Origin of the sequence: Pseudomonas sp. NPDC087817 (genome assembly GCF_044742875.1) — a bacterium.
Lineage (GTDB): Bacteria > Pseudomonadota > Gammaproteobacteria > Pseudomonadales > Pseudomonadaceae > Aquipseudomonas.
In genome coordinates this window covers 1-49,905 of record NZ_JBIUVJ010000027.1, presented here as the reverse complement: position 1 = coordinate 49,905, position 49,905 = coordinate 1, and the positions used below count along the sequence as shown (strand labels likewise).

The window sequence follows — 49,905 nt, the reverse complement described above, 5'->3', positions numbered from 1 at the left end:
TATACTCCAAAAACAGTCCGACAACCAATTCGTGACACACGCCTCATTTCAAGGCGAACCTTTCGCCTTGGCTCCTACGATAAAAACAAGTTTCGGAGACCAGCATGAACGCATCGCTTACGCCCAACGAAACCACGGTCCAGAAGGTCAAGCTGCTGATCAATGGCGAGTGGGTCGAGTCGCAAACCACTGAATGGCACGACATCGTCAACCCGGCCACCCAGCAAGTGCTGGCCAAAGTCCCGTTCGCCACCGCTGCTGAAGTCGATGCTGCCGTCAGCGCTGCGCAGCATGCGTTTCAAACCTGGAAGCTGACCCCGATCGGCGCCCGTATGCGCATCATGCTCAAGCTGCAAGCGCTGATCCGCGAACACTCCAAGCGCATCGCCGTGGTGCTCAGCGCCGAGCAGGGCAAAACCATTGCCGACGCCGAGGGCGACATTTTCCGTGGCCTGGAAGTGGTCGAGCACGCCTGCTCCATTGGCACTCTGCAAATGGGCGAGTTCGCCGAAAACGTTGCCGGTGGCGTCGATACCTACACCCTGCGCCAGCCAATCGGCGTTTGCGCCGGCATCACGCCGTTCAACTTCCCGGCGATGATTCCGCTGTGGATGTTCCCGATGGCCATCGCCTGCGGCAACACCTTCGTATTGAAGCCTTCCGAACAGGATCCGCTGTCGACCATGCTGCTGGTGGAACTGGCGATCGAGGCTGGCGTCCCGGCGGGTGTGCTTAACGTGGTTCACGGTGGCAAAGACGTGGTTGATGGCCTGTGCACGCACAAGGACATCAAAGCCGTTTCTTTCGTCGGTTCGACCGCTGTTGGTACTCACGTCTACGACCTGGCCGGCAAGCACGGCAAGCGTGTGCAATCGATGATGGGCGCGAAGAACCACGCCGTGGTACTGCCAGACGCCAATCGCGAGCAAGCGCTCAACGCCCTGGTCGGTGCTGGTTTCGGCGCGGCCGGGCAACGTTGCATGGCCACTTCGGTGGTGGTGTTGGTCGGGGCGGCGAAACAATGGCTGCCGGACCTGAAAGCGCTGGCACAGAAACTCAAGGTCAACGCCGGCAGCGAGCCGGGCACCGATGTCGGTCCGGTGATCTCGAAAAAGGCCAAGGCGCGGATTCTCGACCTGATCGAAAGCGGCATCAAGGAAGGCGCGAAGCTTGAACTGGACGGTCGCGACATCAGCGTGCCGGGTTACGAGCAAGGCAACTTCGTCGGCCCGACCCTATTTTCCGGGGTGACGACCGACATGCAGATCTACACCCAGGAAATCTTCGGCCCGGTGCTGGTGGTGCTGGAAGTCGACACCCTCGACCAGGCCATTGCGCTGGTCAACGCCAACCCGTTCGGCAACGGCACTGGCCTGTTCACCCAAAGCGGCGCAGCGGCGCGCAAATTCCAGACTGAAATCGACGTCGGTCAGGTCGGCATCAACATCCCGATTCCAGTACCCGTGCCGTTCTTCAGCTTCACCGGTTCCCGTGGCTCGAAACTCGGCGACCTCGGTCCGTATGGCAAGCAAGTGGTGCAGTTCTATACGCAGACCAAAACGGTCACGGCGCGCTGGTTCGATGACGACAGCGTCAACGACGGCGTAAACACCACCATCAACCTGCGCTGAGGAACTGCCATGAAAATCGCATTTATCGGTCTGGGCAACATGGGCGCGCCGATGGCGCGCAACCTGATCAAGGCCGGCCATTCGCTGAACCTGGTTGATCTGAACAAAACCGTGCTGGCGGAATTGGAACAACTGGGCGGCACCATTCGTTCGTCGGCTCGCGAAGCTGCCGAAGACGCTGAACTGGTGATCACCATGCTCCCGGCCGCCGTGCATGTGCGCAGTGTCTGGCTCGGTGAAGACGGCGTACTCGCCGGCATCGGCAAAGGTGTGCCGGCAGTCGATTGCAGCACCATCGATCCGCAGACCGCACGCGATGTGGCTGCTGCGGCGGCGAAACAAGGCGTGGCCATGGCCGATGCGCCGGTCTCCGGCGGCACGGGCGGTGCGACGGCTGGCACGCTGACCTTCATGGTCGGCGCCACGCCAGAATTGTTTGCCACCCTGCAACCGGTGCTGGCGCAAATGGGCCGCAATATTGTGCATTGCGGTGAAGTCGGCACCGGGCAGATCGCCAAGATCTGCAACAACCTGCTGCTGGCGATTTCGATGGTCGGTGTCAGTGAAGCGATGGCGCTGGGGGATGCGCTGGGGATCGACACCTCGGTGTTGGCCGGGATCATCAACAGCTCGACCGGGCGTTGCTGGAGTTCGGAAATGTACAACCCGTGGCCGGGCATCGTCGAAACGGCGCCGGCCTCGCGCGGTTATACCGGCGGCTTCGGTGCCGAGTTGATGCTCAAGGATCTGGGCTTGGCGACGGAAGCTGCACGTCAGGCGCACCAACCGGTGGTGCTCGGCGCGGTGGCGCAGCAGTTGTATCAGGCGATGAGTCAGCGTGGCGATGGCGGCAAGGATTTTTCGGCGATCATCAACAGCTATCGCAAGCCGCAGTAACTAGGGTCAGCAATACTTTTGTGGCAGCTGGGATTTTGTGGTGAGGGGATTTATCCCCGATCGGCTGCGCAGCAGTCGTAAACCCTGAGCCCGCGTTTTGACTGACACGATGAAGGCGGCCGCTTCGCGTCCCATCGGGGATAAATCCCCTCGCCACAGGTTCTCTATTTCCACAGATATCTGTGGGGTGTGCTGAACAAAATTGCAGTAGGTGTTGCCGGGAAATCATGTCGGGTGATTTCCCGGCTTTTTTGTATCAGGCAAACACGAAATACTTACGCACCGTCTCGACCACCTCCCACGTGCCTTTCATCCCCGGTTCAATCACGAAAATATCGCCGGCACGCAGGTGGATCGGCGCCATGCCATCCGGGGTGATCACGCAGTAGCCTTCCTGGAAATGGCAGTACTCCCACTTCACATATTCGACGCGCCACTTGCCCGGTGTGCAGATCCAGGTGCCCATGATCTTGCTGCCGTCTTCACTGGTGTAGGCGTTGAGGTTGACGGTGTGCGGGTCGCCCTCAAGTTTTTCCCATTTACAGGCATCGAGTACCGGTAGCGGGTGGGTGTCGCGCAGAACGGTGATAGGGGCGGTCGCGGTCATGGGGGCTCCGGGCAGTGGACTTGAGGAATGAAGTCGCACCCTATAGCGCCCGGGCTCGGGTCAGTTGTCTGTGCTCGACATCGAAGTGCCCAGAAGCGCGCAAACCGCTTACAGATTTTCCAGCGGGCAAGTGACCCGGGCGTGCTCCAGGCTTGCCTCGAAGCCTTCCAGTTGCGCGTATTGGCGGATGAGCTCGGCCATGTTGTTGTTGATTTCGCGCTTCTTCGCCTCGACGGCCTGTTGCGCCAGCGCCCACGGCATCGCCTCGCCGCGGTGATCAGCGAAGATCGCTTGCAACTCCTTGAGGCGAAAACCCATGTCTTTGGCGCATTTGATGAAAATCAGCAGTTCGACGCTTTGTTGATCGTAGAGGCGGTAGTTGCCTTGACGCCGGGGTTTGGGCAGCAAGCCGATCGACTCATAGTGACGGATGCTTTTGATGGTGGTGCCGGAGCGTTGCGCGGCTTGGCCGATGTACATAAAAGTCCTTTTTCAACGTGAAACAGCGCGGGGCATTATCGGCAGACTTACCGGCCGGCGATAGCCTGCGCCTGTTGCAACCAGGCTTGGCGTTGCTGATCGGTGGAGCCAAGCACCGGGCCGAACGTCAGCGTACGCACGGGTTTGATTCCGCAGAATGCGAGTGTTGTCTGGCGCACCTCATTCAGTCCGGGCATGCGGTAGATCCAGCGGTAATACCAGGGCGGCGTGTCCATGGTCACCAGCAAATCTGCGGTGCGGCCCTTCAGCAGTTTGTCCGGGAACGCTTTGCCTTTGCGGTATTTGAAAGCGAATCCCGGCAGCAGCACCCGATCAAAAAAACCTTTGAGCAGCGCCGGAATGCCGCCCCACCAGATCGGGTACACCAGCGTCAGATGTTCGGCCCAAAGGATGTCGGACTGTGCCGCACTCAAGTCGTTTTCCAGCGTCTGGATCTGTTGATAACCCTCGCGCAGCACCGGGTCGAAATCCATTTCGCCAAGCCGTAACTGACGCACTTCATGTCCGGCTTCTAGCGCTGATTGTGCATAGCGATCAGCGAGTGCGGCGCACAGGCTTGTCGCCGAAGGGTGGCCGAGAATCAGCAGAATGCGTTTGCCCATCGTCACTGTCCTTGCTGATGAAAAGCCAAGGATGAAGTCTGCCCCTTAGGGGAGAGTCAAGGCATGCAACAGTGCTTTGGCGTACCCCGGCAATGCGCTGAAATCTCTGGCACACAGCATCAACGTGCGACGGGCCCAAGGCTCATCAAGGGCTACGCTTTTGAAGGCGCGTGACGGCCCGCGTTCAACGGCGGCCAACGGCACAATGGCGAGCCCGGCGCTTCGGCCGACCATGCGCATCACGCTGTCGAAGCCATCCGCGCGGATGCGAATCTGCATGCGTGATCCGCTATTCAGCGCCTGCTCTTCGAGATAGATCGCCAGTGCGCTGTCGGCGCTCAGTCCTACAAACTCGTGGCGCAAGGCGTCGCTGAAACTGACTTCGGCGGCGTCGGACAATGGGTGGTCCAGCGGCAGAATCAGCACCAGTGGATCGTCGCGGAACGCTTGAGTCTGTAGGTCGCTGGTGTCGACCGCGTCAGACACAATCCCCAGATCCGCCGCACCCTGGCGCAAGGCGTGGGTGATACGTGCGCTGGGCAGCTCTTGCAGGTCGATGTCGAGATTGGGGTGGCTGCGCAAAAAGTCCGCGAGCACTTCCGGCAGGTATTCGGTGATCGCGGTGGTATTGCACAGCAGACGCACCTGACCTTTGACACCTTGGGCGTAGTCCGCCAGATCCTGCTGCATGCGTTCGGTCTGCTGCAGAAGGATGCGCGCGTGGTGCGCCAGGGCTTTGCCGGCCGGTGTCGGGATGACGCCACGGCGGCCACGCTGGAGAAAGTCGGTGCCCAGTGACGCTTCCATTGCGCGGATTCTTGCGCTGGCGGCGGCGAGGGAGAGATGGCTGCGGGCAGCGCCGGCAGTGATGTTGCCGGTGTCGAGAATGTGCAGATAGAGGCGCAGGTCGGTGAGGTCGAAGTGCATGGGCAGCCTCTGGTTTTGTGGTTTATGGATAGGCCCTATCGCTGGCAAGCCAGCTCCCACAGGGTTTTGTGTGGACTCAGGTTTTGCATCCAACCCATAAACCTGTGGGAGCTGGCTTGCCAGCGATGGGGCCAATTGCCTCAATGAAGTTCTCAGCCTCTTCCACAGGATTTTGTGTGGACTCAGGTTTTGCATCCAACCCATAAACCTGTGGGAGCTGGCTTGCCAGCGATGGGGCCAATTGCCTCAATGAATTTCTCAGCCTCTTCCACAGGGTTTTGTGTGGACTCAGGTTTTGCATCCAACCCATAAACCTGTGGGAGCTGGCTTGCCAGCGATGGGGCCAGTTGCCTCAATGAATTTCTTAGCCTCTTGCATTGGCAGAGGCTGCCTCAGTATATGGCAAATTTTCAACCCGACGCCTCAGGCGCACAGTAGCGCCATGAACGCACTCGCAGATTTCTACCAAAACCTCGGTCTGGCCCTGTCACTGCTGGTCATCGCCACCTTCGTCATGGCCGGTCTGGTCAAAGGCGTCATCGGCCTTGGACTGCCCACGGTCGCCATGGGGTTGCTGGGTCTGGCTATGGCACCGTCGCAGGCAGCGGCGCTGCTGATCATTCCGGCAACGCTGACCAATGTCTGGCAACTGGCCTTCGGCGGACATTTGAAAGAACTGATCCGGCGCCTGTGGCCCATGCTGCTGATGATCTTTCTCGGCACCGGTGTCGGCACTGTGTGGATCGGCATGGCGGGCGGGCACTGGGTGGTGCGCGGGCTGGGCACGGCGCTGTTGCTCTACGCGTTGAGCGGGTTATTCCTGCCGACGCTGCACGTTAAACCTCGCCATGAATCCTGGCTCGGTCCGGTCTGTGGCGTGATCACCGGCGTCATCACTTCCGCCACCGGCGTTTTCGTGATTCCCGCCGTGCCGTACCTGCAAGCGCTGGGCTTGAACCGTGATGAACTGGTGCAGGCGCTCGGCCTGTCCTTCACCGTTTCGACGCTCGCGTTGGCCGGCGGCTTACTCTGGCGCGGTGCGCTCGGTGGCGGCGAATTGAGCGCCTCGTTGCTGGCGCTGATTCCGGCAGTGTTCGGCATGTTGCTCGGCCAATGGCTGCGTCAGAGGATCAGCGCGGCGCTGTTCAAGCGTGTGTTCTTCATCGGCATGGGCGCGCTCGGCGCCCACTTGCTGATCAGCGGTTAGCCGACGACTCGCTGAGCATGTCAATGCGGCGGATATCAAAATCGCGCTCCAGATACTCCATGCGCTGTTCGAAGAATTGCTTCATGTGCGGCAGATTCGAGTGCACATCCAGATGCGCCTGGCTTTCCCAGATCTCGTAGAAGATGAACAGCGACGGATCTTGCTGGTCGCGCAGCATGTGGTATTCGATGCAACCTGGTTCGGCGCGACTAGGTTCAACGTAGGCGCGGAACAGCGCCTCGAAAGCCTCGGCTTTTTCCGGGCGGGTCTTGGCGTGCAGGATGAAACCGTGGCGTTCACTCATCGATAAAACTCCTCAAGTTCAGATGGCGACCAATGCTACGGCAACAATCCGGACTCGATTCGTGCGTTTTGATCAAATGTATTTTGCGCAACCGCCGCTTATTCCGCGTGAGACACAACGTTAATCTGCCGCCATTCAACGTTCCCATCTCTATCCAGCCCAGTGGCTGCGCCGAGGCTTTGCCATGAAAAAAGTTTTGTTGCTCAACGGCGGTAAAAAATTCGCCCACTCCGACGGTCGCTACAACACCACCCTGCACGAAGCCGCACTGAGCGTGCTGGATCGTGGCGGTATCGACGTGAAAACCACGTTCATCGACGAGGGCTACGACGTTGCTGAAGAAGTGGCGAAATTCCTCTGGGCCGACGTGATCATTTATCAAATGCCGGGCTGGTGGATGGGTGCGCCGTGGACGGTGAAAAAGTACCTCGACGAAGTCTTCACCGAAGGCCACGGCAGCCTCTACGCCAGCGATGGCCGCACCCGCTCCGACGCGTCGCAGAAGTACGGCAGCGGCGGGCTGATTCAGGGCAAGCAATACATGCTGTCGCTGACCTGGAACGCGCCGCAGCAGGCGTTTGATGACCCGACCGATTTCTTCGAAGCCAAAGGCGTGGACGCGGTGTACTTCCCGTTTCACAAGGCCAACGAATTTTTGGGCATGACTGCTTTGCCAACGTTCCTCTGTGTGGACGTGATGAAGCGTCCGAACATTAAGAACGATGTGGCGCGGTATGAGCAGCATCTGAACGAGGTGTTCGCTCTCAAGGCTTGAGGTGCTTTCCTCTGCCAAATGGATTTATCTGTGGTGAGGGGATTTATCCCCGATGGGTCGCGTAGCGGCCCCACTCTTGATCCTGAAAAAGAAGGGGCCTGCTGCGCAGTCCATCGGGGATAAATCCCCTCGCCACAAAGGTGTTCTCTCTCCACAATGGATTTGTGCCGATCAATTAAGGGACACCCGTGAAAGCCAGATCCGATGAGTTGCAGATTTTCGTCTGCGTGATCGAATGCGGTTCGATTTCCGCCGCTGCCGAACAGGTCGGGCAGACGCCGTCAGCGGTCAGCCGCACCCTGTCGCGGCTGGAAGCCAAGCTCGACACCACGCTGATCAACCGCACCACGCGGCGCATGGATCTGACCGAAGAGGGCAAGTATTTCTTCGAGCAGGCCAAGCTGATCCTCGATCAGATGGACCAACTCGAAGAGCGTCTGTCCTCCCGTCAACAAACCCCGTCCGGACGCTTGCGGATCAACGCCGCCTCGCCGTTCATGCTCCACGCCGTCGTCCCCTACATCGACGAGTTCCGCCGTCTCTACCCGGACATCCAGCTCGAACTCAACAGCAATGACCTGATCATTGACCTGCTGGAACAAAGCACCGACGTCGCCATCCGCATCGGCACCCTCGCCGATTCCACGCTGCATGCGCGTTCACTCGGTTGCAGTCCGCTGCTGATCGTCGCCAGCCCCGCGTATCTGGAAAAGCACGGCGCGCCGCTGCAAGTGGCGGATCTCAGCGAGCACACCTTGCTCGGCTTCACCCAGAACGAAGGCCTCAACCAGTGGCCGCTGCGTTACGTGCACGGTGATCGCTGGCCGATCACTCCGGCCATCAGCGCTTCCAGTGGCGAGACCGTGCGCCATCTGGCGTTGGAGGGGCAGGGCATCGCCTGCCTGTCGCATTTCATGACCATCGATGACATCCGCGCCGGACGTTTGAAGGTGCTACTGGGCGAGTTCAACAGCGGTTATCGCCAGCCGATCAACGCGGTGTACTACCGTAACTCGCAACTGGCGCTGCGCATTCAGTGCTTCCTCGACTTCATTCAGAGCAAACTCGCCGCTTACGCCAGCGCTGATTTCAAGGGCTGATTCGTGACCTCTGCGCAACAGTGATTTGGGTGAGGGCGGGTTTTTCCGCAAGGGTCACAGGCCGATACTCGCCCCATCACTTATTCACGCAGGGAGTTTCTCCATGAACGTATTCGTCACCGGCGCTGCCGGTTTTATCGGCGGTTCGATCGCCACCGGTCTGGTCCGGGCCGGGCATAAAGTCACCGGTCTGGTGCGCAGCGCAGAACAAGCCGATGAGCTGAAAGCACTGGGCATCACCCCGGTGATCGGCACCCTCGACGACAAAGCATTGCTCGCCGAACACGCCCGTGCCGCCGACGCCGTGATCAATGCAGCCAGCAGCGACCATAGCGGCGCGGTCGAGGCCTTGCTCGACGCCTTGCGCGGTTCCGACAAAGTATTCCTGCACACCAGCGGTTCGAGCATCGTCGGCGATGCGTCGGGCGGCAAATCCAGCGACGTCATCTACCACGAAGACAACCTGCCGGAACCGACCGTCGACAAAGCCGCCCGTGTGGCCATCGACAACCTGATCCTCGCCGCCGCAAAGGATGGCGTGAACTCCGCTGTCATCTGTAACACCCTGATTTACGGCCACAGCCTAGGCGTCAATCGCGACAGCGTGCAGTTGCCACGTCTGCTCAAACAGGCACGCAAAAGCGGCGTCGTGCGCCACGTCGGCACTGGCCAGAACATCTGGTCCAACGTGCACATCGAAGACGTCGTCGCTCTGTATCTGCTGGCGCTGAACAAAAACGTTCCGGGTACTTTCTACTTCGTTGAAAGCGGTGAAGCGTCGTTTATCGACATGACCACCGCCATGGCCGAAGCGCTGAACCTGGGCCAGCCACAAGACTGGCCACTGAAAGACGCCGAGGCCGAATGGGGCTTTGAGATGGCCAACTACGGCCTCGGCTCCAACAGCCGCGTACGCGGCAAACACGCCCGCGAACTGCTGGGCTGGGCGCCGAAGCGTACGTCGGTGGTTGAATGGATTCGTAACGAAATGGTGTGAGTCGTACACCACGCGTGTAAACGCCACCTAACCTGTGGGAGCTGGCTTGCCAGCGATAGCGTTTGACCAGTCAGCATCTATGTTGAATGTGCCGCCGCCATCGCTGGCAAGCCAGCTCCCACAGGTTTGCGCATTCTGTCTGAAAGAATACGATCAAAACTGTGGGAGCGAGCCTGCTCGCGAAAGCGGTGCTTCAGTCGATAGAGATGTTGAATGCGAGACCGTCTTCGCGAGCAGACTCGCTCCCACATAGGTTTCTCATCTGCCAGGAAACTTATGAAAATCCCGCCCCGCGATTTTCATTAATCGCGACACGACATATCCATCCGCGACACGCCTTACCTCTCCACGAAAATTACTTTCATGCGGTTTGAAATCTCGATCTCGAAATGATTTATGAGTTTCACAACCCATTCGAACGTGACCCTTTCGAGGAGTACCGCATGACGCCTTCCTTCGGCTATTGGCTGCTGGTGTATGCCGCCGTCGCCATCATCGCGCTGATCGTATTGATCGCCCGTTATCGGCTCAATCCGTTCATTGTCATCACGCTGATTTCCATTGGTCTGGCACTCGTGGCGGGGATGCCGCCGTCGGGCGTGGTGGGTGCCTATGAGGCTGGGGTGGGCAAGACGCTGGGGCATATTGCGCTGGTGGTGGCGCTGGGGACGATGCTTGGCAAGATGATGGCCGAGTCCGGCGGTGCCGAGCAGATGGCCCGTACCTTGATCGATAAATTCGGCGAGAAAAACGCGCACTGGGCGATGGTCTGCATCGCGTTTCTGGTCGGGCTTCCGCTGTTCTTCGAGGTCGGTTTCGTGTTGCTGGTGCCGATTGCTTTCACCGTGGCGCGGCGCGTCGGCGTGTCGATTCTGATGGTCGGTTTGCCGATGGTTGCCGGCCTGTCGGTGGTGCATGCGCTGGTGCCGCCACACCCGGCGGCGATGCTCGCGGTACAGGCGTATCAGGCGTCGGTCGGGCAGACCTTGTTGTATGCAATTGCCATCGGTATTCCGACGGCGATCATTGCCGGCCCGCTCTACGCCAAATTCATCGTGCCGCGCATTCAGTTGCCGGCGGATAACCCGCTGGAAAAGCAATTCCTCGACCGCGAACCCCGCGACAGACTGCCGGGTTTCGGCATCACCATGGCGACCATTCTGCTGCCGGTGGTGTTGATGCTGATCGGCGGTTGGGCCAACCTGATTTCCACGCCGGGCAGCGGTTTCAATCAGTTCCTGTTGTTCATCGGCAACTCGGTGATCGCGCTGTTGCTGGCGACGTTGTTGAGTTTCTGGACGCTGGGCATCGCGCAGGGTTTCAACCGCGAATCGATCCTCAAATTCACCAACGAATGCCTCGCGCCGACCGCCAGCATTACTCTGCTGGTGGGCGCAGGTGGCGGCTTGAACCGGATTCTGGTCGATGCTGGCGTGACCGATCAGATCGTCGGCCTCGCCCACGAATTTCACCTGTCGCCGCTGATCATGGGCTGGGTGTTCGCCGCGTTGATGCGCGTCGCCACCGGTTCCGCGACCGTGGCCATGACCACTGCGTCCGGCGTGGTCGCGCCGGTGGCCATCGGTCTGGGTTATCCACACCCCGAACTGTTGGTACTGGCGACCGGTGCCGGGTCGGTTATCTTTTCCCACGTCAACGACGGCGGCTTCTGGTTGATCAAGGAATACTTCAACATGACGGTCGCGCAGACGTTCAAGACTTGGACCGTGCTGGAGACGTTGATCTCGCTGGTCGCTTTCGGTCTGACCGTCGGCCTTTCCTATCTGCTTTAACCGGAGCCTGCCGCCCATGGACATCCTCTACCAGATCCGCGCCCGCCAGGATTCCTTCAGCGCCGGCGAGGGCCGCATCGCCCGGCTGATGCTCGACGACGTCGGTTTTGCCGCCTCCGCCAGCCTCGAAGATCTGGCGCAACGCGCCGAGGTCAGCACCGCCACGCTGTCGCGGTTTGCCCGCAGCGTCGGTTGCCGTGACCTGCGCGACCTGCGCCTGCAACTGGCTCAGGCCAGCGGCGTCGGCAGCCGTTTCCTCGACCCGGCGGGCACGCCTGAGCAGTCGGCGTTCTACGGGCAGATCGTTGGCGATATCGAAACCACGCTGCGTCAGCATCTCGCAGGTTTTGACGAATCACGCTTCGCCGACGCGGTGAAATTGCTCGGCCAGGCGCGGATGATTCACGCCTTCGGCATGGGCGGTTGCTCGACCTTGTGCAGCGACGAATTGCAGGTGCGTCTGGTGCGCCTCGGTTATCCGATTGCGGTGTGTCATGACGCGGTGATGATGCGCGTCACCGCTGCCAGCCTGAACGCCGAACAAGTGGTCATCGTCTGCTCGCTGACCGGCATCACCCCGGAACTGCTGGAGACAGTCGAACTGGCGCGCAACTACGGCGCGCGCATCCTCGCCATCACCCGCGCCGACTCGCCGCTGGCCGAACTGGCCGACATCGTCCTGCCGCTGCAAGGTGCGGAAACCTCGTTCATCTACAAACCGACAGCGGCGCGCTACGGCATGCTGCTCGCCATCGATGTGCTCGCCACCGAGCTGGCGCTGGCCAATCCTGAAGACAATCAAGAACGTCTGCGGCGGATCAAACTCGCCCTCGACGAATACCGTGGCGGTGACGATCACCTGCCGCTGGGAGACTGACATGCTGTACGACACGCTGATCCGCAACGCCACCGTCATCGATGGCAGCAACACGCCCGGTTACTGCGCCGACGTGGCGATTCGTGCTGGCCGCATCGAGCGCATTGGTGACTTGCACGACGCCAGCGCTGCCGAAGAAATCGACGCCGGCGGCCGCGTGCTGGCGCCGGGTTTTATCGATGTGCACACCCACGACGACACGGTAGTGATCCGTCAGCCAGAGATGCTGCCAAAACTTAGCCAGGGCGTGACCACGGTGATCGTCGGCAACTGCGGGATCAGCGCCTCGCCCGTGACGCTGAAAGGCAATCCGCCGGATCCGATGAACCTGCTCGGCACCGCGGCAGCCTTCGTTTATCCACGCTTCAGCGATTACCGTGCAGCGGTCGAAGCGGCGAATACCACGTTGAATGTGGCGGCGCTGGTCGGCCACACGGCGCTGCGCAGCAATCACCTGGATGACTTGTTCCGTACCGCCACGCCTGAGGAAATCGCTGCGATGCGCGAGCAATTGCGCGAGAGCCTTGAGGCTGGGGCCTTGGGTTTATCCACAGGTCTGGCCTACGCCAGCGCCTTCAACGCCTCCACCGATGAAGTCATGCAGTTGACTGAAGAACTCACGGCATTCGGCGCGGTGTACACCACGCACCTGCGCAGTGAATTCGCCCCGGTGTTGGAGGCGATGGATGAGGCGTTTCAGATCGGTCGTCATGCCAAATCCCCGGTGATCATTTCCCACCTCAAATGCGCTGGCGTCGGTAACTGGGGCCGCAGCCCGCAGTTGCTCGCATCGCTGGAAGAAGCCGCGAAAACCCACCCGGTCGGTTGCGATTGCTATCCGTACGCGGCGAGCTCTTCGACGCTGGACCTGAAGCAAGTCACCGACGCGCATCGCATCACCATTACTTGGTCGACGCCGCACCCGGAAGTCAGCGGCCGCGATCTGATCGACATCGCTGCCGAGTGGAACGTGCCGCTGATAGACGCGGCAAAACGCCTACAACCGGCGGGTGCGGTGTACTACGGAATGGACGAGGCCGACGTGCGAAGAATCCTCGCCCATCCGTTGTCGATGGTGGGTTCTGACGGACTGCCGGAAGACCCGTTCCCGCATCCGCGCCTGTGGGGCGCTTTCCCACGGGTGCTCGGGCATTTCAGTCGTGATGTCGGGCTGTTTCCGCTGCACACCGCTGTGCACAAGATGACCGGGTTATCGGCGGCACGATTCGGCTTGAAGGAAAGAGGCGAGATTCGCGAAGGTTATTGGGCGGACCTGGTGTTGTTCGATCCACTGACCGTGCGCGATGTGGCGGATTTCAATGACCCGCAACGAGCGGCGCAGGGCATTGATGGCGTGTGGATCAACGGCGTGTTGAGTTACCAGGAGGGGCAGTCTTCAGGACGCCACGCAGGACGGTTCCTCGCCCGTGAAGATGACCTGCGCAAAGGTTTTGTATAACCGCAGTTGCAGGTTTGCGACGTGGTCTGGATTTTTGTGCAGTGATGGCACATTGGAATTAAAGATTCCCTCGACCAAGCCGAATCGCTGACATTCAGTGGATTTGGCGTCTGTCGCCCCAGGGAGTTTCATGTACCGCGTTTGTTTGTTCGCAGCCGTCACATTACTGGCCGGTTGTGTCAGTCCACAAGCACGCCAGGCGGCGGAAGCCGAGACCTTGTTCAAGGATATCCTCGCGCGTCCATTGGTCAGTGATTCGGTTATGCGCGAAGGCGATATCCTGACGTTCCAGATCAGTCAGTCCGGCAATGCGCAAGCGGCGGCAGGCGTGGTTTTTCAGATGGAAGCCTCCTGCGCGGCCGACCGTGCCAACTTGCTGTATCTGGGCGGCGGCGGTCGGATGTATCCGGGGCTCAATGGTCACCAGTACTCGATCGGTCGAGCGATGCCGGCCAACGTGCTCGGGATGTTGAAAAACAACCCTGACTTCATCAAGGCGTGTGCCAGCACGCCGGCGTCGGATTGGCGAGTGGTCAAAGGCAGCGGCGAGGAGCAATGGGTATTGTTTGATCGCAACAGTCTCAAGAAGGACGGTTCCGAACTGAGATTTTGGGCGGCTTACGATAACCCCTTGATTGGATTCGATGCGCCCTACGACGCTCCCTATGCGCAGAAGCGCGAGCGTTACGCAGTCGATTGTGGCAAGCAGACCTACCGTGTGGTGGCGGGCTACGATCTGGATGCCGACAACACTGTCACGGATGGACAGGACGCGATTGCACTGACCTCCAATGCAATCAGCGGCAGCAACGACGACTACGAGCTGCTGTTCAAACTGGTCTGTGAAAAACCCGAATCGGCAGCGCAATTGCCCAGGTTCGTTGCCCGCGCAAAGAAAAGCGTTCCAGTGACTCTGCCAACGCTTACCCCGGCAGTGACATCAGCCATCAAACAACTGAACATGCCGGACGCCGTTAAACCGCTCAACTATGTGGAAATCACGGGCCAGTCGAATTACCAAGGCAAAACTATAGACATGCGCGAAGTGCGCCGCTTTGAAATCGATAGCGCCTCGCAGCAACTGAGTCTGCATTTGTCGGGCGCCAATTATGAGAGCGATGCCGTGACCTTTCGCGGGCTGCTGGATCTAGCGAAATTGAGCCGTTTCAGCGTCTCGAAGGGGCCCTCGATGAAAGACACGTCCAGTGTCATCAACCTAAGCTTCAGCGGCGACTGGCAGCATATGCCGGTCAACGGACACTTGGCCTACAAAGCAACGTTCAGCAGCACTAACTCGCTGCTCGGCAAAGTCGACGAGCGCCAGGAAAACACCAACTGCACCGTTGTTCGCGAACTGTCGGCGAGCCAACTCAATTCAACCTTGAGCGGCTCGGCCAAAGAGTTGAGGTGCAGCAAAGAAGGCGATGAGTACAATCGGGTCAACACCTACTACTACTTGTCGGATTATGCTTACTTCTTCTTTGCACGCACCGACAAGAACCGTTTTTTCTACAGCGATCTGGTACTCAAGACGCTGCGTTGATCCGGCCATTTGGCCCGTCCAGACGGGCCTTTTCCATAGGCGAGAGCACTCCCATGAGCTTCGGCAAAACCACCCCGATCCTGCGGATTTTCGATGAAGCCAAAGCCGTAGAATTCTACGTCGACTTCCTCGGCTTCAAGATCGACTGGCAGCACCGTTTCGAGGCTAACTTCCCGTTGTATCTGCAGGTGTCGCGTGGCGAGTGTGTGCTGCACCTGTCCGAGCATCACGGCGATGCAACCCCCGGTTCGGCGCTACGCATCGAGACCGATGAGCTGGAGGCGTTCCAGCAGCAATTGGTGGCCAAGGACTACAAGTTCTCGCACCCACAGATTCAGGCGATGCCGTGGGGGAGTCAGGACATGACGATTGCTGATCCGTTTGGCAATCGGTTGGTGTTCACCAACGCGATCAGTGTTTGAAACAGTTTCACGCCGCATGGAAAAGCCCGCTGCCAAACCACCAAGGTCTGCCAGCAGGCTTTTTCGTCACTCGGTCGGCACTAACCGATCAAGCACACGATTCACCGCCAACTCCGCCAGCATCACCACCTGAGCAATACCTTGCAGGGTTTTGCGGTGCGTGCCTTCGACCATCGCAGCGTGGTTATGCAGCATGACGGTGGCCGAGCCGAGGGTTTCACTGGCATCGACCAGCAGCGACTCGGTATCGGCTTCGGGGTCGGTCATGTACAGCTTGTTGGGTTTGTAGGGCGCGGCCATGATCTCGGCGGTTGGTGGTCCGAGGTAATGGTCGAGGGCGCGCTCGGCGGCTTCGTGGAATTTCTTTGAGTCGGGGGATTCGTAGGGGGAGGCCGGGTCGGTGACCGGTGGGTTTGGCGTTACTTTGAACATTGAGTCTTTCTCCAGAAGAGCCGCAGCCATCTCGCTACTAAACGAGAGGGGTGGCAGCTGTGCGCAAGTTAGTAGACCGGCAGAAGACTCAAGATCCGGCGCATCCGAAGATGCCATGCGCACAGCTACCATCAAGTGCAAGCGAAAGCCCGACTGGATGATTCTTGTGCAACCGTAAGTCAACTAATCCGGGCTACTAAACCCGATCACTGGGAATCAGTGACCCGATTGAAGTTACGCAGCAAGCCCTGGACGCACAAGCCGGCGGATTCTGGTACATGCGTAGGCAGTGGCGCAAGGATTTGTAGGCTCTTGCGCGTAACACTGAGTGTCTTTAAACACCTATGGTGTAAGAGGTTTATTGCGCTACAGAGTTTGAGGATTTACCTGTCGGATCTCGGTGCGGCGACTGACGTCATCGCTGGCAAGCCAGCTCCCACAGTGACTGAGTCGTAAGCAAGATTTGGCTTCACCGAAAAACCTGTGGGAGCTGGCTTGCCAGCGATGAGGCCAGAACAGTCACCCCCGATGCGTCTGCCGAAACCCCCCGGGCGGCATCCCCCGCCAGCTCCCACAGTGATTGAGTCGTACGCAAAATTTGGCTTCACCAAAAAACCTGTGGGAGCTGGCTTGCCAGCGATGAGGCCAGAACAGTCACCCGCGATGTGTCTGCCGAAACTCCCCGGGCGGCATCCCGCGCCGACTCTTGAACGTGCGATGAAACGACCGCGGTTCGGTAAAACCCAGATACTGCGCAATGTCCTGAATCGGCAACGTGCTGTTCAACAGGTAATGCTCAGCCAACTCCTGGCGCAGATCATCGAGAATCTGCTGATACGACGTCCCCGCCTGATGTAACTGGCGCTGCAATGTGCGCACCGACACCGCAAGTTGCTCGGCCACTTGCTCCTTGCGCGGCAAGCCTTCCTTGAGCAACTGCCGCAGGATGCCTTTCACCTGCTGCGCCAGCGACGCGTCCTCCAGCGTCGCCATCAAACCCATCGCATGCTCTTCCAGCGTACGCAGCAATTGCGCATCGGCCTGGCGCAACGGCAGTTGCAAATACGCTAACGGCACGATCAGCGCCGAATACGGCTGATCGAACAACACCGGGCAGTCGAAGAACTGCTCATATTGCGCCAGCGTCACCTCGTCCGGGCGTGCATGCTCCAGCCACACAGCGGCCGGCGACATCTGCGTATCGGCAATCCAGCGCGCATATTGCAGCCAGGAGCCGAGCACGTTTTCCACCAGATGCCGACGAATTCGTGGGCGCTGATAACGGCAGGTCCAGATCAGATGCACATGGCCGTCCTGCACCTCGGCGCGACTCACGCCCATGTCGCCCACCAGTTTTTCGAACGGCATGATCCGGCTCATGGCATCGCCAAGGGTCGCGCAGTTCATGGTGATGTAGCCGAGCACGCTCCACGAGTTGGGCAAGACGAAATTCGCCGCGTTGAGGCCGAACAACGGATCGCCCGAGTGCTCGCAGAAATAATCCAGCAACTTTTCATGGGCCTCGCCCGGCAAGCGCAGGGTGTTGTCGCTCAACTGCTGCGCCTGCAGACCGGCCGCCGCCAACGCCGGCTCGATGGCCATGCCCAATTGCTCGGCATGGCGCAAATATTTGAGCAGCGGAGGAACAGACGTGAAGCCGAGCGATTGCATGATCGAATTCCCTTGATCAAAGCCTGCATGAGCGGATGAATGCCCTGAAAGGTAATTTGAAACCACGGCTAAAGTAAATGGCTGACGCTTGCGCGACGTTTGACTCAATTGGCTACACGAACTGGCCGGATGCGACCGTGACACTTTTTGGCCGCCGACTAGTATGGGGGCCTGAAATATCCATCATAAGAACCGGAAAAGGACACACGCATGCGACGCTGGAACGGCTGGGGCGATGCAACCACGGTGGTCGAACTGCCGGCCCAGGGCGCGAGTTTTCTTGCGCAACGCTTGGGCGACGGTCGAGCGCTGCCCGACGCAACGCTGGAAGCGGCGTTGGCTCGTGTCCCGGTCTCGCGGTTGCAGGCGCACACCTTGTACAGCGTCGATGCCCATGACCGGTTGCTCCACGCCCGGGGCCAGAGCCTGCCGGACTGGCTGGCGTTGCGTGAAGGTGCGCTGGGCGAGTATCCCGATGCCGTGGCGTTCCCGGAGACTGCCGAGCAGATTCGCCAATTGCTCGCGCTCGCCCATGAACAGGACCTGTGCCTGATTCCTTATGGCGGCGGCACCTCGGTGGCCGGGCACATCAATCCGCCGGACTCCACGCGTCCCGTGGTGACGGTTTCGCTGGCGCGAATGAATCGCCTGATCGACCTCGACGAACAGAGCCTGTTGGCAACCTTCGGCCCCGGCGCCAGTGGCCCGCAGGTGGAAAGTCAGTTGCGCGCCCGAGGCTACACGCTGGGGCACTTCCCGCAGTCGTGGGAGTTATCGACGCTGGGCGGTTGGGTCGCCAGCCGTTCCAGCGGCCAGCAATCGTTGCGCTATGGGCGCATCGAACAATTGTTCGCCGGCGGGACGCTGGAAACCTTCGCCGGTCCGCTGGAAATTCCAACCTTCCCGGCCTCGGCGGCAGGCCCAGATCTGCGCGAAGTGGTGCTCGGTTGTGAGGGCCGTTTCGGGATCATCTCCGAAGTCAAAGTGCGGGTCAGCGCACTGCCCGCTGACGAACGTTTCTACGGCGTATTCCTGCCGAGCTGGACCAAAGCGCTGCAAGCGATTCGCCAACTCGCTCAGGCGCGCGTACCGCTGTCGATGCTGCGTTTGTCCAACGCCGTGGAGACCGAAACGCAATTGGCGCTGGCCGGTCATCCGCAACAAATCGCCTGGCTGGAAAAGTATCTGAGCCTGCGCGGGGCAGGCGAGGGCAAGTGTCTGCTGACCTTCGGCGTGACCGGCAATCGTCGGCAAAACGCGCTGTCGCTGAGCCAGGCCCGCCAGCATCTGAAAGCCTTCGGCGGTGTGTTCACCGGCACCTTGCTCGGCAAGAAGTGGGCACAGAACCGCTTCCGTTTCCCCTACCTGCGCGAGAACCTGTGGAACGCCGGTTACGTGGTCGACACCCTCGAAACCGCCACCGACTGGAGCAACGTCGACAACCTGCTCAACCTCATCGAAAACAGCCTGCGCGATGCCTTGGCCGCTGAGGGTGAGCGGGTGCATGTGTTCACGCACCTGTCCCACGTTTACGGCGAAGGATCGAGCATCTACACCACCTACGTGTTTCGCCCGGCGGCGGATTACCCAGCGACCCTGGCGCGCTGGAAAGCGCTCAAGCACGCGGCCAGCCAGACCATCGTCGACAACCACGGCACCATCAGCCACCAGCACGGCGTCGGCAAGGATCACGCCCCGTACCTGTTGCGCGAAAAAGGCGAACTGGCGATGGACACCTTGCAGGCGCTGAGCCGCCATTTCGATCCGGCCGGGCGCCTCAACCCCGGCACGCTGCTGCCGGAATGACGGTCATGCGCCCTAACTGGAACGCCGCGTGGCGCCAGCAGATTCTGCCGAAACTGGCGGATGAAAGCTGGGATCTGATCGTGATTGGCGGCGGCATCAGCGGCGCCGGGATTCTGCGTGAAGCTGCACGCCGTGGCTGGCGTTGTTTGTTGCTGGAACAACGCGATTTTGCCTGGGGCACGTCCAGTCGCTCGTCAAAAATGGTCCATGGTGGTTTGCGATATATCGCCAAGGGCCAGTGGCGCCTGACCCGTGATTCGGTGCGCGAACGTCAGCGCTTGCTTGATGAAGCACCGGGGCTGGTCGAGCCGATGAGTTTCCTGATGCCGCACTATCGCGGTGGTTTTCCCGGGCCGCGTGTTTTCAGTGGTTTGTTATCGGTGTATGACGCGTTGGCGGGGCGGCGCAGCCATCAGTTTCATGACGTGCAGCAACTGCGCTATCTGGCACCGGGCGTGAAGGAAAACGACCTGCTCGGCGGCACCAGTTTTGTCGACGCGCTGACCGATGATGCGCGGCTGGTAATGCGTGTTTTGAGCGAGGCGCGGGCCGACGGCGCGGTGGTGCTCAACGGCGTGCGTGTCGAGCATCTGCTGCGTGAGAACGGGCGAGTGTGCGGCGTTCAGATCGAAGATTGCGAGGCCGGCGCGACCCTGCAATTGCGCTGCGGCGTACTCGCTGTGGCGACTGGCGCATGGGCTGAGCGCTTGCGACCGACCGAGGCACCACGCCAATTACGGCCGTTGCGTGGCAGCCATTTGCTGCTGCCGGGTTGGAGCTTGCCGGTGGCGCAAGCCTTCACCTTTCTGCATGAGCGCGACCGTCGCCCGGTGTTCGTTTTTCCGTGGGAAGGCGCGACGGTGGTCGGCACCACGGACCTCGATCACCGCGAGGATCTTGATCAGAGCGCGAGCATCAGCGGCGAAGAGCTCGACTATCTGCTGGCGGCCTGCACGCAACAATTTCCCGCTGCGCACGTTAGCGCTGCGGATGTGCTGTCGACGTGGTCGGGCGTGCGTCCGGTGGTGGGCAGCGCGGCAGGTGAGCATCAAGGCAAACCCTCTAGCGAAACTCGTGAACACGTACTGTGGCAGGAGCCCGGTTGCGTCACGCTGGCCGGCGGCAAGCTGACGACTTTTCGCCCGCAAGCCATCGAAGTGCTCAAGGCTTGCGCGAGCATGCTTGATCGTCCTTTCGTTGATGATGCTGCGCCAGTGTTTGCCGCTGTGCCGGCGCTGCCGATCCCGGTCCTGAGCAGCCATCAATGGCGACGTCTCGCCGGACGCCATGGTCGTGACCTGCGAAGGCTGGCGCAACTGCTCGCAGACGTCGGCCACGATACGGTCGGCGCCACGGACACTCTGTGGGCCGAACTGGCTTTCGCCTGTGAGTCGGAAATGGTTCTTCACCTCGACGATCTGTTACTGCGCCGCACGCGTCTCGGTTTGCTGCTACCCCTCGGTGGCGAAGGTTATTTCGCGCCGATTCGCCAACTCTGCCAGCCGCGACTGGGCTGGGACGATGAGCGATGGCAGCAGGAACTCCAGCGTTATCAGGCGTTGTGGCAACGCCATCACGGTCTGCCGGATGCCACGCCTTGATGCCCCTTGAAGAGAGCTCCATGGATAACCACCCGAACAAGCGTTACCTGCTGGCCATCGACAACGGCACCCAGAGCGTGCGCGCGCTGCTCTTTGATTTACAGGGCAATCTGCTCGGCAAAGGCAAGGTCGAATTGCAGGCGTATTACTCGACGCAACCAGGTTGGGCCGAGCAGGATCCGGAATATTACTGGGCGAAACTCGGCGAGGCCTGTCAGCAGGTGTGGGCGCAAACCGGGATTGATCGTTCGCAGATTGCCGGTGTTTCCCTGACCACCCAGCGCGGCACGGTGATCAATGTCGATGCCGAGGGCAAACCGCTGCGCCCGGCGATTCTGTGGCTCGATCAACGCCAGAGTGAAGTCGAAGGCGGGATCAAGGGACCGTGGGGCTGGCTGTTCAAACTGGTCGGCGCGCAAGCGACCGTGGATTACTTTCGCGCCCAGGCCGAGGCCAACTGGATCGCCAGACACCAGCCGGATATCTGGGCGGCGACCGACAAGTTTTTGCTGCTCTCGGGGTTTCTGACTCATCGCTTGTGCGGGCGTTTTGTCGACTCGGTGGGCTGTTGCGTCGGCTACCTGCCGTTCGACTTCAAGCGCCTGAAATGGGCCGCGCCTTCCGACTGGAAATGGCAGGCGTTGGCGGTGCGTCCCGAGCAATTGCCGAGCCTGCACAAACCCGGTGAAACCCTCGGCTACATCACCGCCCAAGCCAGCCGCCATACCGGGATCCCCGAAGGCCTGCCGCTGATTGCCGCCGGTGCCGACAAGGCCTGCGAAGTGGTCGGTTCCGGCGTGGTCGATGCGGGCACGGTGTGCCTGTCCTACGGCACCACGGCGACGATCACCAGCACCCGCTCGCGCTATCTGGAAATCGTCCCGTTGATCCCGCCGTATCCGTCGGCGGTGCCGGATCAATTCAACTGCGAGGTGATGATTTATCGCGGTTACTGGATGGTCAGCTGGTTCAAGAACGAGTTCGGATTGCGCGAGATGCAGCAGGCGAAAGCTCAGGGCATTGAGCCCGAAGAGCTCTTCGATGCGCTGGTCAACGAGGTGCCGCCGGGGTCGATGGGGCTGATGCTGCAACCCTACTGGTCGCCGGGCATCCGTGAGCCTGGCGTGGAGGCCAAAGGCGCGATGATCGGCTTCGGCGATGTGCACACCCGCGCGCATATCTACCGGGCGATTCTGGAAGGGCTGGCGTATGCCTTGCGCCAGGGCATGGAGAAGATCGAGAAGCGTTCGAAGGTCTCGATCAAGCGTCTGCGGGTGGCGGGCGGTGGCTCGCAGAGTGATGCGGCGATGCAGCTCACGGCGAATATTTTCGGGTTGCCCGCCGAGCGTCCGCATGTGTATGAAGCGTCGGGTCTGGGCGCAGCGATTTGTTGTGCGGTGGGGTTGGGGTTGCACGCGGATTTCCCCACGGCCATCGCCGCGATGACCCGGGTGGGCGCGGTGTTCACGCCGCAACCCGAGGCGCAAAAAATCTACGAACAACTCTACAAGGATGTCTATCTGCGCATGTACCGCCAGCTCAAACCGCTGTACCAGAGCATCCGCAAAATCACCGGTTACCCCGCTTGATAAAACATCGCAATCCCCTTGTAGGAGTGAGCCTGCTCGCGATAGCGGAGTGTCAGCCAACATCCATTTGAAAGACACACCGCTATCGCGAGCAGGCTCACTCCTACAGGGGGCGGCGGTGTTTTGGAGATTGTGCAATTGGCGCCATTGGAGAGTTTTTCTGGTGAGATCGGACAGTGTCAGCGCCTGGGGCGGTTGTTAGGCTCATGCCTCACAGCACATCCAATAAGAACCAGAAGCAATGAAGCTGACATTCCTCCTGTTGCTGCTTTTTGCAACGGCCCCGAGCGCTTGGGGCTGGTCGAACCATACGGTGGGCAGCTATCTGGCGTTGCAGGATCTGCCAGCGTTGCGCGATGCGCCACCGGTGGAAGTCGAACCGCTGGAGCAGTTTCTCACCGAGCAATATCCGGCCGTCGTCGCACTGCTGGAACAGCAGGAAAACTTCGCCCGCGAACACTTCGCGCAATACCCGCCACGCCCCGACCAGCTGAAATTGCCCGCAGTCCCCAGTGACAATCTGCGCCACGATTTCCTCACCGCGTTGCGCATCAATCCGCTCATTCATCTGGCGATGGTCATCCAGCCGTTGCCGGGCAAAGACCTGCCCGAGCGTGAGCACCTCAGCGCCGATCAGGTCATGGTCGAACAGACCCTCTCACCGTGGAATCGCCAACGCTTCATCGTTGTCGCCGACGGCGAAAAAGTCGCGGCGCTTGCGGTGCTCGCCAGCGCCGCCGACGAACCGGATTACGGCCACGACATCAACCTGTTCAGCGACAACCCGGGCGCAGTCGCTGCGGTCTATGGTTTCGGCCCGCAGCCGTTCGGCGATGCGCGTTTCCAGTACAGCTCGCAGGCACCGTTCCACATGGGCTTCTTCCATGAAAGCGCGGTGGTGTATGCCGCTGCCGGGTTTCTTCAGCGCAGTTGGCCGGACTGGCGCGCCTATCAATACATGGGCCTGGCGCGACTGGCGTTTGCCAGCGGCCATCCCTATTGGGGTTATCGCTTTCTCGGCTGGGGCATGCACCACGTGCAGGATCTGACCCAGCCCTATCACGCCAAGCCGCTGCCCGGCGTCGACCTCGCCAGTCTTTTACTGCTGGAAGGCAAGGCGCTGGCCGGTTTCGCCGATGACAAACAGGCGTCCATCGAACGCGTTGCCACCCGGCATATGGAAATCGAAAAGTATCAGTCGAGTTGGCTACGGCGTTTGCTGCGTGCCGGACAAGCGCATCCGATGCTCGACGCTTACACCGATTTTGCCCAGGACAAACAGTATCCGCCGTACTCCGTGGACTACTTGCGCGGGGTGGTCAGCGCCGAGTCCGTCGACGACTCCGCCGCGTTCGATGAAGCGATCGGTCAGTGGCTTGAGACTGCGCCGGTCACCAGTGATTTCAGCAGCGGCAATCAGCTGCAACGCGAAGATTTCAATCATCCGGCACTGAATCAACAGCTGTTCAAACTGCTCGGCCATTTCGGCTCGCACAGCCGTATTTATGTCAGCGCGGGATTGGTTCCATAGCCATCGCCTCAGCGTTGCGCGAACACAAAAACAATAAGAACAGGGAAGGAGAAAACTCATGATCAACACTCGATTGCGCCTGGCGGGCGCGGCGCTCCCCGGTGTCGGCCTGGCCGGGTTGCTGCAACTCTGCGCGGTCGATGGTGCGCAGGCTGCGGAGTTCAGCGTGCTGGACAAACAGGTCACCGGCTCGTTCGACACGACCTTGTCCTACGGCCGTTTGTGGCGCGTGCAGGGCCGCGACAAGACCAACGATGACGTCAACACCAACGACGGCAATCGCAACTTCGACACCGGACTGGTTTCCGAGGTGTACAAGATTACTTCGGAGCTTGAGGCCAACTATCAGAACTACGGCCTGTTCGTGCGCGGTACTGCGTTCTACGACACCCAACTGATGGACAAGCGCAACGATTACTACCGCAACAACAATCCGTCGCAACCGAGCCAGAGCTACCCGCAGGACGACCGTTTCACCAGCCAGACCCGCGACATCGCCGGCAGCCGCATCGAGATGCTCGACGCCTATGTCCACGGCAGTTGGGACGTTGCGCAGATGCCGGTGACCGCGCGCGTCGGTCGGCAGGTGTTCAACTGGGGCGAGGGGATTTTCTATCGCGGCGGGATCAATACGACCAACCCGGTGGACGCGGCCAAGTACCGCTTGCCCGGCGCCGAAGTGAAGGAAGTGCTGGTGCCGGTGGAGGCGCTGAGCTTCAACATCGGCCTCACCGACAGCCTGACCATGGAGAGTTTCTACCAGACCAACTGGAAGGAAACCCGCATCGATCCGGTCGGCACGTTCTACTCGCAAACTGACCTGTTCGCCGACGGCGGCAACACTGGGTACAACAACTTCAGCGGCACCGCGCTCGACACGCCAGTGCCGGGGTTTGGCAACGTCATCGGTTTGTACAGCGCGTTGGGCAACAACCCGTTGCTGAGCCAGGCCCTGCAAACCACCGGGCTGTACGCCAACGGCGTGACGCCGGCCTACGGCAATACGCTCAAGGTCGCGTCTATCGGCAAGGACTATAACGCGCGCAATGACGGCCAGTTCGGTTTCGCTTTTCGCTACATTGCAGAGCAGCTCAACAGCACCGAGTTCGGCTTGTACATGGTCAATTACCACGCCAAGGAACCGACCATCGCTGCCGATCTCGGCGGCTACAAGGGCATCGACATGAATGCCCTGACCAATCTGTTGGCGGGTGTCGCGGGCAGTCAGGCCGGCGCACTGGCCAATGGTCTGGCCACGGCGGATGTGATGGGCAATATCCAGGCGCATCGGCGCTATGCCGAAGACATCCGCATGTACGGTTTCAGCTTCAACACCACGCTGGGCGAAGCCTCGGTGTTTGGTGAAATTGCATATCGGCCAAACCTGCCGATCGGTGTTGCGGCGACCAACGATCTGATTGGCGATCTGGCCAATGGTGCAGCGGCGGCAGTGACCGGCAAAGCGATCAACGTCGGCGGGCAGATGGTCACTCTCGACAGCCAGATCAACAACGCCGAGCGCGTGGAAGCGTTCAACACTTCGCTGGGCACCATCTACAACTTCGGCCCGACGGCGTCGTTCGACTCGCTGTTCGGCATCTTCGAACTGGCCTCCGAGCACTTGCGTGGCAGCAGTCTGCAATACACCGCTTATGACGGCAGTCGTCGTTACTACGCCGGCACCGGTAACTATTCCTATGTGTCCGGTGGTGATCGTGACGATCAGGTCAATCGTGATTCCTACAGCTACACGGCCATGCTCAACGGTACGTGGAACGACGTGTACGCCGGGGTCAACGTCTCGCCCTACATCGTTTACAAGGACGATTTCGAGGGAAACAGCTATCAGGCCGGTAACACCATCGAAGGTCGCAAGGCCTACACGTTGGGGATCAAGGCCAACTACCAGAACAAGCTTGAGGCCGAGTTGCAGTACACCGAGTTCTACGGCGGCGGGCAGAACAATGGCATTCGCGACCGCGACAACGTCGGGTTCAACCTCAAGTATTTCCTGTGAGTTTCACACTCAACGCTTGGGACAACTCATCCCCCTGTGGGAGCGGGCTTGCCCGCGATGACGGCAGCACATTCGACATCAATGGTGGCTGAACCACCGCTATCGCTGGCAAGCCAGCTCCCACAGGTTTTTGTATTTTGGAGAAGAACATGTTCCACACTTCGCGATTGGCCAAGACCACGTTGGCGCTCGTCATGAGTCTGGCGGCCAGTAGTGTTTTCGCCGCCATCACCCCGCAACAAGCCGAACAACTGAAAACCACCCTGACCCCCATGGGCGCCGAGCGGGCCGGCAACGCCGCTGGCACTATTCCCGCCTGGGCCGGCGGCATCACCCAGGCCCCGGCCGGTTACAAACCGGGTCAGCACCACCCTGATCCCTACGCGGCGGACAAACCGCTGTTTACCATCACCAAAGCCAACCTCGACCAATACAAGGCCCACCTCAGCCCAGGTCAGATCGCGTTGTTCAACAGCTACCCCGACACCTTCCAGATGCCGATCTACCCTTCGCGGCGTTCCGGTTCGGCACCCCAGTGGCTGTACGACAACACGCTGAAAAATGCCACCTCGGCCAAGTTGCTCGAAGGCGGCAGCGGTTTTTCCGATGCCTATGGCGGCGTGCCGTTCCCGGTACCCAAGGACGGCATCGAAGTGCTGTGGAATCACATCACCCGTTATCGCGGCATCTACGTCGTGCGTCGCGCTTCCGAAGCGCCCGTGCAACGCAACGGCAGCTTTGCATTGGTCACCTCGCAGCAGGAAGCCCTGTTCAATTTCTACCGCCCGGGCGGCCAGTTCGCCGACCTGAAAAACATCCTGTTCTACTACGTCGCTTTCGTGAAAAGCCCGGCACGGCTGGCCGGCGGTGCCGCGCTGGTGCACGAGATGCTCGACCAGCTCAAGGACCCGCGCCAGGCCTGGGTCTACGACGCCGGCCAACGTCGCGTGCGCCGCGCGCCGAACCTTGCGTATGACACGCCGATCGCGTCCTCCGATGGCTTGCGCACGGCGGACGACACCGACCTGTTCAACGGCTCGCCGGATCGCTACGAGTGGAAGCTCAAGGGCAAACAGGAAATCTACATCCCCTACAACAACTACAAAGTCGGCAGCCCCGACGTTAAATACGCGCAACTGCTCACCCCGGGCCACCTGAACCCGCAATACACCCGCTATGAGCTACACCGGGTGTGGGTGGTCGAAGGCAACCTCAAACCCGGCGCACGACATATCTACTCCAAGCGCGTGCTGTTTCTCGATGAGGACAGCTGGGGCGCCGCACTGGTCGACCAATACGACGGGCGCGGGGAGTTGTGGCGCGTGTCGATGGCCTACCTGAAAAACTTCTACGACCTGCCAACGACGTGGAGTGCGCTGGATGTTTTCCACGATTTGCAGGCCCGCCGTTACTACGTGCAGAACCTGGATAACGAAGAAGCGGAGACGGTGGATTTCGCGCAACCCGTGCCGGAGGATGCGTACTTCATGCCGTCGGCGTTGCGCCAGCGTGGGACGCGGTGAGGAAGGACTGCCGTTCGGAAGATCGCCGGATTTTTGCACGGCAGGATGTGCTAGCCTGCAATCAATGATTTCATTGATTGCAGGAGGGCGTCATGGCCAGCATCACGATTCGAAACCTTGATGAGAAGCTGAAAGAACAACTGCGTATTACCGCAGCGCACAACGGACATTCCATGGAGGAGGAGGCTCGCCTCATTTTGGGTAGAGCCTTGGCGACTGTTGATCGCGCCGGTGGACTTGGCAGCCGGATACGCAACCGGTTCAATGCTGTCGGCGGAGTTGACCTCGACTTGCCAGAGCGTTCAGAGAAAGCCACTGCGGTGGATTTCTCTGAATGATAGTGCTCGATACCAACGTTCTTTCAGAGTTTATGCGTGTCAAGCCAGACGACCGGGTGCTTGTCTGGGTGGATGCGCAGCCAGCGATGGATCTGGCAGTCAGCGCGGTGACAGTGGCAGAAATACTCCACGGCATCGCACGCCTGCCATCTGGCAAGCGCAAACAAAAACTTGAGGCTCATGCCATGGCGATGTTCGAAGAGGATTTTGCCGGACGCATTTTGCCGTTCGATGCGCACGCCGCTGTCGAATACGCAACGCTAGTCGCGGAGTGCGAGTCAAAGGGTCGCGCGGCTTCGATGGCTGATGCGCAAATTGCTGCTATCTGCCGAACGCATGGTGTTCCCATAGCCACCCGTAACGTGAAGGATTTTGAGTTCAGTGGTGTCGAGGTGATAAATCCTTGGCAGAGCTGAGTCACTTCATAGCTAACAAAATCATAAGAAAAAGGTGGTCGCATGAAGCGTAAAAAGGTTGGAACGAGCAGGTTGGACTCCTTCATGGTTGATGATTTTCCCGTTCTTGCCGGTCTAGCGGACCCGATAAAAAACGACGGTGAGTTGCAAGTGCGAATGGCCCTGATTGATGAGCTTTACTCGCATGCTGACAGTGAAGATCACGCAGCGGCGCGGTTTGCGGAATTGGTTGCTGATCGGGTGTATGAGTACGAGGCTGAAACGGTTTTGATTCCTTACTCATCCCAATCAGAAGCGCTGGCGTTTCTGATTTTGGAAAGAGGAGTCAAACAGAAGGATTTGTCTGAGATCGCAACTCAGAGTGCTGTTTCAGAGATATTGAATAACAAGCGAAAAATGACCGTTGCCCAGATAAAGGGTTTTGCCGAATTCTTTAAAGTACCGGTTGAATTCTTTATGCATGGCGTGGTTTGACGGGGTATGTAGTCAGCCATAACGCAATCGCGGGCAAGCCCGCTCCCTCAGGTATGGAGTCGGACACAAACTCTGTGAACGACTGAAAAACCTGTGGGAGCGGGCTTGCCCGCGATTGGATCTACGCTATGACGCTGAGTGAAGGTCAGACGCGGAAATGGCTGACCATCTGCTGCAACTGACCACCCAAGCGCGCCAGTTCAACACTCGACGCTGCGGTCTCATCACTCGCCGCCGCCGTCTGCTCAGACACGTCACGCACGTTGATGATGCTGCGGCTGATCTCTTCGGCCACGGCGCTTTGCTGTTCGGCAGCGGCAGCGATCTGCTGGTTCATCGACTGGATGTTCGACACCGTGCGGGTGATGTTTTCCAGGGAGGCACCGGCCTTGCGTGTAAGGGCGACGCTGCTGTCGGTCAGTGCGCGGCTGTTGCTCATCACTGCCGAGACTTGCTGGGTGCCGTTCTGCAGACCGGCGACCAAACCTTCGATTTCTTCGGTGGATTTCTGCGTGCGTTGGGCCAGGCCGCGGACTTCGTCGGCAACCACGGCAAAACCACGACCGGCTTCACCAGCACGGGCTGCTTCGATCGCGGCGTTGAGTGCCAGCAGGTTGGTCTGTTCGGCGACGGCTTTGATCACGTCCATGACGCTGCCGATCTTGTCGCTTTCCTGTTGCAGCACGCTCATGGCTTCGGTGGAACGCACCACTTCGCTGGCCAGACGTTCGATCTGCGCGATGGCTTCGTTGACCACTTTGTCGCCTTCACGGGCTTCGCCATCGGCTGCGGCTGCTGCTTGCGAAGCTTCTTCGGCGTTGCGCGCGACTTCCTGCACGGTGGCGGTCATCTCGTGCATGGCGGTGGCGACCTGATCGGTCTCGACTTTCTGGCTGTTCACACCGGCGCTGGTCTGTTCGGTCACGGCCGAGAGTTCTTCGGCGGCGCTGGCGATCTGGGTGACGCCGTCGCGGATGCCGCTGATCAAGTCGCGCAGGGTTACGCCCATGCGGGCGATGCCTTGTTGCAGTACGCCAAGTTCGTCGCGGCGGGTGACGATCACGTTTTGCGACAGGTCGCCGCTGGCGATGCGCTCGACCACGGCCAGGGTTTCTTGCAGCGGACGGGTAATCTGGCGGGTGATGATAACGGCGGCAATCACGCCAACCAGCAGCGCCAGCAGGGTGCTGATCAACTGGAAGGTGCGCGCCTGAGCGCTTTCGATGTCGCGACGGTCGAGCTGGATCTGGTAAAGCTGCTCGCTGGTGGTGACGATCGCAGCGCCCTGATCAGTCATTTCCTTGCGGGCCTGCACGGCGTCGGTGTTGGCGTTTTTATACGCCATCAATGCGCTGCGATAGTTGACCAGCGCGGTTTCCAGCTGACGCAGTGCGTCTTGCTGAGTACTGGAGAAATGCGTGTTCAGCTGTTTCAGACTGCCGATGGCAACGTCGAGCTGGCCGACGGCCTTCTGCTCGGTTTCGGCGTTGGTGGTGGCGGTGTAGCCGCGCACTTCGTAGCGCGCGAGGATGAACGCTTCCTTGGCGGTGGTGATCGCCTGGAACTGTTCGAAACGCTGCTCGCTCATGTCCATCTGCTGCACGCGTTTGCTGATCGACTCGATCAGGTTGTACGCGGTTTCGGCGTTGAGGCTCATGGTGTCGCGGGCGCTGTTGCCAGTGCGATAGGCATTGCGCATTTTGTTCAGCGACGTCTGGTATTCAGCGATGGTCGCTGCCTGCTCCTTGAGCAGTTTGACGTTTTCCGGGCTCTTGAAGCTGTTGATCAGCTTCTGTTGTTGCGCGGCGAAGCTCTCCAGAGTGGTCTGCACATTCTGCGCGGCAGTTTCATCGCCATTGGTCAGCATGTATTGCAGGCGCACTACGCGCAGTTTGGTCAGACCGGCGTTGAGCTGGGTGATGTCGCTCATCCAGTTGCTGCGGTCAATCAGGCCGCCAAGGCTGGTCCAGCCAGTCAGGGCCAGCACGCAGGTCAGGGCCAGGACAAGGCCGAAGCCCAGGCCCAATTTCATGTTCACGCTGATGTTGCCGAACCAGCTATTCATCACAATTCCTCCAGAAACGTTGGGTTTCTTGTCGTCAGTTAGGCTGGAAGATTGTTGTTTTTTTGAGCCAGCAAGGGTGTTAGCAGGACTGTATCGGCCGCAAATACGAGAGCTGAAAGGATTTTGTCAGACAGAATTTGTAACAAGCGATCCCAAGACTTTTTTCACATGGGTTTCACTGGCTGCCCACGCGAGCCTCTGTAGTTTCGCCGCATCGAATGACAAGTGACGGCGGCTTTTTGTGGAATTGAGACTGAGTCTGTTTGGCGTCAAGCGCTCGATTGATCTGAGCGGTCTGGCGCGTTTTCGCAACACTTGGGTGGTGCTGGCGGCATCGCTGCTGGTGATTCCGTTGACCCTGTGGTTGCTGGCACCAGCGGCGGTGCCGGATCTGGCCCACGGCAATGTGGCGGGCGCGCAGGCGTTGGCGGCGGGCTGGGCCAGGGGCGAGATGATTGTGCTGGTGCGTCACGTCGAGCGCTGCGATCACTCCAAAGCCGCGTGCCTGAGCGGCAATGACGGCATCACCGACCGCTCGCGCAGTGTCGCCGTGGCTGTCGGGGCGCAGTTTGAACAACTGGGTCTGGATAATGCCGACTTCTACAACAGCCCGGTGATGCGTACCGTGCAGACCGCCGGTTACATGTTCAACCGGGCGGCCAGCGGCGAAGACTGGTTGATTAACTGCAAGGGCCGCATGTTGCAGGACGCGCTCGCGCATAAGGTGCCGGGTCGCAACCTGATTCTGGTGACGCACAGCGAATGCATGGCGCAAATCGAGAAAGACCTCAAAGTACCGGCCTCAGACCTCGGTTACGGCTCCTCATTGTTTGTTTCCGCTGCCAGCCCGGCGGCTCCGAAGATGCTCGGCTTTATTGAAGCCTCCGACTGGCGCACGGTGACCACCCGATGAAATCGCGTTTTTATGCCGTCAATTTCGGCATTCCGCTGGCCTGCGCCGCGCTGGTGTTTCTGATGTTCGACATGACCACCATCGACATTCAGTTCAGCAATCTGCTGTTCGATCCGCTGAGCCAATCCTTCCCGCTCGACAGAGTCCACTTCTTCGAGAAACTCACGCACAAATGGGCGCGGATCATCCCGAACTGGACCGCCGAAATTGCCTTGATCGGCGCGATGCTGTCGCTCGTCTGGCCACTGGTCAATCCACAGAAACGGCCGCTACTCGGCGCGTTTCTGGAGCGCAGCAGAGTCGCGCCGGTGCTGCGCTTTGCCGCTGATCATCGGCGGGATTTTTTCTTCGTAGTGGTCGCGTTTGCGGTCTGCACCGGGGTGATCCATTTCCTCAAGTCGCACACCAGCGTTTATTGCCCGATCGAGACCACGCTGTACGGCGGCAAAATGGCCCACATCGAGTGGTACAGCAATTTCCAGCTGTTCCATGAGGCGGGGAGTGGACGTTGCTGGCCCGGCGGACATGCCTCCGGTGGCTTCACCATGCTGGCGCTGTACTTTGTGGCGCGGCGTTATCAATGGCGTTTTTCCAGTGCCATTTTGTGGGGTTCGCTGTTGCTCGGTTTTTTCTACGGCACCACGCGCGTTCTGCAGGGCTGGCACTACATGTCCCACACATTCTGGGCCGGAATCTTTGTGTGGCTGGCGTGTTTGCTGACGGCGCTGGCGTTTTATGGGCGTGCGCGGCTGGAACGGCCGGTGTTGCAGACCAGGGAGATTGCGCCCTCGGCAGGACTTGAAATGCAGCGATAAATCTGTGGCGAGGGAGCTTGCTCCCGCTGGACTGCGTAGCAGGCCCTGCTTTGAAAGAAGGGCCGCTTCGCGACCCAGCGGGAGCAAGCTCCCTCGCCACACTGTTCAGAGCGTTTAGTAGCTGACGAAGTAATACGCCTGTCGACCGACCATCAAGGTGTTGAGCACTTTGAGCGGTGCGGCGGGGATGCTGTCACCGGCCATCAGCGCCACGTTCGATGTCGATGCACTGAGGTAGTCCCGTAGCTGCGCGTCAGTATCCAGCCCCCTGAGCACCTGCTGCGTATAGAAAACGCTCGCCCCGCCAACCCGCTCATTGGCTTGAAACAATGCCACTTGATGCCCTTCGGCTTGCAGCGTCTGAATGTGTTCGGTCAGCGGCAGGAACGAGAGCTTTTTATCCGCGTGCGGCAACGCCCATTGCGCGGCGCCCAGATAGCTTGCGATCACCAAGGTCAGTACGCCCGCTGCCAACGCCTGACGATGACGGGCGATTCTTCCGACAAACCGATTGGCGTTTTCATACCCCTTCAATCGCTCGAACAGTACCCACGCATACTCCGCAGCAATCACCGCCGCCGCCGGTGTCATCGACATCAGGTACACCGTGCGCTTGCTCGATGCCAGAGTCAGCATGATGAATTGCGCAACGATCCACAGGCTGAAAAACAGCAGGTAACGGTTGGCCTTCAGCGCTTTGCGGAAATGCCATAGCCCCAGATACACCAGAATGTTCCACGGCAGGAACGCTTCGGGCAGTTTGGCCAAATAGTAATAGAACGGCTCGTAGTGACCGGCTTCGACGAACGATCCGCTGAAGCGCCCGACACTGTTGGTCAGCAACACTTCTCTGACGGCTTGCACTCCACCGTGCTGATACAGCACGGCCAGCCAGATCAGCAACGGAATCAGACCGACCACGGTGAGCAATCCCGGGCGCAGCCAGGCACCGAGCTTCAGGCGTTTGTCGATCAGGTTATCCGCCAGCAGATAAGCGAAGATCACCACCCCCGGCATCGCCAGCCCCAGCACGCCTTTACTCAGCGTGGCGATGGCGATCCCGACGACAAACAGCAGTGAACTGCCGGCCGTCGATGCGCGTTGCGCCTGGAAAAAACCCAACAGCGCCGCCGTCACGCCGAGGGCGAGCAGCGCATCCTCGCCGACCCCACGCACGTTGCTCCAGTAGCTGGCCATCGTCGCCAGCAGAATTCCTGCGGTCCAGGCGATCGCTTTCGGGCGTTCGAAACGCCGCAACATGCCGTACAACAGCATCACGCTGAGCAGCCCGGCCACCGCCGACGCCAGCCGCACCGCCCACGGCGAAACGCCGAACACGCGCAGGGCGCTGGCGTCGAGCCACAAACTCAGCGGTGGTTTTTCCAGAAAGGGTTCGCCGAACAGACGGGGCGTCACCCAGTCATCGTCCAGATGCATCTCCATGGCGATCCCGGCAACGCGGGCTTCGGTGGAGCCTTGCAATTGATGATTGCCCAACGCGAAGAAAAACAGCAGGGCAGCAAGCAGAAACAGTGAAGTGGCGGCACGCGACATAGGTTTCAGGCAACCGGAAAGGGCAGGAGACCTGAGCATAAATCGCCTTTGCTGAACAAATTGTGAATGTCAGCCCAGGCGGCGCGACCAACGCTGATCCGGCGCTTCGAACGCCTGATTGACCAACGCCGTCAGCACATGATCCTGCCAGCGCCCGGCAATGTTCAGATACGCTTTGGCGTAACCCTCTTGTTCGAAGCCCAGTCGCTCCAGCAACCGGGCACTGCGTTCGTTGCCGGGAATGTAATTGGCCATGATCCGGTGCAGGTTCTGAGTGTCGAACATGCAGTCGATGCCAGCCTCCAGGGCTTCCTGCATCAAACCCTGACCCTGATGCGCTTCGTCGATGTGATAACCCAGATAGCACGCCTGAAACGCGCCGCGAATGATCCCGCTGAAATTGCATGCGCCGATCATCTGCTGGCCATCGGGCGTCAACAGGGCGAAATGCATCGCCAACCCGGCTTCGAAAGCGCTGGCCTGGATATCGAGGCGGCGGTGAATCTGCTCGGTGGAAAAATAGTCAGTGGTGCGGATCGGTGACCACGGCGCGAGGTGTCGACGGTTGCGTTGGTAGAAATCGCTTTCCAGTTTCGCCTGATCCGGGTCAAGAATGGCGAGCGTCAGGCGTTGGCAGGGCAGGGTCAACAGCGGCATCGGGCGCTCCGGTCAGGGGAATCAAAGGACAGAATTGCCCGCGACGGCAGAAAATACAAACCGTCTTGGCCAGACCGCTAGCCAGCACTGGCCGAAATGGCGGGTTTTGTGCTGCTCAGCGTTCATCCACAGGCTCGGCATTCGCAACGTCATGCCGTACAGGACACGCTCGTCTACCGCTTCGACGCCAATCGGCAGGCAAAAAAAAGCCCGCGGGAGAGCCGCGGGCGAACCGTAGTTTCTTGAATGAGCGAGCGGACTGTACCGGTTTGGCAAAAGCCCGGCAGTGAAGAAAAATTCATCTCGATGGACTGCCCGGGCGACGGGGCGGTCAGTGCTGATTCGATCCGTTAATGGCGAACTTCAGGGCCGGACGCGTCAGGCGATGCCTGTTGCACAACCTGGTCCCGTGCGCGACAGACCACAATCTCGGCCAACGCGCTCAGTTGCCTGATCGCCACCGCGATATGGCGTTGGGATCCGTCGCATTCATCGACAAAGTTTGCGCTGATCTGCGTGAGGGAATCGAGAAGATCACTGGCGTGCGAGAGCAGAGTGATCGTGTCGACATCGTCGCGCACGCTGAACATCTGCTTGAGCGGGATGCTACGGCGAGGTTTTCGAGCAGTTGAGCCGGTGGTGCTGGCGTGCGTTTGCTGGCCGGGCGTTTGGGTGTCGGCGGATGCCGGACCTACAAGGGAAAGTCGGGTGATCTTTTTCATGACGTAGCTCCGTGGAGTGAACAATCTCTGCGGGGGCGGTCTGTCAAACCGTCCGCTGGAGGGCAGCGAGTCAGGGAGGGTAGCGCCGCGAAAAACTGTTCACCAGTTCATCAAAGTCGACGCGTATTGCGGGAAATTTCCTAGGACGTGAAATGTAGGAAGCGATGGCTTCTCTCAGCCATTTCAGGTGTCGCCGGGTTCGTCGCTTGCGGTGCCTGTGTTCAGTGAGTGCGATTGCCCGTTACGCGAACAAAACCAAAATCCGGTTTGATAATGTTTTGCAGGAGAACTAATGTGCGCGACGTTCTATCGGCGGGCCTCGCTCTTTTAGCGACAGTCATGGCCAAGTCCTCTCTGATATAGAACACGCGTCGCCACATCCGGAAGATTTCTCTACAAGGAGTAGAAAGCATGTTGAATCGACAGCGTTCACTACGACGCCAATGCGCGCGCCTCACTGTCACCCTTCTGCTTTCATCCGGCATGGCTGTGTGCGCGGTGCCATCGGTACAAGCCCAGACACAGGCGCCAACCCCGGCCGGGCTGATGCACGAAGCGCAACGTCTGGACAAGGAAGGCTCTCTGGCGCAGGCCACGGAAATTGCCCGAGCGGCCATGGTGGCCGGTCGCAAAAGCGGTGGTTTCGATTTCACCGAACTGGACGCGGGCGAGCTGCTGGTAGATCTGCTGTACAAACAGGCTCGATACGACGAGGCCCGCAGCGCCGCAGAAGAGCAGATTGCCTACTGGGAGCAGCAAACCACCAGTAGCGGCAGGCCTGTCAAGCGCGACGCCCGGAGCATTGGCATGCTGGGCCGGGCGATTAAAGCGAGCATCATGGCGGGCGAAAAAGATCAGGTCGCACGCCTGCAAGAAAAACTGTTTGCCGTCACCAGCCCTGATCCCGCTCTCTGGCGCTTGTCTGCGCTGGAGCCGCGCTTGCGATACAGCCTCGCTGACTTCTCGATGCCCCTCACGGTGGGGCAGTGGAACCTGACCAAATTCGAGCCGGCGGCCAAACGTGATTTCAACAGCATCGTTGTTTATACACAGGCGTTGCCGAACGGCCCGTTGAATGCCGAGATTGCGCTCTCCTATGACGAAGCTCAACGCAAGCAGGGCGAAGCCGAGCGACAAGAACAGCAAGAAGCGTATCGTCAGCGACACAAGCCCACCGCACTCGAAGCGGCAATGCCCGATCTGTCTTTCGACGGTCTGACTTCCTTTAAACGCGCAGATGAATCTCTGTGTAAAGACCAGGCTTGCATGAATGTTCATTGGCTGGCGTTCCGCGGCGACTGGCGCATCGACATCGACATCACCTTCGGACTGCACGACGAGGCCCTGGCCACCGCGCAAATGCAGCAACTGTTTGCTGCATTGCAATGGCCTAGCGCGCCGCCGCTGTTTCGCGAACGGCCGCTTGAACAGCAGATCAGGGATATCGAAATAGCCGCGTCGCTGCCTGACGGCGTGAACAAAGCGGCGGTACTTGCGGAGCAGGCGTTGCCCGATGCGTACTTCCCGGACGAGATCGCGCGTATGCAGACCTGCATTGGCCTGTCTCAATATCGACGTGGCAACCTCGACGCCGCTCGCCGTGCGCTGGGTTTGGCCGTGCCGGCCTGGGAGAGCGCCCTCGTCGATGAACTGCTCTACCGCAGTGCGCTGGATTACGCCGCCGACATCGCCTATCGGCAGGGCCGAAACGACGAAGCCGTGGTGCTGAACCGCCAGTTCATCGAATGGCAGGAAAGTGATGCGACGCTGGGCTGGTCAGTACCGAAGGACGAAAATGCCTTCGTCAACCGCCGCCAAGGCACGCATCTGCCCTTGCGCGTGGGTGACTACCGGTTGCGACTGGACACGCATGGTCGGTTCTATTACGACAATCTGCAGAACGGGGCACAACTCGGCGTCACGGTGGGACTGCCTCAGTCCTCCGATCAGGAACTGGAATCGACGCTGCGTTCCTTCCTGTCGACAACCCTTGGCCTGCAGGCCGGCAATATTCACAAGAGCGGTTTTTCACCCAGGTCCGCGACACCGGGGGACGCCAAGCCCACCGGCCACAAGTGGGAGTTCGATGTGACGGCTTTGCCTGGTGAAACCGACGCCACCAAGGTCAATCCGCTTACCGGCATCCCTGACAAAATACCGACGAAGATGGCGTTCTGGATTGTCGATCGTAAAGAGCAGCGGTCGATTTTACGGGCTCCTGTGACGGACAGTGGCCGATCCAGGACTGAAGCGGATCAGGTTGCACAGGCGTTGTCCTGGTAGAAGAGGGGATAGTGTCATCCCGGATTCACTCCGGGCTGACTAATCCTCTATTTTCTCTTCACGCAAAACCCACCCTGCCTCTCCCGCCACCAGTTTGTACTGGATCTGGCGCATTTTCCCCGTCCGACCCGCAGCCGCGTCGGCGCTGTCGTACACCGGGAAGCGCTGCACGAGCGTGTTCTCCACCACCGCAAACGCATCCTCGCCCTGATACCCCTCGGCCGCTTTTGGATTTTCACTGATTGGCGGCAGATAGATTTCGCTCAGGGATTTTTTCCGGTTGGCGGAGTAGGCGATCAGTTCACCCGGCATACCGCGACCGGGAGAGTGTGTAGAGATATAGACCTCGGGCGAGCCATCGTTATTGAGATCGGCGACTTCGGCGCGGACGATGCTGCCGTTGAGCGCGTGGGTGATCGCCGAGTTGTCGATTTCCAGGCCTTTGGGCTCGATGCGCACTGCCGGCTTGCCATCGACCTGATCCGCTTTCACATGAAAGTCGATGCCCTGCAACGTCAGGTTTTGCTCGAACGGTGTTTTGTTATCCACAGCGTCGCCGTTGGCGAGGATCAGCGAAATCTCGTAGTTGGCCACTTCATTGCGCCGGGCGGCGTTGCGCATGAGATAGACCTGCACCGTGTAATCGCCATCGGCGGGCAACGAACCGATGAAGTGATTGCCCATGATCGAACCGTTGAACAGCGCGTAATCGGCGCCTTTGGCGGTGATATTGAAATAAGCGGAGCTGTTGGAGGGTTTGAAGTCCACGGTCAGGACCTGCCCGGCCTTGGCGTTGAGTTTGTACTCCGCCGTTTTAGAGCCTTTGATCGATTGCTTGAACTGCACGCTGCCATAGCCGCTTTTGTAGACGACTTGCTGGACCCGCGGTGGGACGTCGGTGGTGGCAGCGTGGGCAGACAGTGAAAGGAAAGTTGCCAGTGCTGCGCCGAGCCAGATGTTCATGGGCTTCCTTGGGTAATTGGCGATGTGCCCCGAAGGATAGATCCGCAGCCGTGCGTGCGTCCAACTGTGCGGTTGATCAGGCTTGGGCGCCGGTCTCAAGAGCAGGATGCCAGCCAAGCGGATGTTGCAGGATCTCCAGATGCGACAAAGCCCGCACTGGGCGGGCTTTGTCGTTGAGAGTTGGTGGAGCCGGGGGGATTTGAACCCCCGTCCGCCAGTACTCCGCTGTCGGTACTACATGCGTAGCCGTGTCTATTAAGTTAACCCTCAGCGACCCGACGGGCAGGGTGCTTTGGGCGAGTTGTGTAAGTTTTAGCCGCTTCGTCCACAACGTACTGCACGGCGATTCTGTTCTATATGACAATCATTTTGGGTTTACAGACATCCCCTGATGATTGCTGGACCCGAAGGTACCAGGAGCATTGTCAGCTGCAATTAAGCAGCGAGAGCAACACCGTATTGGTCGTCATTGGCAACTATAAGTAGTTGCAACAGTGGATTTACGACTTCTGTTACCAAGTCGGCATGCACCTAAAGTTTCGCAACCGGCGTCGAATCCTAAACGGCCCCGAACTCATTGCTCTGTACATCTTGATGAGCAACAAGCCTGCGCAGTGTACGCCAAACGACGTGGGAAGGCCAACCCGAAGGTTGGCCTTGTGGTGTTTCAGTTGCGCGTCGGATTGCGAATCTGCATTTTGGTGATCAGGGCTGAGGTGACCTCTACGCAATCCTTGTCATTACCGGCCGCTTGAGCCGCTTCGGCTTTTTCCTGAGCTTCCTTGACGTTGTTCATGGACGTTTCAGGAATGGACGGCTGGCTGGTGACGAAGTCCTTGATGGTTTGAAGATTCCCGGCACAAAGGTCTTTGTCTGCCGCAAACACCGGCGACGTCAGCAGGGCACCAGCGATGAACAATCCAGCAATTGCAGAATGCTTCATGGGTATCTCCTTGAACGGTTGGTCTCGGTGCTGCCGGACGATCTGGCGGCGATGCCGAGGTCGTAACAGGCCGCGTTCGTATCGGGCCTGATCAATCGACCGCGACGACACACAGGAATTCGGTTTTTTTTACAGCGGGTATGAAACGCACGAATCATCACCCCAAACCGGTCAGGCCGATTCAAAGACTAGTCGGCTCCTGGATTATTTGTTGGTGTTGCCGGTGGTTTTCTGGATTTCCAGAATGATTTGCTGGGTTTCCGCCAGACATTCGTCGATCTTGCCTTGGGCTTTCAGGGCCCGGGCTTTGCTCACACTGGCCGAGACGCGCGAATTCAGATCCGGCGACGTCTGGTACTGCGCCTTGGCGTTGTCGATTGTCTGCAAATTCGCCTCGCACAAGCTCTCTGGCTTGTCAGCGGCGAAGGAAGAAGAGGCCATTATCGAGGCCGTAACGAAAAGACCTAACAGTACAGAACGCTTCATGAGTATCTCCTTGCACCGAGGAGTCCACACTTCGCCGACCGTGACAGCAGGCCACCGAAAAGAGGACAAGCCCCGAGTGTTCGGGGCCTGTTCTGTGGACTGCCGTCTCGCGCAGGGGTTCTGTTTTTCTTCAGCAGGCCTTTGCCTGAGTCACCCGATCTACCAGATAAACCAGACCGTGATAGTCGATCCCGCCATGCTGGGTCAGGCCGATTTCGCACGTGCGGCTGGTGGAAATCCCTTCGCTGCAATGCTGCACCGCGTCCTTCAGTGTGCGCAGCGAGTGGCTGTTCAGTTCCGGCGTGGTAAAGCCCTTGTCGCCGGCAAACCCGCAGCAATGAATACCCTCCGGAATCACCACGTTTTTGCTGCACTTGCGCGCCAGATCGATCAGCGCCTGGCTCTCACCCAGGTGCTGAGTGCTGCAGGTCACATGCACCGCAATCGGCGCGTCCTGTGGGGTGAAATCCAGTCGATCAAGAAGGTGCGTACGAATGAAACGCACGGGGTCGTACAGGTCCAGGCGCACATCTCCCACGTCCTGCACCAGGCGCAAGGTGCATGGGCTGGTGTCGCAGTAGATCGGATCGAGCCCGCCGCGACTGGCGTGCAGAAGCGCGCTGATCAACTCCTGACGCTTGTGCTCGGCCTGTTCTGCATAGCCTTTGGAGGCGAAGGGCTGACCGCAGCAGAGGTTGTCCTGATTGTCCGGGAAGACCACTTGGTAACCGGCCTTTTCCAGCAGGCCACGGGTTTTGTCGTACAGCGACATCTGCTCCTTGTCACCCGCCGCCGGGCCCATGACCCGCGATACGCACGCCGCCAGATAGATCACGCGCGGGCGCTCATCGGACACACTCGGGCTGAAGCGAATGGCTTTTTCCGGTTGCGGCATTGCGTTGGTCCACAGCGGCACCTGGCCTTTGGACAATCGCGTCAGCGTCGCCGAGAGCCTGGCCAGACGCGGCGCGCCCAGCAGCATCCGTGCGCCATTGGCGACATGCAGGGTGAAGCGCGCGCCTTGCAGGGTCTTGGCGAAGTTTCCTTCAATCCAGTCAGCAGTTTTCTGATGCGTTGCGTGTCGGCCACGGAGCTTTTTCACCAGGTCGCCGGTATTGATGCCTACAGGGCAGCGTTGCGCGCACAACCCGGTCGCGGCGCAGGTGTCGATGCCTTGGTATTCGTAGGCTTTTTCCAGTTCGCTGGTGTCGACGCCGGCGCGTTTTTTCGCCTGAATGTCGCGCCAGATCACTATGCGCTGGCGCGGGCTGAGGGTCAGTCCTTTCGACGGGCAGACCGGTTCGCAGAAACCACACTCGATGCACTTGTCGACAATCTCGTCGGCTGCCGGCAATGGTTTCAGATGCTTGAGGTGAATCTGCGGATCTTCGCTGAGCACCACGTCCGGGTTGAGGATGCCTTTCGGGTCGAGGAGGCGTTTGAGCTGCCACATCAATTGATAGGCGTCGCTGCCCCATTCCAGCTCTACGAAGGGCGCCATGTTGCGTCCGGTACCGTGTTCAGCCTTGAGTGAACCGCCGAATTCCACCGCCACCAACTGCGCCACATCGTCCATGAACGCTTGATAGCGTGCGACTTCTTCCGCGCTGTTGAAGCCTTGGGTGAAGACAAAGTGCAGATTGCCTTCCAGCGCGTGTCCGAAAAGGATCGCTTCGTCGTAGGAGTGTTTGTCGAACAACTCGATCAAGCGGTTAACGCCGATGGCCAGTTGCTCGACCGGAAAGGTCACGTCTTCGATGATCACCGTGGTGCCGGTTTTACGCACAGCGCCGACGGCGGGGAAGGTGTCCTTGCGGATCGCCCAAAGCTTGGCGTTCTCGGCAGGGTCTTCGGTGAAGTCGACCTGCTTTTCCACCGGGAAGCCACTGAGCGACGCCATGATCTGCGCCAGTTGTTCCTGCAGCAAAGTGGAAGACGCAGCGCGGGATTCGATGAGCAACGCGCAGGCATTATTCGACAACTGTTGTACGAAAGCGGGCATGCCCGGTTTGTCTTGCACCGAACGCAAGCTGCGGCGATCCAGCAGCTCTACGGCGGACACCGGTTGGCTTTTCAGCACGGTGACCGCGTTGCAGCAGGTCTCCACATCCGGGAACACGATCAGTGCCGACGCCTTGTTCGGGTGGTCGATTACCGTGTCGTAAGTTACCGCGCTGATGAAGCCGAGCGTGCCTTCAGAGCCGACCAGCAAGTGGCTCAAGATATCCACAGGCTCGTCGAAATCCACCAGCGCGTTGAGCGACAGACCGGTGGTATTTTTCAGACGATATTTGTGGCGGATTCGCGCAGCCAGTTTGGCATTGGCGCGGGTCTCGCGGCCCAGCGTCGCCAAACGTTCGAGCAGATCGCCATGGCTTGAGCGAAATGCCGCGACACTGGCGGCGTCTTCGGTGTCCAGGCGTGTGCCGTCGGCCAGTACCAAGCGAATGCCCGCCAACGTGTGATAGGTATTCTGCGCGGTGCCGCAGCACATGCCGCTGGCGTTGTTGGCGACGATGCCGCCGATTTTGCAGGCATTGATCGAGGCCGGGTCCGGGCCGATCTTGCGCCCGAAAGGTGCCAGCCACGCGTTGGCCTGCGCGCCGATGACCCCCGGTTGCAGGCGGATTTGCGTGCCTTGGCCGCGAATCTCGCGCGCGTTCCAGTTATCCCCAAGCACAATCAAAACGGAATCGCTGATCGCTTGACCCGACAGGCTGGTGCCCGCCGCACGGAAGGTCACCGCGACCTGATCGCGTTGGGCCAGTTGCAGCAATGCCACCACTTCGTCCTCGGACTCGACGCGGATCACCAGTTTCGGGATCAGTCGATAAAAACTCGCGTCAGTGCCGAACGCCAGCGTCGATAACGGATCGTCAAAGCGGCGGTCGGCCGGAATCAGTTGTTGCGCATCGCGCAGGAAAGTCGCCGGTAACGTCATTGGTCCTCCAGAATCAGAACCACGAGGTCTTTCGGACCGTGGGCGCCGTAGGCCAGCACTTGTTCGATGTCAGCGGTTTTCGACGGGCCGGACACCAGCAGCGCGTTGGTCGGCATGCCTTGTGCCCACTCGAATTCCTGTTGCACCTGATAGAAGTTGTCGCGGATTTCGCTGGCCTTGAGCAGGGCGAAATGCACAGGCGGCACCAGACTCATCAGCCTTGGTTCTTCACGGTTTGGCCACAGAATCAGGCTGCCGGTGGCGGCGATGGCGCCGAGGGTGCCGGTGAGGCTGGCAGGAGTGTCGTTGAACAGCTCGGCTTTCCATTCTTCCATCGGCCGGTCGTAGGATTTCAGTGCTGGCAGATCAGGATTGTTCGCCCAATGCTGTGTGATTTGTTGCCCATGCGCTGTAGTCGGCGCGATGAGCAGGCTTGGCAGCTGGCGGTCGCGCAGCAATTGCGCGAGCAGTGCCGGCCATTCTTTATCAGAGGTCAGATGGATTTCGGTGTGTACCGCTTCCATCAGTTTGCGCAGTTGCGGGATACGTTGTTCGGCGCTGTAGGTGTAAGGCTGCGTTACCAGATCGACATTGAAGTCGTCGGAGATCGGCGTGGCGCCGGTCAGACTTTTCCGCAGTTTTCCGAGGATATTTTGCTTGGCGCTCATTTGCGATCTCCCTGTTTGGCCAGATGCTCGCGGGCCATGTCATGCAACGAGCGGGCGGCGGGTTTCGGCGCACTGTGGTTCTGCGTCCACGGGCCAATGTTGCCTGGCGTCAGGGCGCGCAGGCGCGTGGCGAAGAAGCCGAACAATCGATACAAGGTCGGCGAGCTGTTGAGCCTGGCCCAGGCGTTCCAGATGAAACGCTCCTTGCGCGAATACTTGCTGCCCTGGCCGCGTATTACTTGATGTGGGCTGTCCGGTGCTTTGACGTTCTCTTCACGTAGGCGACGCAGGATCGCCGGGATAGGAATTTTTACCGGGCACACTTCACCGCAGGCACCGCACAGCGAAGAGGCGCTCGGGTGATCCGGAACCTTGGCCAGACCGACCATGTGCGGCGTGATGATTTTGCCGATCGGACCCGGATAGACCTCGCCGTAGGTGTGGCCGCCGACGCGGGTGTAGACCGGGCAATGATTCATGCACGCGCCGCAGCGAATGCAGTTGAGGGTCTGGCGCAGTTCACTGTCGGCAAAGGCTTGGCTGCGACCGTTGTCGAGCAGCACCAGATGCACTTCCTGCGGGCCGTCGAGTTCATGCTCCTTGCGCGGGCCGGAGATCATGTTGACGTAGGTGGTGATCGGAATGCCCAGCGCCGAGCGGGTCAGCAGCGATAGTAGTGGCACCACATCGCGCAGGTTCTCGACGACTTTTTCGATGCCGGTGACGGCGATATGCACGGGCGGCACGGTGGTGGTCATGCGCCCGTTGCCTTCGTTTTCCACCAGCAGCAGGGTGCCGGTTTCGGCTACGGCGAAGTTGACGCCGGAGACGCCGATGTCCGCTTCGAAGAATTTCTGCCGCAGGACTCTGCGACCGATTTGAATGAGTTGGTCAACGTCCTTGGTGTACTCCACGCCAAGTTTGTCGTGGAACAAGGACGCGACCTGACCGGCATTCTTGTGGATCGCCGGCATAATGATGTGTGAAGGCTTCTCGTGGTCGAGCTGGACGATGTATTCCCCCATATCGGACTCCAGGCATTCAACACCTTGAGCCTCGAGGAAATGGTTCATCTCCATCTCTTCGCTGACCATCGATTTGCCCTTGATCACTTGCCGCGCCTCGTGAGCGCGGATGATCGAGAGGACGATGCCATTGGCCTCGTCCACCGTCTCCGCCCAGTGCACTGTCACACCGTTGCGGGTCAGGTTCTGTTCCAGTTGCTCGAGCAGGTCGGGCAACTTGGAGAGCGCACGCGCCCTGATCGAGTTGCCCAGGGCACGCAAATGTTCTCTTTCGTGGGCATCGCTGAAAGCCGCTGCCCGTTTGGTCATCAGTGAATCCATGGCAGTGCGGAAGTTGTTCCGTAACTGCGCATCGCCCAAGGCGTTGTGGGCCCGGGTGCGGAAATCTTCTTCTACGGCAACCGTAGGAATAATCGTCGAGGTGCTCATTGTGCACCCCCGGTTCGTTGCCACAGAAAGCTGGCGAGATGTTGCCCGCGCAGCGCTTCTTTTTGTTTCTCCAATGCGCCGTTGATGTTCATCAAACAGCCACAGTCGGCGCTCAACACTTGATGCGCGCCGGAATCCTTCAGCGCTTTGGTCTTGTCAGCCACCATCGCGCCGGAAATGTCTGGCATACGGACGCTGAATGTCCCACCGAAGCCACAGCATTCGCTTTCGTGGTCGTGGTTGACCCGTTCCACGTTGCTCAACTGCGCCAACAATTCGCGGCCGTGCAGGTGGGTATTCATTTCGCGACGCGCCGAACACGAGGTGTGCAGCGCGACTTTGACCGGCGCGCCGCTGTCCTTGAGCTGAACCTTGCAGACGAACAGCAGGAACTCGGCCAACTCATAGGTGCGGGCCGCGAGGGCCTGAACCTGTTTCAACGTTTCCGGCTCGTCCTTGAACAAGTCGGCGTAATGTTCGCGCAACATGCCCGCGCAGGAGCCCGACGGCACCACCACCGGATAATCCCCGGCGAACAGCGCCAGTTGCGAGCGCGCCACGGTCCGTGCCTGCTCGGTGTAACCGGAGGTGTAGGCCGGTTGTCCGCAGCAGCTTTGCCCTTGCGGGTATTCGACCTTGATGCCTTCGCGCTCCAGCAAGTGGATCGCATCCATTCCGGCTTCGGGGTAGAACAGGTCGACCACGCACGTGCCGAACAGGTAGACCCGCGACGGTTTCTCGCTGGGGTATTGCCGAGGTTCGGGCAGAGGCGGTGCAACGCGGGTCGCGTTCGGCACAGCGTTGTAATAAAGCTCGCTCATCAGGCGTGTCTCCGGGTGGTCCCGGTTATCCGTCCGCTGAGGCTGCTGAATATAGAGCGTTGCTTTCAGCAGCCTTACAGACCGGGTGTGAATTGCTGACGCCGGAATCACGAACCGGCGTCGGTTTTTTCCATGTCGCTTGTAGGCTTCTTATTGGCTTAGTGCACCAGCATGCCGGTGAACCAGTAGGCCTGAGCCAGGGTGATCAGACCGACAATCGTTGCAAAGAATAGGCTGTGCTTGAGGGTGAAGCGGAACAGATCCGATTCCTTGCCCACCAGACCGGTCGCGGCGCAGGCCACGGCGATCGATTGTGGCGAGATCATCTTGCCGGTCACGCCGCCGCTGGTGTTCGCCGCGACCAGCAGCGTGTCGTTGACGCCGATCTGGTGCGCGGTGGTCGCTTGCAAAGAACTGAACAGCGCGTTCGACGAAGTATCGGAACCGGTGAGGAACACGCCCAGCCAGCCGAGAAACGGCGAGAAGAACGGAAACGCTGCACCAGTACCCGCCAACACCAATGCCATGGTCGAAGACATGCCGGAGTAGTTGGTGACAAAAGCGAACGCCAGCACCATGCCGATCGACAGGATTGGCCAGCGCAGTTCGTAGAAGGTCTCTTTCAAAGTGGTAAGACCAATTTTGAAATTGATCTTCAGCACCAGCATCGAAATAAGTGCCGAGAAGAAAATCGCTGTGCCGGTCGCGGAAATCGGGTCGAGTTTGAATACGGCCGGGATCGCAGTTGGCGCAGCCACGATCGGCGCAGTCTTGATCACCAGTTGATCAAGGTGCGGGATCGCGAAGTTGAACACCCACGCATACATCGAGCCGCCAGCGGCGAACATCGCTTTGAAAGGCTTCAGCGTCCAGATCGTCACCAGCACGGTGAGAATCAGGAACGGCGACCATGCTTTGAAAATTTCCCCGAGGCTGTAAGGCGAAGCCACGGTGGTGCGCTTCTGGCCGAAACCGCCGACGCTGGCGGTAATCGCAGCGCTGGATGTAGCGCCGGCGATTTGCGCGCCTGCGGTGCGTTTCGGCTGCCAGATCTTCAGGAACAATGTCAGCGAAATCAGGCTGGCCAGCGCCGAGGTGATGTCCGGCAGTTCCGGGCCGATGAAGTTCGACGTGAAGTACTGAGTCACGGCGAAGCTCAGGCCTGCGACCAGTGCAGCGGGCCAGGTTTCGCGCACGCCGCGCAGGCCATCCATCATGAATATCAGCCAGAACGGTACGAACAGCGACAGCAGCGGTAGCTGACGACCGGTCATGGCGCCAATCTTGAATGCATCGATGCCAGTCACTTGGCCGGCCACGATGATCGGAATACCCAGCGCACCGAACGCGACTGGCGCGGTGTTGGCGATCAGGCATAGACCAGCGGCGTACAGCGGGTTGAAACCCAGTCCGACGAGGAGCGCGGCGGTAATCGCGACCGGCGCACCGAAACCGGCGGCACCTTCCAGGAATGCACCGAAGCAGAAGCCGATCAGCAGCACTTGCAGGCGTTGGTCGTCAGTGATCGACAGTACCGAACTGCGAATGACCTCGAACTGACCACTCTTGACCGTCAGTTTGTAAAGAAAAACGGCCGCGACAATGATCCACGCAATCGGCCACAGGCCGTAGGCGAAGCCATACCCGGCTGCGGCGAACGCCATGTCGACCGGCATCTGGAACGCGAAGATCGCCACGGCAATCGACAAGGCAAGCGTGATGCTGCCGGCCACATGACCTTTGAGGCGGAACACCGCCAAAGCGAGGAAGAAGAAAACGATGGGGATGACGGCCGCGAGTGCGGAGACGCCGAGACTGCCGAGCGGGCTGTAGAGCTGTTGCCAGGTTTGCATATGTGGTGTCACTTATTTGTTTTTGGTATGGCTTTTTATTCGTTCTTGGATAATTGGTAATACCAATTTACAATCGCTGTTGGCTAGGGTAAAAGCCTTGATGTCGGTGTGTCAATTTGTCGCCCTGAAACTTTTGTCGAATGAGCGGTGCAGAACGCATCTGATCTGGTCGGGCGATTGTTTTCTGGCAGGTGTCGACAGCGCGCCGATAGGCCAGAATAGAGAGCCCGGCGAGCGGTCGGGATCGTGGAGAAATGAGTTATGGGGTTTGATCAGATACGTCAGCGCCGTTTGTCTGACGACATTGTCGAGCGGCTCGAGGGGATGATTCTCGAAGGCACGCTGAAGTCCGGTGAGCGGCTGCCAGCGGAGCGCACGCTGGCCGAGCAATTTGGCGTATCACGTCCGTCGCTGCGTGAGGCGATTCAAAAACTGGCGGCCAAGGGTCTGCTGGTCAGTCGCCAGGGCGGCGGCAATTATGTGGTGGAAAGCCTGGGTTCGACCTTTAGCGATCCTCTTCTGCAATTGCTCGAAAGCAATCCCGAGGCGCAGCGTGACTTGCTGGAATTTCGGCACACTCTGGAGGCATCGTGCGCCTATTACGCTGCATTGCGCGCTACCGATGTTGATCGCGAGCGTCTGACAGCCGCATTCGAAGAGCTGCAGGATTGCTACACGCGTCACGACGATGTCAGTCGGGCGGAGGAGGGCGCGGCGGATGCGAAGTTTCATCTGGCGATTGCCGAAGCCAGTCATAACGCCGTGTTGCTGCACACCATTCGCGGGCTGTTCGATCTGCTCAAGCGCAACGTCGTGACCAACATCGGCGGGATGTACAAACAGCGCACGGAAACCCGCGACATGCTGATCACTCAGCATCGGGAATTGTATCTGGCGATTATCGAAGGTCGTGCAGAGCAGGCAAGGGAAGTCTCCAGTCGACACATTTTGTATGTGCAGGAAGTGCTGGAAGAGGTGCGCCAGGAGGTTCAGCGCATGGCTCGGGCGGAGCGGCGCAAGGGGATGTGAGGTGGCAAATTAATTGTGGCGAGGGAGCTGGCTGTCGCTGAGGCGCGCAGCGGCTCTCGCTTGTTAATGTTCGCGAGAACCGATTGCGCCTGCTGCGCAGGCGAGCGGGAGCAAGCTCCCTCGCCACAGGTGCGGCATCAGGGCAGGGAGTTAATCTTCCTTGCCCTTGTTGCGCACGGCACGCTGCAGCTCACGACCGGCATCGCGCTCACGCTCGGTGTCACGCTTGTCGTATTCCTTCTTGCCCTTGCCCAGAGCAATCTCGCACTTGACCATGTGCTTGCTCCAATACCAGGACAGGCATACGCAGGCGTAACCCTTTTGCTGCACGGCCGCCGCAAGCTTTTCCAGCTCGCGGCGGTTGAGCAGCAATTTGCGCGTGCGCACCGGGTCGGCGATGACGTGGGTGCTTGCGGTCATCAGAGGCGTGATGTGACTGCCGAGCAGCCACGCTTCGCCATCCTTGAGCAGCACGTAACTGTCGACCAGTTGCAGCTTGCTTGCCCGCAGACTTTTTACTTCCCAGCCGGCCAGGACCAGACCAGCCTCGAACTTGTGTTCGATGAAGTAATCGTGTCGCGCCTTTTTGTTCTGCGCGATGGTCCCTGTTGGGTGTTTGTTCTGTTTAGCCATTTTTGAGGGTTTATTTTGAGTTATAATGTTGTGTGATTGTTTTATTTTTCGTTTTTGTTATGTTT

General features: G+C 59.5%; 44 protein-coding genes, 1 other RNA gene and 1 pseudogene. 24 read left to right on the top strand and 22 right to left on the bottom strand.

The window, feature by feature from the left end; translation table 11 throughout:
* The first annotated feature begins 104 nt into the window (after positions 1 to 104).
* Positions 105 to 1,631: a CoA-acylating methylmalonate-semialdehyde dehydrogenase gene (locus tag ACIONG_RS17920; protein ID WP_213027479.1), complete on the top strand. Its 1,527-nt coding sequence runs from the start codon at positions 105 to 107 to the stop codon at positions 1,629 to 1,631.
* Positions 1,632 to 1,640: 9 nt separating this feature from the next.
* Positions 1,641 to 2,528, top strand: a complete 888-nt coding sequence (gene mmsB, locus ACIONG_RS17915) for a 3-hydroxyisobutyrate dehydrogenase (RefSeq protein ID WP_103303270.1) — start codon at positions 1,641 to 1,643, stop codon at positions 2,526 to 2,528.
* Between the two features lie 256 nt (positions 2,529 to 2,784).
* Here mmsB and ACIONG_RS17910 read toward each other — a convergent pair whose 3' ends face one another.
* The 4 genes from ACIONG_RS17910 to ACIONG_RS17895 all read right to left on the bottom strand — a co-directional run bounded on the left by ACIONG_RS17910 (position 2,785) and on the right by ACIONG_RS17895 (position 5,165).
* Positions 2,785 to 3,135 (bottom strand): cupin domain-containing protein, encoded by a 351-nt coding sequence (locus tag ACIONG_RS17910; RefSeq protein WP_103303269.1) that lies wholly within the window; start codon positions 3,133 to 3,135, stop codon positions 2,785 to 2,787.
* Positions 3,136 to 3,243: 108 nt separating this feature from the next.
* A complete protein-coding gene (locus tag ACIONG_RS17905) occupies positions 3,244 to 3,615 on the bottom strand; it encodes a MerR family transcriptional regulator (RefSeq protein WP_401301544.1) in 372 nt (123 codons plus the stop codon).
* Between the two features lie 47 nt (positions 3,616 to 3,662).
* Positions 3,663 to 4,238, bottom strand: a complete 576-nt coding sequence (locus ACIONG_RS17900; protein ID WP_315449288.1) for an NAD(P)H-dependent oxidoreductase — start codon at positions 4,236 to 4,238, stop codon at positions 3,663 to 3,665.
* Positions 4,239 to 4,283: 45 nt separating this feature from the next.
* Positions 4,284 to 5,165, bottom strand: a complete 882-nt coding sequence (locus ACIONG_RS17895) for a LysR family transcriptional regulator (RefSeq protein ID WP_401301541.1) — start codon at positions 5,163 to 5,165, stop codon at positions 4,284 to 4,286.
* Positions 5,166 to 5,607: 442 nt separating this feature from the next.
* On the opposite strand from ACIONG_RS17895, the gene ACIONG_RS17890 reads away from it, so the two are divergent.
* Positions 5,608 to 6,372, top strand: coding sequence for a sulfite exporter TauE/SafE family protein (locus tag ACIONG_RS17890; RefSeq protein WP_401301538.1), 765 nt, complete (start codon positions 5,608 to 5,610; stop codon positions 6,370 to 6,372).
* Here the strand turns inward: ACIONG_RS17890 and ACIONG_RS17885 are convergent.
* On the bottom strand, positions 6,362 to 6,676 hold the full coding sequence (locus ACIONG_RS17885; protein WP_315446785.1) for a putative quinol monooxygenase: 315 nt from the start codon (positions 6,674 to 6,676) through the stop codon (positions 6,362 to 6,364). The two genes, ACIONG_RS17890 and ACIONG_RS17885, sit on opposite strands and share 11 nt — an antisense overlap.
* Before the next feature lie 184 nt (positions 6,677 to 6,860).
* Here ACIONG_RS17885 and ACIONG_RS17880 point away from each other — a divergent pair, with 184 nt between their 5' ends.
* From ACIONG_RS17880 to ACIONG_RS17845, 8 genes are all read left to right on the top strand, one after another.
* Positions 6,861 to 7,451: an NAD(P)H-dependent oxidoreductase gene (locus tag ACIONG_RS17880; RefSeq protein WP_401301535.1), complete on the top strand. Its 591-nt coding sequence runs from the start codon at positions 6,861 to 6,863 to the stop codon at positions 7,449 to 7,451.
* 188 nt (positions 7,452 to 7,639) lie between these two features.
* Positions 7,640 to 8,551 (top strand): LysR family transcriptional regulator, encoded by a 912-nt coding sequence (locus ACIONG_RS17875; RefSeq protein ID WP_103303262.1) that lies wholly within the window; start codon positions 7,640 to 7,642, stop codon positions 8,549 to 8,551.
* A gap of 103 nt (positions 8,552 to 8,654) precedes the next feature.
* On the top strand, positions 8,655 to 9,548 hold the full coding sequence (locus ACIONG_RS17870) for an NAD-dependent epimerase/dehydratase family protein (protein WP_401301531.1): 894 nt from the start codon (positions 8,655 to 8,657) through the stop codon (positions 9,546 to 9,548).
* A 443-nt stretch (positions 9,549 to 9,991) separates the two neighbouring features.
* The gene (locus ACIONG_RS17865) at positions 9,992 to 11,341 is read left to right on the top strand and encodes a GntP family permease (RefSeq protein ID WP_401301528.1); all 1,350 of its coding nucleotides are present in this window, start codon (positions 9,992 to 9,994) and stop codon (positions 11,339 to 11,341) included.
* 16 nt (positions 11,342 to 11,357) lie between these two features.
* Complete coding sequence (locus ACIONG_RS17860; RefSeq protein WP_103303260.1) at positions 11,358 to 12,218, top strand: MurR/RpiR family transcriptional regulator; 861 nt, start codon at positions 11,358 to 11,360, stop codon at positions 12,216 to 12,218.
* A gap of 1 nt (position 12,219) precedes the next feature.
* Positions 12,220 to 13,677 carry an amidohydrolase family protein gene (locus ACIONG_RS17855; RefSeq protein ID WP_401301525.1) on the top strand — a complete coding sequence of 486 codons (1,458 nt, stop codon included), beginning with the start codon at positions 12,220 to 12,222 and terminating at the stop codon, positions 13,675 to 13,677.
* A 130-nt stretch (positions 13,678 to 13,807) separates the two neighbouring features.
* Positions 13,808 to 15,220 (top strand): hypothetical protein, encoded by a 1,413-nt coding sequence (locus ACIONG_RS17850; RefSeq protein ID WP_213027493.1) that lies wholly within the window; start codon positions 13,808 to 13,810, stop codon positions 15,218 to 15,220.
* A gap of 53 nt (positions 15,221 to 15,273) precedes the next feature.
* Entirely contained in the window at positions 15,274 to 15,642 is a 369-nt protein-coding gene (locus tag ACIONG_RS17845; RefSeq protein ID WP_095191407.1) for a glyoxalase superfamily protein, read from the top strand.
* Positions 15,643 to 15,708: 66 nt separating this feature from the next.
* Here ACIONG_RS17845 and ACIONG_RS17840 read toward each other — a convergent pair whose 3' ends face one another.
* Both ACIONG_RS17840 and ACIONG_RS17835 read right to left on the bottom strand, forming a co-directional pair.
* Entirely contained in the window at positions 15,709 to 16,074 is a 366-nt protein-coding gene (locus ACIONG_RS17840; protein ID WP_401301522.1) for a DUF6124 family protein, read from the bottom strand.
* Between the two features lie 654 nt (positions 16,075 to 16,728).
* Positions 16,729 to 17,745, bottom strand: a complete 1,017-nt coding sequence (locus ACIONG_RS17835; protein WP_401301519.1) for an AraC family transcriptional regulator — start codon at positions 17,743 to 17,745, stop codon at positions 16,729 to 16,731.
* Between the two features lie 210 nt (positions 17,746 to 17,955).
* On the opposite strand from ACIONG_RS17835, the gene ACIONG_RS17830 reads away from it, so the two are divergent.
* The 9 genes from ACIONG_RS17830 (at position 17,956) to ACIONG_RS17790 (ending at position 29,040) form a co-directional block, all read left to right on the top strand.
* Entirely contained in the window at positions 17,956 to 19,551 is a 1,596-nt protein-coding gene (locus tag ACIONG_RS17830) for an FAD-binding oxidoreductase (RefSeq protein ID WP_401301517.1), read from the top strand.
* Positions 19,552 to 19,556: 5 nt separating this feature from the next.
* Entirely contained in the window at positions 19,557 to 21,152 is a 1,596-nt protein-coding gene (locus ACIONG_RS17825) for a glycerol-3-phosphate dehydrogenase/oxidase (RefSeq protein WP_401301514.1), read from the top strand.
* Positions 21,153 to 21,172: 20 nt separating this feature from the next.
* Positions 21,173 to 22,741: an FGGY-family carbohydrate kinase gene (locus tag ACIONG_RS17820; protein ID WP_401301511.1), complete on the top strand. Its 1,569-nt coding sequence runs from the start codon at positions 21,173 to 21,175 to the stop codon at positions 22,739 to 22,741.
* 241 nt (positions 22,742 to 22,982) lie between these two features.
* Entirely contained in the window at positions 22,983 to 24,272 is a 1,290-nt protein-coding gene (locus ACIONG_RS17815) for a phospholipase (RefSeq protein WP_401301508.1), read from the top strand.
* A gap of 58 nt (positions 24,273 to 24,330) precedes the next feature.
* Positions 24,331 to 26,289, top strand: coding sequence for a DUF1302 domain-containing protein (locus ACIONG_RS17810; RefSeq protein WP_213027499.1), 1,959 nt, complete (start codon positions 24,331 to 24,333; stop codon positions 26,287 to 26,289).
* 194 nt (positions 26,290 to 26,483) lie between these two features.
* The gene (locus ACIONG_RS17805; RefSeq protein WP_401301559.1) at positions 26,484 to 27,812 is read left to right on the top strand and encodes a DUF1329 domain-containing protein; all 1,329 of its coding nucleotides are present in this window, start codon (positions 26,484 to 26,486) and stop codon (positions 27,810 to 27,812) included.
* Between the two features lie 92 nt (positions 27,813 to 27,904).
* Positions 27,905 to 28,150: a FitA-like ribbon-helix-helix domain-containing protein gene (locus ACIONG_RS17800; protein WP_103303249.1), complete on the top strand. Its 246-nt coding sequence runs from the start codon at positions 27,905 to 27,907 to the stop codon at positions 28,148 to 28,150.
* Positions 28,147 to 28,566, top strand: coding sequence for a type II toxin-antitoxin system VapC family toxin (locus tag ACIONG_RS17795; protein ID WP_103303248.1), 420 nt, complete (start codon positions 28,147 to 28,149; stop codon positions 28,564 to 28,566). The genes ACIONG_RS17800 and ACIONG_RS17795 overlap by 4 nt, the downstream gene beginning before the upstream one ends.
* A gap of 42 nt (positions 28,567 to 28,608) precedes the next feature.
* Positions 28,609 to 29,040, top strand: a complete 432-nt coding sequence (locus ACIONG_RS17790) for a type II toxin-antitoxin system HigA family antitoxin (protein WP_103303247.1) — start codon at positions 28,609 to 28,611, stop codon at positions 29,038 to 29,040.
* Between the two features lie 145 nt (positions 29,041 to 29,185).
* Here ACIONG_RS17790 and ACIONG_RS17785 read toward each other — a convergent pair whose 3' ends face one another.
* Positions 29,186 to 29,899 (bottom strand): methyl-accepting chemotaxis protein, encoded by a 714-nt coding sequence (locus tag ACIONG_RS17785; protein WP_371042694.1) that lies wholly within the window; start codon positions 29,897 to 29,899, stop codon positions 29,186 to 29,188.
* A 144-nt stretch (positions 29,900 to 30,043) separates the two neighbouring features.
* Positions 30,044 to 30,970 (bottom strand): annotated as a pseudogene (locus ACIONG_RS17780) (methyl-accepting chemotaxis protein); the annotation flags it as partial.
* Positions 30,971 to 31,346: 376 nt separating this feature from the next.
* Here ACIONG_RS17780 and ACIONG_RS17775 point away from each other — a divergent pair.
* Complete coding sequence (locus ACIONG_RS17775; protein ID WP_401301504.1) at positions 31,347 to 32,018, top strand: histidine phosphatase family protein; 672 nt, start codon at positions 31,347 to 31,349, stop codon at positions 32,016 to 32,018.
* On the top strand, positions 32,015 to 32,833 hold the full coding sequence (locus ACIONG_RS17770) for a phosphatase PAP2 family protein (protein WP_401301501.1): 819 nt from the start codon (positions 32,015 to 32,017) through the stop codon (positions 32,831 to 32,833). The genes ACIONG_RS17775 and ACIONG_RS17770 overlap by 4 nt, the downstream gene beginning before the upstream one ends.
* 114 nt (positions 32,834 to 32,947) lie before the next feature.
* Here the strand turns inward: ACIONG_RS17770 and ACIONG_RS17765 are convergent, their stop codons facing one another.
* The 3 genes from ACIONG_RS17765 to ACIONG_RS17755 all read right to left on the bottom strand — a co-directional run bounded on the left by ACIONG_RS17765 (position 32,948) and on the right by ACIONG_RS17755 (position 35,766).
* Positions 32,948 to 34,426, bottom strand: a complete 1,479-nt coding sequence (locus ACIONG_RS17765) for an ArnT family glycosyltransferase (RefSeq protein ID WP_401301498.1) — start codon at positions 34,424 to 34,426, stop codon at positions 32,948 to 32,950.
* A 30-nt stretch (positions 34,427 to 34,456) separates the two neighbouring features.
* Positions 34,457 to 35,044: a ribosomal protein S5-alanine N-acetyltransferase gene (gene rimJ / locus ACIONG_RS17760; RefSeq protein WP_401301495.1), complete on the bottom strand. Its 588-nt coding sequence runs from the start codon at positions 35,042 to 35,044 to the stop codon at positions 34,457 to 34,459.
* Between the two features lie 350 nt (positions 35,045 to 35,394).
* The gene (locus tag ACIONG_RS17755) at positions 35,395 to 35,766 is read right to left on the bottom strand and encodes a DUF6124 family protein (RefSeq protein WP_103303241.1); all 372 of its coding nucleotides are present in this window, start codon (positions 35,764 to 35,766) and stop codon (positions 35,395 to 35,397) included.
* A 411-nt stretch (positions 35,767 to 36,177) separates the two neighbouring features.
* Here ACIONG_RS17755 and ACIONG_RS17750 point away from each other — a divergent pair, with 411 nt between their 5' ends.
* Positions 36,178 to 38,049: a hypothetical protein gene (locus ACIONG_RS17750; RefSeq protein ID WP_401301492.1), complete on the top strand. Its 1,872-nt coding sequence runs from the start codon at positions 36,178 to 36,180 to the stop codon at positions 38,047 to 38,049.
* A 39-nt stretch (positions 38,050 to 38,088) separates the two neighbouring features.
* Here the strand turns inward: ACIONG_RS17750 and ACIONG_RS17745 are convergent, their stop codons facing one another.
* From ACIONG_RS17745 to ACIONG_RS17705, 9 genes are all read right to left on the bottom strand, one after another.
* On the bottom strand, positions 38,089 to 39,012 hold the full coding sequence (locus ACIONG_RS17745) for a hypothetical protein (protein WP_401301489.1): 924 nt from the start codon (positions 39,010 to 39,012) through the stop codon (positions 38,089 to 38,091).
* A 181-nt stretch (positions 39,013 to 39,193) separates the two neighbouring features.
* Positions 39,194 to 39,582: a transfer-messenger RNA gene (gene ssrA, locus ACIONG_RS17740) on the bottom strand.
* A 97-nt stretch (positions 39,583 to 39,679) separates the two neighbouring features.
* A complete protein-coding gene (locus ACIONG_RS17735) occupies positions 39,680 to 39,955 on the bottom strand; it encodes a hypothetical protein (RefSeq protein WP_103303225.1) in 276 nt (91 codons plus the stop codon).
* A 204-nt stretch (positions 39,956 to 40,159) separates the two neighbouring features.
* Complete coding sequence (locus ACIONG_RS17730; RefSeq protein WP_103303224.1) at positions 40,160 to 40,441, bottom strand: hypothetical protein; 282 nt, start codon at positions 40,439 to 40,441, stop codon at positions 40,160 to 40,162.
* Between the two features lie 130 nt (positions 40,442 to 40,571).
* Positions 40,572 to 43,382: an FAD-binding and (Fe-S)-binding domain-containing protein gene (locus ACIONG_RS17725; RefSeq protein WP_401301484.1), complete on the bottom strand. Its 2,811-nt coding sequence runs from the start codon at positions 43,380 to 43,382 to the stop codon at positions 40,572 to 40,574.
* Positions 43,379 to 44,050, bottom strand: a complete 672-nt coding sequence (locus tag ACIONG_RS17720; RefSeq protein WP_401301481.1) for a lactate utilization protein C — start codon at positions 44,048 to 44,050, stop codon at positions 43,379 to 43,381. Before ACIONG_RS17720 ends, ACIONG_RS17725 begins: the two co-directional genes overlap by 4 nt.
* On the bottom strand, positions 44,047 to 45,504 hold the full coding sequence (locus ACIONG_RS17715; RefSeq protein WP_401301478.1) for a LutB/LldF family L-lactate oxidation iron-sulfur protein: 1,458 nt from the start codon (positions 45,502 to 45,504) through the stop codon (positions 44,047 to 44,049). Before ACIONG_RS17715 ends, ACIONG_RS17720 begins: the two co-directional genes overlap by 4 nt.
* Positions 45,501 to 46,325, bottom strand: a complete 825-nt coding sequence (locus tag ACIONG_RS17710) for a (Fe-S)-binding protein (RefSeq protein WP_401301475.1) — start codon at positions 46,323 to 46,325, stop codon at positions 45,501 to 45,503. Before ACIONG_RS17710 ends, ACIONG_RS17715 begins: the two co-directional genes overlap by 4 nt.
* Before the next feature lie 158 nt (positions 46,326 to 46,483).
* Complete coding sequence (locus ACIONG_RS17705) at positions 46,484 to 48,178, bottom strand: lactate permease LctP family transporter (protein WP_103303219.1); 1,695 nt, start codon at positions 48,176 to 48,178, stop codon at positions 46,484 to 46,486.
* Between the two features lie 261 nt (positions 48,179 to 48,439).
* On the opposite strand from ACIONG_RS17705, the gene ACIONG_RS17700 reads away from it, so the two are divergent.
* Entirely contained in the window at positions 48,440 to 49,207 is a 768-nt protein-coding gene (locus ACIONG_RS17700; protein ID WP_103303218.1) for an FCD domain-containing protein, read from the top strand.
* A 150-nt stretch (positions 49,208 to 49,357) separates the two neighbouring features.
* On the opposite strand, the gene smpB is transcribed toward ACIONG_RS17700, so the two are convergent.
* Positions 49,358 to 49,840: an SsrA-binding protein SmpB gene (gene smpB, locus ACIONG_RS17695; RefSeq protein ID WP_401301470.1), complete on the bottom strand. Its 483-nt coding sequence runs from the start codon at positions 49,838 to 49,840 to the stop codon at positions 49,358 to 49,360.
* Between the last annotated feature and the right edge of the window lie 65 nt (positions 49,841 to 49,905).

What these genes read in the sequence shown, in the direction of transcription:
- ACIONG_RS17705 (WP_103303219.1), bottom strand. Translation starts at nt 48,178, where the DNA reads ATGCAAACCTGGCAACAGCTCTACAGCCCGCTCGGCAGTCTCGGCGTC.
- ACIONG_RS17860 (WP_103303260.1), top strand. Translation starts at nt 11,358, where the DNA reads ATGGACATCCTCTACCAGATCCGCGCCCGCCAGGATTCCTTCAGCGCC.
- ACIONG_RS17805 (WP_401301559.1), top strand. Translation starts at nt 26,484, where the DNA reads ATGAGTCTGGCGGCCAGTAGTGTTTTCGCCGCCATCACCCCGCAACAA.
- ACIONG_RS17900 (WP_315449288.1), bottom strand. Translation starts at nt 4,238, where the DNA reads ATGGGCAAACGCATTCTGCTGATTCTCGGCCACCCTTCGGCGACAAGC.
- ACIONG_RS17825 (WP_401301514.1), top strand. Translation starts at nt 19,557, where the DNA reads ATGCGCCCTAACTGGAACGCCGCGTGGCGCCAGCAGATTCTGCCGAAA.
- ACIONG_RS17835 (WP_401301519.1), bottom strand. Translation starts at nt 17,745, where the DNA reads ATGCAATCGCTCGGCTTCACGTCTGTTCCTCCGCTGCTCAAATATTTG.
- rimJ (WP_401301495.1), bottom strand. Translation starts at nt 35,044, where the DNA reads ATGCCGCTGTTGACCCTGCCCTGCCAACGCCTGACGCTCGCCATTCTT.
- ACIONG_RS17885 (WP_315446785.1), bottom strand. Translation starts at nt 6,676, where the DNA reads ATGAGTGAACGCCACGGTTTCATCCTGCACGCCAAGACCCGCCCGGAA.
- ACIONG_RS17715 (WP_401301478.1), bottom strand. Translation starts at nt 45,504, where the DNA reads ATGAGCACCTCGACGATTATTCCTACGGTTGCCGTAGAAGAAGATTTC.
- ACIONG_RS17865 (WP_401301528.1), top strand. Translation starts at nt 9,992, where the DNA reads ATGACGCCTTCCTTCGGCTATTGGCTGCTGGTGTATGCCGCCGTCGCC.
- ACIONG_RS17720 (WP_401301481.1), bottom strand. Translation starts at nt 44,050, where the DNA reads ATGAGCGCCAAGCAAAATATCCTCGGAAAACTGCGGAAAAGTCTGACC.
- ACIONG_RS17800 (WP_103303249.1), top strand. Translation starts at nt 27,905, where the DNA reads ATGGCCAGCATCACGATTCGAAACCTTGATGAGAAGCTGAAAGAACAA.
- ACIONG_RS17880 (WP_401301535.1), top strand. Translation starts at nt 6,861, where the DNA reads ATGAAAAAAGTTTTGTTGCTCAACGGCGGTAAAAAATTCGCCCACTCC.
- ACIONG_RS17810 (WP_213027499.1), top strand. Translation starts at nt 24,331, where the DNA reads ATGATCAACACTCGATTGCGCCTGGCGGGCGCGGCGCTCCCCGGTGTC.
- ACIONG_RS17710 (WP_401301475.1), bottom strand. Translation starts at nt 46,325, where the DNA reads ATGAGCGAGCTTTATTACAACGCTGTGCCGAACGCGACCCGCGTTGCA.
- ACIONG_RS17765 (WP_401301498.1), bottom strand. Translation starts at nt 34,426, where the DNA reads ATGCTCAGGTCTCCTGCCCTTTCCGGTTGCCTGAAACCTATGTCGCGT.
- ACIONG_RS17755 (WP_103303241.1), bottom strand. Translation starts at nt 35,766, where the DNA reads ATGAAAAAGATCACCCGACTTTCCCTTGTAGGTCCGGCATCCGCCGAC.
- ACIONG_RS17735 (WP_103303225.1), bottom strand. Translation starts at nt 39,955, where the DNA reads ATGAAGCATTCTGCAATTGCTGGATTGTTCATCGCTGGTGCCCTGCTG.
- ACIONG_RS17730 (WP_103303224.1), bottom strand. Translation starts at nt 40,441, where the DNA reads ATGAAGCGTTCTGTACTGTTAGGTCTTTTCGTTACGGCCTCGATAATG.
- ACIONG_RS17795 (WP_103303248.1), top strand. Translation starts at nt 28,147, where the DNA reads ATGATAGTGCTCGATACCAACGTTCTTTCAGAGTTTATGCGTGTCAAG.
- ACIONG_RS17830 (WP_401301517.1), top strand. Translation starts at nt 17,956, where the DNA reads ATGCGACGCTGGAACGGCTGGGGCGATGCAACCACGGTGGTCGAACTG.
- ACIONG_RS17890 (WP_401301538.1), top strand. Translation starts at nt 5,608, where the DNA reads ATGAACGCACTCGCAGATTTCTACCAAAACCTCGGTCTGGCCCTGTCA.
- ACIONG_RS17785 (WP_371042694.1), bottom strand. Translation starts at nt 29,899, where the DNA reads ATGCACGAGATGACCGCCACCGTGCAGGAAGTCGCGCGCAACGCCGAA.
- ACIONG_RS17750 (WP_401301492.1), top strand. Translation starts at nt 36,178, where the DNA reads ATGTTGAATCGACAGCGTTCACTACGACGCCAATGCGCGCGCCTCACT.
- ACIONG_RS17770 (WP_401301501.1), top strand. Translation starts at nt 32,015, where the DNA reads ATGAAATCGCGTTTTTATGCCGTCAATTTCGGCATTCCGCTGGCCTGC.
- mmsB (WP_103303270.1), top strand. Translation starts at nt 1,641, where the DNA reads ATGAAAATCGCATTTATCGGTCTGGGCAACATGGGCGCGCCGATGGCG.
- ACIONG_RS17905 (WP_401301544.1), bottom strand. Translation starts at nt 3,615, where the DNA reads ATGTACATCGGCCAAGCCGCGCAACGCTCCGGCACCACCATCAAAAGC.
- ACIONG_RS17895 (WP_401301541.1), bottom strand. Translation starts at nt 5,165, where the DNA reads ATGCACTTCGACCTCACCGACCTGCGCCTCTATCTGCACATTCTCGAC.
- ACIONG_RS17920 (WP_213027479.1), top strand. Translation starts at nt 105, where the DNA reads ATGAACGCATCGCTTACGCCCAACGAAACCACGGTCCAGAAGGTCAAG.
- ACIONG_RS17700 (WP_103303218.1), top strand. Translation starts at nt 48,440, where the DNA reads ATGGGGTTTGATCAGATACGTCAGCGCCGTTTGTCTGACGACATTGTC.
- ACIONG_RS17815 (WP_401301508.1), top strand. Translation starts at nt 22,983, where the DNA reads ATGAAGCTGACATTCCTCCTGTTGCTGCTTTTTGCAACGGCCCCGAGC.
- ACIONG_RS17850 (WP_213027493.1), top strand. Translation starts at nt 13,808, where the DNA reads ATGTACCGCGTTTGTTTGTTCGCAGCCGTCACATTACTGGCCGGTTGT.
- ACIONG_RS17790 (WP_103303247.1), top strand. Translation starts at nt 28,609, where the DNA reads ATGAAGCGTAAAAAGGTTGGAACGAGCAGGTTGGACTCCTTCATGGTT.
- ACIONG_RS17845 (WP_095191407.1), top strand. Translation starts at nt 15,274, where the DNA reads ATGAGCTTCGGCAAAACCACCCCGATCCTGCGGATTTTCGATGAAGCC.
- smpB (WP_401301470.1), bottom strand. Translation starts at nt 49,840, where the DNA reads ATGGCTAAACAGAACAAACACCCAACAGGGACCATCGCGCAGAACAAA.
- ACIONG_RS17725 (WP_401301484.1), bottom strand. Translation starts at nt 43,382, where the DNA reads ATGACGTTACCGGCGACTTTCCTGCGCGATGCGCAACAACTGATTCCG.
- ACIONG_RS17820 (WP_401301511.1), top strand. Translation starts at nt 21,173, where the DNA reads ATGGATAACCACCCGAACAAGCGTTACCTGCTGGCCATCGACAACGGC.
- ACIONG_RS17840 (WP_401301522.1), bottom strand. Translation starts at nt 16,074, where the DNA reads ATGTTCAAAGTAACGCCAAACCCACCGGTCACCGACCCGGCCTCCCCC.
- ACIONG_RS17855 (WP_401301525.1), top strand. Translation starts at nt 12,220, where the DNA reads ATGCTGTACGACACGCTGATCCGCAACGCCACCGTCATCGATGGCAGC.
- ACIONG_RS17910 (WP_103303269.1), bottom strand. Translation starts at nt 3,135, where the DNA reads ATGACCGCGACCGCCCCTATCACCGTTCTGCGCGACACCCACCCGCTA.
- ACIONG_RS17870 (WP_401301531.1), top strand. Translation starts at nt 8,655, where the DNA reads ATGAACGTATTCGTCACCGGCGCTGCCGGTTTTATCGGCGGTTCGATC.
- ACIONG_RS17745 (WP_401301489.1), bottom strand. Translation starts at nt 39,012, where the DNA reads ATGAACATCTGGCTCGGCGCAGCACTGGCAACTTTCCTTTCACTGTCT.